39 protein-coding genes, 1 tRNA gene and 1 other RNA gene are annotated in these 42,021 nt (G+C 34.0%); 33 read left to right on the top strand and 8 right to left on the bottom strand.

Annotated features, from left to right (window positions below; genetic code table 11):
- The first annotated feature begins 336 nt into the window (after positions 1-336).
- A complete protein-coding gene (locus Q0X02_RS04185; RefSeq protein ID WP_297812013.1) occupies positions 337-1,725 on the top strand; it encodes a sodium:alanine symporter family protein in 1,389 nt (462 codons plus the stop codon).
- Between the two features lie 246 nt (positions 1,726-1,971).
- Here the strand turns inward: Q0X02_RS04185 and ffs are convergent.
- From ffs to Q0X02_RS04170, 3 genes are all read right to left on the bottom strand, one after another.
- An RNA gene (ffs, locus tag Q0X02_RS04180) (signal recognition particle sRNA large type) lies at positions 1,972-2,235 on the bottom strand.
- A tRNA-Ser gene (locus Q0X02_RS04175) sits at positions 2,235-2,325 on the bottom strand. Before Q0X02_RS04175 ends, ffs begins: the two co-directional genes overlap by 1 nt.
- A gap of 163 nt (positions 2,326-2,488) precedes the next feature.
- On the bottom strand, positions 2,489-2,740 hold the full coding sequence (locus Q0X02_RS04170) for a GlsB/YeaQ/YmgE family stress response membrane protein (RefSeq protein WP_297812010.1): 252 nt from the start codon (positions 2,738-2,740) through the stop codon (positions 2,489-2,491).
- 185 nt (positions 2,741-2,925) lie between these two features.
- On the opposite strand from Q0X02_RS04170, the gene Q0X02_RS04165 reads away from it, so the two are divergent.
- From Q0X02_RS04165 to Q0X02_RS04155, 3 genes are read left to right on the top strand one after another with little or no spacing between them, the layout of a single operon-like run.
- Positions 2,926-3,825: an ethanolamine ammonia-lyase reactivating factor EutA gene (locus Q0X02_RS04165; RefSeq protein ID WP_297812007.1), complete on the top strand. Its 900-nt coding sequence runs from the start codon at positions 2,926-2,928 to the stop codon at positions 3,823-3,825.
- A 1-nt stretch (position 3,826) separates the two neighbouring features.
- A complete protein-coding gene (locus Q0X02_RS04160; protein ID WP_297812004.1) occupies positions 3,827-6,016 on the top strand; it encodes an RNA degradosome polyphosphate kinase in 2,190 nt (729 codons plus the stop codon).
- Positions 6,017-6,063: 47 nt separating this feature from the next.
- Positions 6,064-6,846 (top strand): Mrp/NBP35 family ATP-binding protein, encoded by a 783-nt coding sequence (locus Q0X02_RS04155; protein ID WP_297812002.1) that lies wholly within the window; start codon positions 6,064-6,066, stop codon positions 6,844-6,846.
- A 112-nt stretch (positions 6,847-6,958) separates the two neighbouring features.
- Here Q0X02_RS04155 and ftsH read toward each other — a convergent pair whose 3' ends face one another.
- The gene (gene ftsH, locus Q0X02_RS04150) at positions 6,959-8,929 is read right to left on the bottom strand and encodes an ATP-dependent zinc metalloprotease FtsH (RefSeq protein ID WP_297811999.1); all 1,971 of its coding nucleotides are present in this window, start codon (positions 8,927-8,929) and stop codon (positions 6,959-6,961) included.
- 9 nt (positions 8,930-8,938) lie between these two features.
- Positions 8,939-9,376 carry a MarR family winged helix-turn-helix transcriptional regulator gene (locus Q0X02_RS04145; protein ID WP_297811996.1) on the bottom strand — a complete coding sequence of 146 codons (438 nt, stop codon included), beginning with the start codon at positions 9,374-9,376 and terminating at the stop codon, positions 8,939-8,941.
- Between the two features lie 122 nt (positions 9,377-9,498).
- Here Q0X02_RS04145 and Q0X02_RS04140 point away from each other — a divergent pair, with 122 nt between their 5' ends.
- From Q0X02_RS04140 to Q0X02_RS04100, 9 genes are all read left to right on the top strand, one after another.
- Positions 9,499-10,173 (top strand): hypothetical protein, encoded by a 675-nt coding sequence (locus Q0X02_RS04140; protein WP_297811992.1) that lies wholly within the window; start codon positions 9,499-9,501, stop codon positions 10,171-10,173.
- Complete coding sequence (locus tag Q0X02_RS04135; protein ID WP_297811989.1) at positions 10,173-11,711, top strand: ClC family H(+)/Cl(-) exchange transporter; 1,539 nt, start codon at positions 10,173-10,175, stop codon at positions 11,709-11,711. The genes Q0X02_RS04140 and Q0X02_RS04135 overlap by 1 nt, the downstream gene beginning before the upstream one ends.
- Entirely contained in the window at positions 11,704-12,666 is a 963-nt protein-coding gene (locus tag Q0X02_RS04130; protein WP_297811985.1) for a hypothetical protein, read from the top strand. The genes Q0X02_RS04135 and Q0X02_RS04130 overlap by 8 nt, the downstream gene beginning before the upstream one ends.
- 2 nt (positions 12,667-12,668) lie before the next feature.
- The gene (yedF, locus tag Q0X02_RS04125; RefSeq protein WP_297811982.1) at positions 12,669-13,250 is read left to right on the top strand and encodes a sulfurtransferase-like selenium metabolism protein YedF; all 582 of its coding nucleotides are present in this window, start codon (positions 12,669-12,671) and stop codon (positions 13,248-13,250) included.
- Positions 13,250-13,501 carry a DUF3343 domain-containing protein gene (locus tag Q0X02_RS04120; RefSeq protein WP_297811979.1) on the top strand — a complete coding sequence of 84 codons (252 nt, stop codon included), beginning with the start codon at positions 13,250-13,252 and terminating at the stop codon, positions 13,499-13,501. Before yedF ends, Q0X02_RS04120 begins: the two co-directional genes overlap by 1 nt.
- A 6-nt stretch (positions 13,502-13,507) precedes the next feature.
- On the top strand, positions 13,508-14,359 hold the full coding sequence (locus Q0X02_RS04115) for a mechanosensitive ion channel family protein (RefSeq protein ID WP_297811975.1): 852 nt from the start codon (positions 13,508-13,510) through the stop codon (positions 14,357-14,359).
- On the top strand, positions 14,337-14,570 hold the full coding sequence (locus Q0X02_RS04110) for a DUF951 domain-containing protein (protein WP_297811972.1): 234 nt from the start codon (positions 14,337-14,339) through the stop codon (positions 14,568-14,570). The genes Q0X02_RS04115 and Q0X02_RS04110 overlap by 23 nt, the downstream gene beginning before the upstream one ends.
- 7 nt (positions 14,571-14,577) lie before the next feature.
- On the top strand, positions 14,578-15,567 hold the full coding sequence (locus Q0X02_RS04105; protein ID WP_297811968.1) for a bifunctional glycosyltransferase family 2/GtrA family protein: 990 nt from the start codon (positions 14,578-14,580) through the stop codon (positions 15,565-15,567).
- Positions 15,568-15,687: 120 nt separating this feature from the next.
- A complete protein-coding gene (locus Q0X02_RS04100) occupies positions 15,688-16,161 on the top strand; it encodes a hypothetical protein (protein ID WP_297811966.1) in 474 nt (157 codons plus the stop codon).
- A gap of 77 nt (positions 16,162-16,238) precedes the next feature.
- Here Q0X02_RS04100 and Q0X02_RS04095 read toward each other — a convergent pair whose 3' ends face one another.
- Positions 16,239-16,742 (bottom strand): GNAT family N-acetyltransferase, encoded by a 504-nt coding sequence (locus tag Q0X02_RS04095; protein WP_297811963.1) that lies wholly within the window; start codon positions 16,740-16,742, stop codon positions 16,239-16,241.
- Between the two features lie 144 nt (positions 16,743-16,886).
- Here Q0X02_RS04095 and Q0X02_RS04090 point away from each other — a divergent pair, with 144 nt between their 5' ends.
- The 19 genes from Q0X02_RS04090 (at position 16,887) to sufU (ending at position 38,065) form a co-directional block, all read left to right on the top strand.
- Entirely contained in the window at positions 16,887-18,065 is a 1,179-nt protein-coding gene (locus Q0X02_RS04090; protein WP_297811960.1) for an arginine deiminase, read from the top strand.
- 3 nt (positions 18,066-18,068) lie between these two features.
- Entirely contained in the window at positions 18,069-19,058 is a 990-nt protein-coding gene (argF, locus tag Q0X02_RS04085; protein ID WP_297811957.1) for an ornithine carbamoyltransferase, read from the top strand.
- Between the two features lie 204 nt (positions 19,059-19,262).
- A complete protein-coding gene (locus Q0X02_RS04080; RefSeq protein ID WP_297811954.1) occupies positions 19,263-20,495 on the top strand; it encodes an O-antigen ligase in 1,233 nt (410 codons plus the stop codon).
- 98 nt (positions 20,496-20,593) lie between these two features.
- A complete protein-coding gene (locus Q0X02_RS04075; protein ID WP_297811951.1) occupies positions 20,594-21,427 on the top strand; it encodes an MBL fold metallo-hydrolase in 834 nt (277 codons plus the stop codon).
- The gene (locus Q0X02_RS04070; RefSeq protein ID WP_297811948.1) at positions 21,402-22,229 is read left to right on the top strand and encodes an ATP-binding protein; all 828 of its coding nucleotides are present in this window, start codon (positions 21,402-21,404) and stop codon (positions 22,227-22,229) included. Before Q0X02_RS04075 ends, Q0X02_RS04070 begins: the two co-directional genes overlap by 26 nt.
- Before the next feature lie 33 nt (positions 22,230-22,262).
- Positions 22,263-23,456, top strand: coding sequence for an FprA family A-type flavoprotein (locus Q0X02_RS04065; RefSeq protein ID WP_297811946.1), 1,194 nt, complete (start codon positions 22,263-22,265; stop codon positions 23,454-23,456).
- A 241-nt stretch (positions 23,457-23,697) separates the two neighbouring features.
- On the top strand, positions 23,698-25,356 hold the full coding sequence (locus Q0X02_RS04060) for a formate--tetrahydrofolate ligase (protein WP_297811943.1): 1,659 nt from the start codon (positions 23,698-23,700) through the stop codon (positions 25,354-25,356).
- A gap of 157 nt (positions 25,357-25,513) precedes the next feature.
- Positions 25,514-26,611 (top strand): glycine cleavage system aminomethyltransferase GcvT, encoded by a 1,098-nt coding sequence (gene gcvT / locus Q0X02_RS04055; RefSeq protein WP_366094003.1) that lies wholly within the window; start codon positions 25,514-25,516, stop codon positions 26,609-26,611.
- 12 nt (positions 26,612-26,623) lie between these two features.
- Complete coding sequence (gene gcvH, locus Q0X02_RS04050; protein WP_297811938.1) at positions 26,624-27,004, top strand: glycine cleavage system protein GcvH; 381 nt, start codon at positions 26,624-26,626, stop codon at positions 27,002-27,004.
- Complete coding sequence (gene gcvPA, locus Q0X02_RS04045) at positions 27,004-28,350, top strand: aminomethyl-transferring glycine dehydrogenase subunit GcvPA (protein WP_297811935.1); 1,347 nt, start codon at positions 27,004-27,006, stop codon at positions 28,348-28,350. Before gcvH ends, gcvPA begins: the two co-directional genes overlap by 1 nt.
- Before the next feature lies 1 nt (position 28,351).
- Positions 28,352-29,806 (top strand): aminomethyl-transferring glycine dehydrogenase subunit GcvPB, encoded by a 1,455-nt coding sequence (gcvPB, locus tag Q0X02_RS04040; RefSeq protein WP_297811933.1) that lies wholly within the window; start codon positions 28,352-28,354, stop codon positions 29,804-29,806.
- Complete coding sequence (gene lpdA, locus Q0X02_RS04035; RefSeq protein ID WP_297811930.1) at positions 29,806-31,215, top strand: dihydrolipoyl dehydrogenase; 1,410 nt, start codon at positions 29,806-29,808, stop codon at positions 31,213-31,215. Before gcvPB ends, lpdA begins: the two co-directional genes overlap by 1 nt.
- Before the next feature lie 176 nt (positions 31,216-31,391).
- Positions 31,392-32,603: a S1C family serine protease gene (locus Q0X02_RS04030; RefSeq protein ID WP_297811927.1), complete on the top strand. Its 1,212-nt coding sequence runs from the start codon at positions 31,392-31,394 to the stop codon at positions 32,601-32,603.
- Between the two features lie 169 nt (positions 32,604-32,772).
- A complete protein-coding gene (locus tag Q0X02_RS04025) occupies positions 32,773-33,051 on the top strand; it encodes a hypothetical protein (protein WP_297811924.1) in 279 nt (92 codons plus the stop codon).
- Positions 33,052-33,162: 111 nt separating this feature from the next.
- Positions 33,163-33,912 (top strand): Fe-S cluster assembly ATPase SufC, encoded by a 750-nt coding sequence (gene sufC / locus Q0X02_RS04020; RefSeq protein ID WP_297811921.1) that lies wholly within the window; start codon positions 33,163-33,165, stop codon positions 33,910-33,912.
- Positions 33,912-35,324, top strand: a complete 1,413-nt coding sequence (gene sufB / locus Q0X02_RS04015) for a Fe-S cluster assembly protein SufB (protein WP_297811917.1) — start codon at positions 33,912-33,914, stop codon at positions 35,322-35,324. Before sufC ends, sufB begins: the two co-directional genes overlap by 1 nt.
- 9 nt (positions 35,325-35,333) lie before the next feature.
- Complete coding sequence (locus Q0X02_RS04010) at positions 35,334-36,383, top strand: SufD family Fe-S cluster assembly protein (protein WP_297811914.1); 1,050 nt, start codon at positions 35,334-35,336, stop codon at positions 36,381-36,383.
- Positions 36,373-37,623, top strand: a complete 1,251-nt coding sequence (locus Q0X02_RS04005; RefSeq protein WP_297811911.1) for a SufS family cysteine desulfurase — start codon at positions 36,373-36,375, stop codon at positions 37,621-37,623. The genes Q0X02_RS04010 and Q0X02_RS04005 overlap by 11 nt, the downstream gene beginning before the upstream one ends.
- Positions 37,610-38,065 carry a Fe-S cluster assembly sulfur transfer protein SufU gene (sufU, locus tag Q0X02_RS04000; protein ID WP_297811908.1) on the top strand — a complete coding sequence of 152 codons (456 nt, stop codon included), beginning with the start codon at positions 37,610-37,612 and terminating at the stop codon, positions 38,063-38,065. The genes Q0X02_RS04005 and sufU overlap by 14 nt, the downstream gene beginning before the upstream one ends.
- Before the next feature lie 118 nt (positions 38,066-38,183).
- On the opposite strand, the gene Q0X02_RS03995 is transcribed toward sufU, so the two are convergent.
- Both Q0X02_RS03995 and Q0X02_RS03990 read right to left on the bottom strand, forming a co-directional pair.
- Positions 38,184-39,419: a 2,3-bisphosphoglycerate-independent phosphoglycerate mutase gene (locus Q0X02_RS03995; protein WP_297811905.1), complete on the bottom strand. Its 1,236-nt coding sequence runs from the start codon at positions 39,417-39,419 to the stop codon at positions 38,184-38,186.
- A 19-nt stretch (positions 39,420-39,438) separates the two neighbouring features.
- Complete coding sequence (locus Q0X02_RS03990; protein ID WP_297811902.1) at positions 39,439-40,890, bottom strand: DASS family sodium-coupled anion symporter; 1,452 nt, start codon at positions 40,888-40,890, stop codon at positions 39,439-39,441.
- A 130-nt stretch (positions 40,891-41,020) separates the two neighbouring features.
- Here Q0X02_RS03990 and Q0X02_RS03985 point away from each other — a divergent pair, with 130 nt between their 5' ends.
- Entirely contained in the window at positions 41,021-41,914 is an 894-nt protein-coding gene (locus Q0X02_RS03985) for a LysR family transcriptional regulator (RefSeq protein WP_297811900.1), read from the top strand.
- The last annotated feature ends 107 nt before the right edge of the window (positions 41,915-42,021 follow it).

Genomic DNA, 42,021 nt, shown 5'->3' with positions numbered 1-42,021 from the left:
AAAATAATTCAGAAATTTAATACGTCGAAACAGCAGAAATAAGCGATATAATTGACAAAAAATCTATAAACCTTGTTAAAGTATTAAAAATTTTAGTAAAATAGTTGATTTTTTATAAAAACATAGTATAATGATATTAAGAGATATGAAAAGATTTTCATAGAAGTGGTTTAGTTAGACTTACTTAGTCAGGCATTAGTATTTATTATCATAATAATCCAGGAGTGCATATAATAGAATGCTTGATTAAAACAAATTTTGAGAAGATTTGTTGTATCATATTATAATCACAATAAAGGTTTTCAAATATCTCAAAAAATTTAAGGAGGAAAAGATATGGATCAAAAAGCTTTAAACGATATGATAGTATCCATTAACGGTTTTCTAAGTAACAACATTTTGTTGATTGCACTTTTAGGTTGTGGTATTTTCTACACTATCTACACAAAGGGAGTTCAATTCAGAAAATTAGGTGCAGCATTCAAACAAACATTTGGTGGTATTTTCTCTAAAGAAAAATCATCTGAAGACGGAGTATCTTCTTTCCAAGCATTGGCAGTAGCTATTGCAGCACAAGTAGGTACAGGTAACGTTGCAGGGGTTGCAACAGCTATTATCGCAGGTGGTCCAGGGGCTATCTTCTGGATGTGGCTTGCAGCAATATTAGGTATGTCAACAATATTTGCAGAAGCTGTTTTGGCACAAAAATTTAGAGAAAAAGACGATGAAGGTAACTTCGTCGGAGGTCCAGCTTACTACATTAAAAATGGTATCGGACCAAAACATCCTGGATTAGCAAAATTTATGGCGGGTGCATTTGCAATATTAATCGTAATTGCATTAGGTTTCGTTGGTAACATCGTACAATCCAACTCAATCGCAACAAGCGTTGTAGCAGCTACTGGCGGGAAAATCAACCCAATCATAGTTGGTATAATCGTTGCAGTTTTAGCTGGTGGAGTATTCATCGGTGGTATCAAGAGAATTGCAAACTTTGCACAATTAGTAGTTCCATTTATGGCAATTATCTATATAATAGCAGCTATAATTATGATGGTTAAATTTAATGATCAAATTATTCCAGCATTCAAACTTATATTTGAAGCAGCATTTAATCCACAAGCAGCTCTTGGTGGTGCATTAGGTATCACAATTAAAGTAGCAGCAGCTAAAGGTGTTGGAAGAGGATTATTCTCTAACGAAGCTGGTATGGGTTCTACACCTCACGCTCACGCTACAGCTCATGTAGCTCACCCTGTATTACAAGGTTACACAGCTATGGTTGGTGTATTCATCGATACAATCGTTATTTGTACAGTAACAGCTCTTATGATTTTAGTAACTGGAGCTTGGAAATTACCAGGATTGAACGGTGCATTGGTTACTCAAAAAGCATTTACAATCGCTTTTGGACCTGCAGGAACAGTTCTTCTTGCAGTAGCATTAGGATTCTTCGCATTCACTACAATCGTTGGTTGGTACTATTTCGGAGAAACAAATATCAGATTCTTGTTCGGTCATAAAGGTTTGTGGCCTTACAGAATATTAGTATTATTATGTATCGTTGCTGGTTCATTACAAGAAGTAGACTTAGTATGGAACACAGCTGACCTTACTAACTCACTAATGGTAATCCCTAACATTATAGCTATCATTATGCTTCATAAACACGTTAAGAATATGAGCTTACATTTTGAAACAAATGGTAAAGAAGGTTCATTATAAAATAATACAAGATTTATTTATAAGAGATAAAAAACATCACGAAAGTGGTGTTTTTTATTTTGTAAAATAAGTTTTGTAGGTAACAAATTGAGATGAAAATAAGTCACGTCTGAATACTAATTAAAATTAACGGGTAATAAATAAAATAAAAATAATCTGAAAAATTGAAAATAAGAAAATTTAAAAATAAAATTATTTAAAAGTTATAAACAAAAATGCCAGATGAAAATCTGGCATTTTTTATGTAAGCACACCCGAGTCTGTTAATAAAAGCAGTGGCGATTCTTAATAGTTAGCTCAAAATAGGCACCCTCACATCACACAGAAATGACTGCTTATGGCTGCTACCTTCCGGTCCTGACCAGGTTCACAGGTTTCTGTTGCGTGAGACCCACTTCTCAACACCACTTTTTAAGTTCATACCATCACGATTAATACCTCGCTCGGGGATTCAATCCTGCTGTAGCGATTGCAGGTTACAGGGCATCGCTAATTCCCCATCTAGTGCATGGCGGAGAATAAGGGATTCGAACCCTTGAAACACGTTAGTGTTTACATGATTTCCAATCATGCTCCTTCGGCCAACTCGGACAACTCTCCATATATCATATTTCTAAATTATAATATGATATCGAGCTTTTGTCAAATAGAAAACTTTTGAATTTTGAATTGAAAAATTGTAAATTCCAGACATCTCAAGATTTTTTATCTTAATTAAATAAAAAAGTGTGCATAGATTTGCACACTCAAAATTCATTTTAAATTATTTGCTTTTGATTTTGTTGATTACCGAAAGTAAAATTACTGAACCAATTATTGAAACAATTACGCTGTATAGGTTGAATCCAGTTACTCCGCTTTTTCCGAAGAAACTCATCACCCAACCACCGATTATTGCACCAACGATTCCGCATATTATGTTAGCTCCTGCTCCCATACTTTTGTCGTTGCCAGTTATTTTCGAAGCTATCCATCCTGCCAATGCTCCTACTATAATCCATGAAATAAATCCCATTTATAATACCTCCTTAAAATATCATAATTTACTACTTTGTATTTATACCCAGTAACATTATTTATTAAACATTTTAAAATTTTGTTAGATTTTATTAAAAATATTAAAAAACAAAAAGAAATTATTTTGCGAATTAATTAGACAAGCTGATAAAATATAGTAAAATTAAATTAAGAGGTGTTTCAATGATTTATGCGGTTATAGATATTGGTTCAAATACAATAAGATTATCTGTTTACAAGGTAAATGGTGAGAGTGTTAAAAATCTTTTCAATGAAAAGAGTGCGGCATCGCTTGCGGCTTTTATGAAAAAGGGGATTATGAACGAAAAGGGAATTCAAAAGTTGATAAATACTTTGAGAGATTTTAAAAATTTGATTTCCAATTTTGAAGATATTTCACATACCTATGCTATTGCGACAGCTTCTATTAGAAATTCTTGCAACAGGCGTGAAATAATAGAGAGAGTTCGAACTGAAGTGGGTATGGATATTGAAATTATTAGCGGTGAAGAGGAAGCAAAGTTGTCGTTTTTGGGCGCTGGGATTGATTCAAAATCAGGGATTTTGACGGATATTGGCGGCGGAAGTAGCGAGATTGTAGTTTTTGAACAGGGAAAGGTTGTGAAGTCTTGCAGTTTGAATATCGGTTCTTTGGTTGCTTTCGAAAGATTTTCAAGGGATTTGTTCATAAGCGCTGACGAGAAGAAATTGCTTGAAGATGACATAAAATTGATGCTTGCGTCAAATAATATGAATAGAAAGCATTACGATATTTTGTGTGCTGTTGGTGGCTCTGCGAGGGCGTGTTTGAAACTTTACAATGATTTTTATGATAAGGAGTCTTGCAATGTTATTATAACTATGGATGGCTTGAAGCAGCTGATTAAGAAACTGATAGATATGACTGAGCGCGACAAGATGCACTTGATTTTGAAAGTCAAGGCTGACAGGATTCACACTTTAATTCCGGGGATGATTATTTTGTACAGGATTGCAAAGTATTTTTATGCTGATATTATAAGGGTTAGTATGACGGGGATTAGAGAAGGATTTGTGTATCACAAGATTTTGAAAAGGGGATAGTATGAACGATATTTCGTATACCCAAAATAGGGAATTGTCTTGGTTGAAATTTAATGAAAGAGTGTTGGAGGAGGCTAATGATAAGAGCGTAGAGTTGTTTGAGAGGTTGAAGTTTTTCTCAATTTTTGACACTAATTTCGATGAGTTTTTTATGGTCAGAGTTGGAAGCCTTACCGATTTAAACGATATGAAAAAGAAGATTATCGATAACAAATCTATGATGAGTGCAAAGCAACAGTTGGATTCTATAATGGAACATTCTAGGGATTTGTATTCAAAAAAAGATGAGACTTTTTATGAATTGATTTCGGATTTGAGAAATGAGGAGGTAAGTATTAGTCGTGTTGATGAGTTGGATGAGAAGGAAAAAAGACTGGTGCATTACTATTTCAATTCAACGTTGGCTCCGATTTTGAGTTTTCAAATCGTTGACAGAGTTCATCCTTTTCCACAAATACCGAATCTTTGTATTGTTGTTTTGTTTCAGTTGGTATCTCGTTTAAAAAACAATAAGCAGTTTATGGGTCTAATTCAAGTGCCGGATAGGGTCAAGAGGTATTTTAAATTATCTGATACAAAAATAGTTTTGATAGAAGATATTATAAAAGAGTTTGGTCAGGAGGTTTTCGACAATTATGATTGCAAGTCAAAGTACATACTTTCTGTAACTAGAAATGCTGATATTGAGTATGACGATGAGGATTTGGAATTGGATGATGACTTCAGAGATTATGTGAAGAAAATGATTAAACTAAGAAAAAGATTGAGACCTGTAAGGCTAGAGATTAACGAGTATCCTGATGACGAAACAAGGAATTTTTTGTTGAAGAATCTAAATTTGGATGAAAATAGGCTATTTGTAACAAAAAGTCCGATGAGATGTGGTTTTATTTTTGATTTTGTATATGATATGCCAAAAGAAATAATCAAAAAGTTCACCTATGAAGATTTTTCGCCACAACAATCTTCTATGATTAGAAGTGATAAATCGGTTGTAGAGCAAATATACGACAGGGATTTGTTGTTGTCTTTTCCCTATGAGTCTATCGAGCCTTTCATCAGGCTTTTGAATGAGGCAGCTGAGGATGATTCCGTTGTTTCAATCAAAATCACAATTTACAGGTTGGCTAGTGATTCTGCAATCACCAAAGCTCTTATAAAGGCTTGTGAAAATGGCAAAGAGGTGGTGGTGCTTATGGAATTAAGAGCCAGATTTGACGAGGAAAATAATATTTTGTGGTCATCTCGATTGGAAAATGCTGGCTGCAGAATAATTTACGGGTTTGACCATTACAAATGCCATTCGAAAGTTTGCTTGATTACCAGAATTAAAGATAACAAGATTTCATATTTGACTCAAATCGGTACTGGCAACTACAATGAAAAGACATCCAAATTGTACGCTGATTTTTCACTGATGACAGCTAATCAAGAGATAGGAGCAGATGCGAAGGAATTATTCGACAATTTCTTGATAGGAAACATTGACGGAAAATACAAGCATTTGATGGTAAGCCCTCACTCAATGCAAGTGGGCTTGGACAAGTTAATAGATGAACAAATAGAAAGGGCAATTAATTGCGAAGACGGATATATAAGATTAAAAATGAACTCGATTTCTGATAGAAAATTGATAGATAAGTTGGCCTTCGCATCTCAAAAAGGCGTGAAGATTGACTTGTTGGTGAGGGGGATTTGCTGTTTGGTTCCCGGAATAAAAGCAAAGACAGAAAACATCAATGTGTATCAAATTGTCGGAAGGTTTTTGGAACATCATAGAGTTTATCAGTTTGGGAAAAGCGATGATTGTAAGTTGTTCATTTCATCTGCTGATTTTATGACGAGAAATATCAGAAAAAGAGTTGAGGTCGCAGTTCCAATATACGATGAATTTATTAAACACAGAATTTTGAGGTTTATGGATATAATGTTTGATGACGATATGAAGATGAGAAAATTAAATTCTGATAAGAGCTACTCAAAAGTCGAAAAAAGAAACGGAGAAATAGCCCAAGAAGTTTTGATAAAAATTGCGAAGGAAGATGCAGCCAAATCCACAAATTATAAAATTGAAAATAGGTTGTTGAATAATAATTTAAAAGCGGACGATAGTAGCGGAAATTTCAACAAAGAAAAGGAAAATAATTTGTTCAATAAAATCAAAAATTTCTTCAAAAACTTGACACGATAATTAAAAGTGTGAGAATATTTAAATATAATTTTAAATGGGGTGAAATTATGACAGAAAGAAAAGTTCCTAATTTTTTGATTGAATCAAATACGGGAAGCGACATAAAAAATATAATTGGTATCGTAAGCGGAAAAGGCGGGGTAGGAAAAAGCCTTGTGACTTGTTTGCTGGCAAATGAAATGGCAAAAAAAGGATACAAAGTTGGAATAATGGATGGAGATATTACAGGACCATCTATTCCAAAATATTTCGGATTGACAGAAAAAGCTACAGCTGACTCTGAGGGCCACATAAATCCTGTTTTGACATCAGAAGGCATTAAAATCGTATCAATGAATTTGATGCTACCAAAAGACGATGATGCAGTTATTTGGAGAGGACCAGTAATTGCAGGAGTTGTTAAACAATTTTACCAAGATGTTAACTGGGGCGATTTGGATTATTTGTTCATAGATATGCCACCGGGAACTGGCGATGTTCCATTGACAGTATTCCAATCTATTCCAATCAAAGGAATTGTTGTGGCTATGTCTCCATCGGGACTTGTTGAAATAATCGTCAAAAAAGCGTTGCATATGGCGAAAATGATGGGCAAGAAAGTAATTGGACTGGTCGAAAATATGAGCTATATGGAATGTCCAGATTGCGGAAAACACATCGAGGTTTTCGGAACTAGCACAGTTGAAAAAATCGCCGATGAAGAAAACATAGATACTATTTGTAAACTTCCAATCAATCCGGAAATTTCAAGATTAACCGAAACTGGAAAGATAAGCGAGGTTGACAAAAATTATCTTGAAAATATTACTGAAAAATTAGAAAACTTATAAAACGAAAAAACTAGCTTATGATGAGGAAACCACAAAATTTTTAATTTTGATGGTCTCATAATTAAAAGCTAGTTTTTTATTGCAAAATATTAAATTTAAAATTCGTTTAAATTTATTGGTTCAAACTTTCATCTGATTTTTGAGATTCTTTGTTCAAACACTCGTCGGAGGTTTTCGATTGCGAACTTATGTCGTCGATTTGAGTTTTGTTTTCTACTTCTGATTTGCTTTCAGCTTCTGATTTGTTTTCTACTTCATCAGATTGTTCGTCGTCTTTAAGAGCTAGAATTTCCATAAATTCTTCGCCTGTGATAGTTTCTTTTTCGAGCAAATATTTTGAAATTTCGTGGAGCTTGTCGATGTTTTCAATCAAAATATTTCTGGCTTTTTCGTGAGCGGCTTTTATTATGGATTCTACCTTATTATCTATCTGTCCAGCCTTGTGTTCACTTGCAATAATTCTGCTGGAACCTCCGAGATATTTGGATTCGGTCGTTTCCAAACTCATCATATCAAATTCGTCAGTCATTCCGTACTGAGTTACCATAGCACGAGCGATTTTCGTAGCCTTTTCGATATCGTTGCTAGCACCAGTAGTTCTAGTGTTGAACACCACTTCTTCAGCGCTTCTTCCACCAGTCAATGTTGTTATCATTGTGAACAACTCATCCTTATCCATAAGGAATTTTTCTTCCTGGTCGACTTGCATAGTATAGCCCAGCGCTCCACTTGTTCTTGGAATTATTGTGATTTTTGTCACAGGTTTCGAATGAGTTTGCATTGCCGCAACTAATGCGTGACCAACTTCGTGGTAGGCGATTAGTTCCTTTTCTTTTGGAGTTATAACTGTGCCTTTTCTTTGTTGACCAGCTATTACAACTTCAACCGACTCTATCAAATCTTCTTGTGTTACGATATTTCTTCCCATTCTTACAGCTCTTAGTGCCGCTTCGTTGACGATATTTGCCAATTGAGCTCCACTTGTTCCGGCTGTCATCAGAGCGACTGTTTTGTAATCCATATCCCTTTCAATTTTGATTTTGCGAGCGTGAACTTTCAAAACGTCAATACGTCCTTGTAAATCTGGAAGCTCAACAGGAATTTGTCTGTCAAATCTTCCCGGTCTAGTCAAAGCTGGATCCAAAATTTCTGGTCTATTTGTAGCTGCTAAAATAACAACTCCAGAATTTCCGCTGAAACCATCCATTTCATTCAATAATTGGTTTAATGTTTGTTCTCTTTCGTCATTGCCAGAAAATCCAGCAGTATCACGTCTTTTGCCGATTGCATCAATCTCGTCAATAAATACGATACAAGGAGCTTTTTCCGTGGCTTGTTTGAACAAATCACGAACTTTACTAGCGCCTAATCCGACAAACATTTCGACAAATTCTGAACCACTCATAGAAAAGAAAGGAACTTTTGCTTCACCGGCAACTGCCTGAGCAAGCAAAGTTTTACCGGTTCCAGGAGGACCTACAAGAAGAACTCCCTTCGGCAAAACCGCCCCAATTTCATTGTATCTTTTCGGGTCATGCAAGAAGTCAACGACTTCTAGCAAAGCATCCTTTGCCTCTTCTTGACCTGCTACATCTGAAAATTTCTTACCTGTTTTACTTTCTACGTAGATTTTCGCATTGCTCTTTCCGAATTGCAATGCGTTTCCACCCATTTTCTTAGTTGCTTGGCTCATTGCAAGTTGCAAGAAACCAAATATAACTATGAACGGTAAAATAAATTGCAAAAATATAGAAATTAATGGGGCATATTTGCTAGGAATATCGCTCGAAAATTGAACCTTGCTAGACAACAATCGGTCAACTAATTTTTCATCTCTAATTAGTCCCGCCTTGTAGATTACGTTGTTGTTGTTTTTTGGTTTGAAAGTGATATTTGTTTCAAGGATTTTGACCTCTTTTACTTTTCCGTTTTCAAGCATTTCGATGAATTTGTTATAAGGAACTTCTTCTTCTTTCGTCTTGGAAAATGTAGGGAAAAGCAAGCCGGCCACAACAGCGTAAAGTACTATAGCTAACAGATAATAGATAATTATCTTCTTTTTAGGTTGCTTGTTTTCTTTCATATTTTCACACTATATTAATTCTACGTTTAATTTTTCGTTTAGTAACTTCAAAGATTTAATTATATTGTTGTAGTCTTCTTTTGTTAATTTAACTTGACTTTTGTATTTTTCAGAAATTTCAGAAACTATTTCTTCGATTATTTTCTTTCCTTTTTCTGTCAAACGAACAGTTACGATTCTTTCATCTCTGTCTGACCTTTTTCTCGAAACATATCCTTCTTTTTCTAATGCTTTGCACAAATTAGAAATATTTCCACCAGCCATTCCAACTAGAACTCCGATATCTCCAATTGTCAAATCATCACTTTTTTCCAATTCAAATAAAGTTTTAACCTTCATTATAGTCAATCCATGTTTATCAGATATTGGTGCTAAAAGCGCATCTGTTTTACGATAAGTTTCTCTTAAAAGTTGAGATAATTCTGTGTTTATCAAATTGTAATCCATATTTCCTCCATTTAATTTTTAAAATATTATGTGTTTTGTTATAATTAGATTACACATAAGTGGTATTCCACTATTTATAGTATATATTCTAATTATAAAGAAATTATGGAGATAATGTATTAATGGAGAAATTTAACAAAACAGATTATAAGAAGCTATGGGTGAATTTTAATTCCAGCTCACAGGCGATAGATTTACTGAGAATAATGTACGACATTGAAATTTTTGAAATAGCTCTTGTAACTATTGAATCTGATGTTAATAATTCAATATTGGATTTTATGGATGATTTGAATTGGGATGTCGAAGTGGTTTTTTTGAAAGATTTAATGAGTGACAATGAAGTTGTTCTCTCCAAATTTTTGGGAGATTTCAAAAATATTGACTTGCTCAATTTTTCCAATCTAAAATTTTTGTCTGAATTTTTTGAAGAAAATATTGAATCGTTAAATTCCGTAGACGATATATTTGTATATGACAAATACATAAAATCAAACGATTCAATGCTTGAATTGTTCAAAGGAAAGAGTTTGTTTTTGCTCACAAATGAAACTTTCAACAAAAATGATTATTCGAATATTTTGGACGAAATGTTTGCAGAGGATTCGACAAAATTGCTTGAAGATTTGTTCTTGCTGTACGCCTACTCGAAAAAAGACCATTTAATTTACGCACAGACGAATATAAAAATGGATTGTGAAAATAATCTTGTCGAAGGAGATGGCATTGATGTTTTCATTTCAGTTACCTACAATGTCGACAGATTCAGAGAATTTTTAGAAAGTGTGATTGGTTAATGAAAAAAAGACTTAAAATGGGCTCATCTATGTCGCTTTTTTTATCGAGCTTATCTGTTGGGATTTTCTCAGGAGGATTGGCTGTTTTTTACAGATATCTGTTGAGCAAATTGGAGATTTTGCGAAACACTATTTATTCTGATAGAAACATATATCAGTCGATTATCATAATAGCTGTTTCCTTTGCGCTTGGAATTTGCGTTAGTAAATTGCTAAAATGGGCTCCTCTTTCTGGTGGTAGCGGTATTCCACAAGTTCAAGGAGAGTTGATAGGGGCTTTTAATCAAAATAGCTTTAGAGTAACAGTTTCAAAAATTGTCGGAGGGGCAATCGCATCATTGGTGGGCTTGTCTCTTGGAAGAGAAGGTCCGTCTATTCAATTGGGAGCAAGCAGTGCAAAGTGGATTTCCGAGAAATTTGGAAAGGACAAGACGCAAGAAAAATTATTCCTAACAGCTGGTGCAGCAGCGGGATTGGCGGCGGCTTTTTCTGCACCGATATCAGGACTTGTTTTTACTTTGGAGGAACTTCACAAATCTTTTTCCAAAAAAGTCGTGGCAATAAGTTTCTGTGCGGCAGTGATTGCTGATGTTATAGCGGTGTGGATTTTTAAAATAAAACCCGTATTTTCACTGGGAATGACGCAAACACTTCCGACTAAGTACTACTTTTTGATTTTCCCGATGATAATAATTTGCTGCTTGATTGGAAAATTGTTTAATTACTCGATTTGCTTTTTTCAGGATATTTTTTCAAAGATTAAAATAAAACAAGATTATAAAATTGCGATATTTTTCTCTTTTGTTTCAATAGTTGGATTGTTTTACAAAGACATACTCGGCGGAGGTCATTCATTCATCGAAAAAATGGTGTCCAACAACCACTACACACTTGGAGTTTTAGCGTTATTGCTGTTTTTCAAATTGTTTATGACATCTACATCGTATGCTACTGGAACACAAGGAGGAATTTTCCTTCCGGTTCTGGTTCTTGGAGGAATCACGGGATTATTTTATTTCAACTTATTGCACAGTTTTAATGTTGTGAAGGACATTTATCTATCTAATTTTGTCGTGCTTTCTATGGTTTGCGTACTGACAGCTGTAGTTAGAAGTCCGTTATTGAGCGTGGTACTCGTGTTGGAACTCAATGGAAATATGACGCACTTGTTGGGATTGGCTTTTTGCTCAATTATGGCGTATTTTATATGCAAAGCTTTGAATTATGAACCTATCTACGATATTTTATTGAAGAGGATGCTTAATAAAAAAGTTGTAGGCACGGGTGTCAACGACGAGTTCACGATGTTCGATGTAAAATTAGGCTACGATAACAATGTATCAAATAAAAAAATAAAGGACATTGATTTTCCTAAAAATGCACTTATCGCAGAAATAGACTCCGATGGAGAAAAGTTCGTCCCAAATGGTGACAGCGTACTGAGAACTGGCGATATAGTGACAGTTTTGGTAAAAGACGACCAACTTTACAAAACAAGGATGAAAGTTCTCGATGTTTTTGGTGGGAATAATGAATAAGATTAAAGAAAACATCAATTATATATTTATTGGCTTATTTATAATTTTGTTGTGCGTTGTTTTGTTTTTTCTTTTTTCAAAAAAAGATATCTACAACATAAATACTGGAAACAGCACTGTTTTGAAAAACGGCATAGTAGTTACCAAAAAAGACAATAAAATATTTTTGTACAAGAATGATGAGCTGAATTTAAAAAAAGATTACGATGACAAAAAACCGTATTATTTTGATGGCAAATTTTTGTATTTGATTGATAAAAAAGATTTATTGCAATATAATACAAAAGGAGAAATAAAATCAAAAATATCTTTCAAATCAGATATATCGTATATTTTTGCCAATAAAAAACACATAATAGTGGATTATTCGAATGGATTTTCAATAGTGAGTGATATGAAGATATTGAATAATTTTGAATTGAAGGATGAAGTGTCTAGCTTAATAGCGTCAAATGAGTCCAACTATTCATTCTCAACTATTGGAAAAAGAGAAGGAAGACTTTTTTCGAAAATTTATATGTATGATGAAAAAGGCCTTGTCTACAAAAATATTTTTATTGACGAGCCGATTTTAAAAATGAAGTATGTCAACGATAAATTAGTCGTTGTGTTTGATGGTTATATCAAGATTTTTGACAAATCCAAGATAGTAAAATCCGCATCTTTTGATGGGACAAAAGAAGTGGGCATTTCTGAGAACAATATTTTTGTCGTGACAAAAACAAATCAGTTGCTTGTTTACGATTGCGATTTGAACTTTGTGACACAAACTCCAGTAGATGACTCGCTTAAAATTTACTCAAACAATAAAAACTGCTTATTGTACAATCGAAATGGGTATTTTATGTTTGTAAAGGATAAGTTTACGGAATTTAAAGCATCCGATCTCAAATCAATAACAGGAGAAGATGATTTTTATTTAATATTTAATAACAAAATAGAAAGGATAAGGTAATTATGGAAATTGTAGATGCAAGAGGACAAGTTTGTCCAAGACCAATTATTATGACAAAAAATGTTTTTGATGAATTAGAAGAAGGTACTGTTAAGACACAAGTTGATGATATGTACTGCGTTGAAAATCTTGAAAAATATGCCAATGGTCAAGGATTTGAGTTCAGTTACGAAGAAACTGATTATGGTTATGAAACAACTATCGTAAAAGAAAAAGGAGCAGAAAAAAAGGTTGAAAAATCTAACGGAAATTTGGTTTTGGCTTTTTCAAGTGACAAAATGGGTGACGGCGATGAAAAATTAGGAAAATCATTGATTAAATCATACATTTACTCTGTCGCTGAATCCGATGAAGTTCCTAGCACTTTATTGTTCTTCAATTATGGTATTCACTTGACAACTGAAGGCTCAGAAGTGATTGACGACTTAAAGAGATTGGAAGAAAAAGGCGCTAAGATTATGACTTGCGGGGCTTGCTTAGATTTCTACGACAGAAAAGAAAAACTTTTGGTTGGAGAAGTTACAAATATGTATGTTATTTACGATACATTGTCAAAAGCAGATAGGAATGTAATTATAAGATAATGGAAAAAATATTACTTACTTTTACATCGGTTAATTTTACAATGATGACAGAAAGTAAACTTGTGAGTATGGGATATGAAATAAAAACTATCCCTACTCCAAGGGAAATTTCCGAAAGTTGTGGATTAGCTATAATGTTAGACGCAGATAAAAAAGATGAAATGGTCGCCTTGAAAAAAGAACTTCCAATTGCCAAGATTTGGTCGTATCTTAAAGTTGATGGCGTCATTTTTGTTAATGAGGTAAAATAATAATCTATGCTAGTTTTTAACATTGAAAAATTCAACCAGATATTCTACAATTCGGGAGGACAACTGAATCTGTTGGCAAAAATTATTCTCAGTGTGCTTATTGTTGTAGTAACTCAAATCGTCGTAACTGTCATTACAAATTGCTTCGATAAATTTTTGATTAAAAAAAACAAATCATCTGTAGAAGGAAGACAAATCACTGTTACGAAATTGCTAAATAACACAATAAAATACGTGATTTATTTTTTCTGTGTAGTTCACGTGTTGGATTTATTCGGAGTTAAGACTGACAAGATACTTGCCACGGCTGGAATCGGTGGAGTTGCGATTGGTTTTGGTGCACAATTTATAATTCGAGATGTGATAAGTGGACTGGCGATAATTTTAGAAAACCAATTTAAAGTGCTAGACCACGTTATTATTAATGGAATTGAAGGAACGGTTCAAGAACTCGGTCTTAGAGTTACAAAGATAAAAGGATTTGACGGAGCAATTCATTTGATTAGCAATGGGCAAATCAACACTGTATCGAATTTGTCAAAAGAAAATCAGAGGATACAAGTTTTAATAGATGTTCCATTTCGATATTCTATTGATGATTATCGAGAAATTGTCGATGAAATTGCAGATGAATTGATGCAAAAATACAAAAATATTACCAAAAAGCCCGAACTTATTGGAATTACAAAAATCGGCAAAAATTATATGACTTTGACAATTTGGGGAAGCTGCACGCCGGAATCTCAATATTTATATCAAAGAGAAATTATGCAAAAATTTATAGAAAAAGCAAAATCAAAATCTATGGATTTGAATTGTTACTTTCAAAATGGTGATGAAGATGAAATACAAAATTAATGATATTGTTACATTAAAAAAAGGCCATCCTTGTGGCGAAAATAAATGGAAAATTCTGAGAACTGGAGCTGATATAAAGCTTCAGTGTCTTGGATGTGACAAAATCGTGTGGTTGACTAGATTAGAATTTAACAAGAGAATAAGAAAAATTCAAGACAAAAATGGAAAATTTGTTTCAATAGTTCACTACGAACCAGAAGAAAATGAATAGGAGATTTATGCACTACGTTGTAATACCTGCCTACAAGCCCGATGATAAATTGACTGAACTTGTCGATAAATTGTCTACTCACAATTTTAAAATAATAGTTGTCAAGGACGGGCCTTGCGAATTTGATTTTTCAAAATTAAATAATATAGTTCTCCTCGAACATAAAAAAAATATGGGAAAGGGAGTGGCTTTGAAGACGGCTTTTAAGTATTTGAGGTCGTTGAATGAAAGCGGCACCATCGTCACTTGCGACGCAGACGGACAGCATTTAATAAAAGATATCTTGAATTTGTCAGAAATTGCAGAAAAAAACAAGTCCAAACTGATTCTAGGTGTCAGAGATTTCGAAAAAGATACTCCGTTGAGGTCTTTGTTGGGAAATACGATTACAAGATTTGTGTTTTATTCTAGTTCACAAAAATACATCAAGGACACTCAAACAGGTCTTAGGGCTTTTGATTTTTCTCAGTTGGATAAAATGATAAAAATAGACGGTGACAGATATGAATACGAGATGAATATGCTATATGAATTTGACTCGGATTCTATACTTCAAGTTCCGATAGAAACAGTTTACATCGAAGAAAATAAAGACAGCCATTTCGACGCACTTAAAGATTCTTTCAAAATCTACAAGAGTATTTTGAAATTTTCGGCGTCTGGGTATATAAGTTTTTTGGTTGACTACTTTGCGTTTTTGGTGTTCTTTTATGAAATTGGCTTAGAAAGTATAATAGTTTGTAATATTATTGCGAGGGCGTTATCTAGCACGGTGAATTTTTATCTTAACAATAAATACGTCTTCAAAAACAAAGATGAGGTTATAAAAAAATACATCAAATACATAACTTTGGTGGTGTCGATTTTGGCACTCAACACAGTTGTGTTAAAAATTGTGACATTTTTTGGTGTAAAAGTTTATGTGGCGAAAATCATAACAGAAGCTGTGATGTTCATAGTAAGCTACAATATTCAAAAAAGAATAATATTCAAATAGCACTTTTAATGGAAAAAAATTCAGATTTCTATTAGAAGTGCTTTTTTAGTGCAAATATTAGAAACTTTGTTGATTTTTCAGAGTTTGATTTGTTGTATAATAATCTTGAAAGGAGTTATTATGAAAAAAATAGGCTATTTGTTATTTGCGATTGTGATTTCTTTGTTTATGGCAAGTTGTGCACAAAGTGACAAATCGGAAGTTTCCGATGGGCTCAATTTAAAACTGGTTAAAGAAAATAAAATTATGAAATACGATGACCACGGTGCGATGGGAGACGGAACAAGATTTATGACGTTTGAATTTGGAAACTACGACACTTTGAATCAGATAAAATCAGATAATACTTGGAAGAAATTTCCGTTGGATAAAACAACGAAAACTTTGATGTATGGAGATGAAAAAACTTCGTCTTATGTGACGGATAATAATTCAAAACCACTCTTTCCGGAAATTTCAGAGGGATATTATAAGTTAATTGACAGACAAGAAGATAAGAGTCAGGACATATTAAAACGTCCATCTTCGAATTTTACTCTTGCAGTCTACGATACAAAAACCAATACTTTGTATTTTGCAAAAGTTGATACTTAAAATTTAAAATCTAATAAAAAATAGCAAACCAACTAGGATAGATTCCTAAGCGAGTTTGCTTTTTGTTTGCAATATTTTTATTTCAAAAGTTTCTCAAAAGCGACTCTCTTCTCAGCTTTTCTTATATAAACAATTCCGCATTTTGTAAATCCGTTTTTCTCTATAAATCTAAGCATAGATTCGTTGTCCGTATGAGTGTCAACTCTTATTGAGTCGTAGTTTAGTTCTTTTAATTTATTTTCAAAGAAATCCAACAGATTTTTTGCTACATTTTGTGATTTGTAATCTGGTTTTACTGCTATTCTGTGAATTACTCCGTATTTTCCGTCGATAAGCCATTTTCCGTCAATATTCTTGTAATCCTCATCTTCATCTAATACAAGCACAGCCATTCCTACAACTTTTTCGTCTTTTTCTGCAACGTAGAGTCTGTTTTCTTTCAAATCATTCGAGAAAACTTCCTCGTTTGGATAATCATCGCTCCATTGTGCAATTTCATTTTCTTTCATATATCGTTTTGCACAGTCTACGATATTCATTATTTGTTTTAAATCGTTTTTATTTGCAATTCTAATTTTCATTTTATCACCTTGTTGTTTTGTTATATATTTAATTTTATCATAATTTTATAACACTACAGCATAAAAAAATCCGATGTTTTTGTGTTAAAATTTAGCACAAATGTGTTATAATTTTAAAAGGAAATCTGTTAAGGAGGCAACATATTGAAACCAAATATTTACTCTGAAATTGGCAAATTAAAATCGGTAATTGTTCACAAACCAGGAGAAGAATTAAACAATTTAACTCCTGATTTAATGGATGAATTGTTGTTCGATGAACTACCTTATTTAGAAAATGCAATCAGTGAGCATAACTATTTCTGTGAAACTATGCGCAAAGAAGGAGTTGAAGTTTTGTATCTTGAGGATTTGGCTGCAGAAGCAATCAAAGATAAAGATGTAAAAGCTCAGTTTATTGAAGATTTTTTGTTAGAGTGTGGAAACGATTCAAAAGAAGAAATAAAATTATTGAGAAATTTGCTAAATGAAATCTCAGATGAGAAAAAATTGATACTTAAAACAATGTCGGGTGTTCGGTTGGAAGAAATAGGAATAAAGGATGATGGCAGATTGTTGGCTGTCAATCCAATGCCTAATTTGTATTTCACAAGAGATCCGTTTTCTTTTGTAGGTAACTGTGTCAGTATCAACAAAATGTGGTCGGTGACTAGAAATAGAGAGACAATCTACGCTAAATACATTTTCAAATACAACGATAGATTCAGTGGCATCGAAAAAATTTACGATAGAACAGAAACTACATCCATTGAAGGCGGAGATATTTTGGTTTTAAATAGTGATTGTGTCGCTGTGGGAATTTCTCAGAGGACACAAAAAGAAAGCGTGGACAAATTTGCAATGAACTTGTTATCAAAGTCTGATTTCAAATTTGTTTTGTCGTTTAAAATTCCAGACAAAAGAGAATTTATGCACTTGGACACTGTGTTCACTATGATTGACAAGGCGGTGTTCACTGTTCATCCTTTAATAGAAGGTCCGTTAACTGTCGAAAAATTGTACTTGAAAGATTGCGTTTTACAAAGAGAAGTTCAAAAAGGCTCTCTTGAAGAAATATTGGGCAGCAATTTGAACGTTGACGATGTTAAAATCATCAGATGCGGAGGAACTAACACAATCGATCAAATGCGTGAACAATGGAACGATGGGTCGAATACATTGGCGATTGCACCAAACACAGTCATAGTATACGACAGAAACAACGTTACAAACGGCTTGTTAAGACAGGCTGATGTAAATATAAGAATAATAAAATCAGGCGAGTTATCCAGGGGTCGTGGGGGTCCTAGATGTATGAGTATGCCATTTGAAAGGGAGATGTAATTTATGATAAAAGGAAGAGATTTTTTAACACTAAAAGATTTTACTAAAGAAGAAATCGAACATTTATTAAATGTAAGCGCAGCATTAAAAGAAAAAAAGAGAATGGGTATTGTAGGAGAAACTTTGAAAGGCAAAAACATCGTTTTGTTGTTCGAAAAAACTTCTACGAGAACTAGATGTTCGTTTGAAACAGCTTGTCATGATGAAGGAGGAAATGTTACATTCTTGGGAATGAATGACAGCCAATTTGGAAAGAAAGAATCAGTAAGAGATTCTGCATTGGTTTTGTCAAGATTCTACGACGGAATCGAATTTAGAGGATTTGACCATGCAACTGTTGAAGAATTAGCAAAATATTCTTCAGTTCCAGTTTGGAACGGCTTAACTGATGTTTACCATCCAACACAAATTTTGGCGGACTTCTTGACAGTAAAAGAAAATATCCACAAAAACTTAGACCAAGTTAAATTCGTGTATATCGGCGATGGCAGAAATAATATGGCGAACTCTTTGATGATTGGAGCTGCAAAAATTGGTATGGAATTTGTAAATCTTGCACCAAAAGAATTGCATCCATCAAATGAAATGATGAACACAATTCAAGAAATTGCGAAAGAATCAGGCGCAAAAATAACAGTAACTGATGACTTCACAAATTTAAAAGGAGCAGATGTAATTTACACAGATGTTTGGGTTTCGATGGGAGAAGAAGACCAATTTGAAGAAAGAATCAACTTGCTTAAAGATTACCAAGTTGATATGAAAAAAATCGAAATGACTGAAAATCCTAATGTAATTTTCTTACACTGCTTGCCATCATTCCACAACCTTGAAACAAAAGTTGGCCGTGAAATTTACGAAAAATTTGGCTTGTCAGAAATGGAAGTTACTGATGAAGTATTCTACAGCAAATATTCAAAAGTATTTGACGAAGCTGAAAACAGAATGCACACTATAAAAGCTGTTATTGTCGAAACAATCGGCAACAAATAAAATAATTCAAATTTAAAGAGATGACTTTTGAATGAGTTGTCTCTTTTTTTGCAAAAAAAATATTGCAAATTCCCAGAATTTTTGATAAAATAACTTGTCTTTGACAATAGTTACGATTTGTCAAAAAAATTTGTTTTTTCACATTTTGAAAGAAAAATTTGATATTATATGGGTAGAAATTAAAATAGAATTGAGAGGTGATATATGAGAAGCTTTTGTAATAGAATTTTGAATTACGAAACTGACAAGAAGTTTATTCTTTTGACTGCAATAGCTATGTTTATGCCGTTTTATATTGGTATCGGCGTTTTGATAGTGGATATGTTTTATTTTGTGTATAAGAGTAAATTCAGAGAAATATTTGACAAATCAAATTTGTCGATATTGGGCTCGTTGTTTATTTTGTATTCATTTTTGATGAGTATAATTTTCAATAACACATACGGGATTTTGGCAACAGTTGGGATACTCGTGCTTTTCGTATTCGTTCTGTTCATAAGGAAAAACATCACCGAACAATTTATGGAAGACATTATGATGATTATTATGGTTTTTGCGACTTTTTGCTTCTTGATTACATTGACTCAGTACTCAATAATTTTGAAAGACAATTCGTTCAATTACCAGGAATTTATGAAATATATCAGCTTGCACAGAACGACTGTAGGAATGTTTTTCTTCAACGCAAATTATTATGCGATGGTTTGTTCATTGGTGGGAATAATTTGTGCGTACAAATATTTCACGACAGAATCTTTTGAAAGAGGATTTTCATTTGTAGTCGGCGTGTTGAGCGTTTTGACATTGTTGATAACTGATTCAAGAGGAGCTATGTTATCTTGTTCAGTCTCTGTGTTCGCACTTACGATAATGTTGAAAAAAAGAAAATACACATTCTTAATCTTGGCTTTTGCAATTGCATTTTTAGCTTACGTTGTAGCTTTTGGAAAGATGGATTTAATACCTAGAGTCGACAAATTAGGATTTGATATGGGTCTAAGAAAATCTATTTGGATTAGCTCAATCGAAGCTTTCAAAAAGAATTTAATTATAGGTGTCGGACCATTGGGAATCCACAATATTTACACAACGATAAGAGACCGCGTAATTATTCACTCACACAATTTGTATTTGGATATTCTTGTGAATTACGGATTGATAGGTCTCGCAATGTTGATTCCGATTGTTTATCAATTGTTTTGTGAAATCAAAGCATTGTACTCACGAAAATACACAAAAATGATTGTCGCAATGGTGATTATGGTATTAATTCACAGCATGGTCGATGTGACTATTTTCTGGACGCAAACATCATTTATTTTTATGACTTTTGTAGTGGGAGCGGGAGCTTTAAGTCCAGCAGAATCAACTGAGTTTAGTCTGTTGAAAAAAATAGAAAATGCACGAGAGAAAAAAATACTCGACAATATAAAATAAATTTTACAAATAAAACGATGGCTAGTAAATTAGCTGTCGTTTTTTTGCTTTTAAAAAAATCAGATTTCAATTATAATAGAAGATAAGGAGGATTTTTGATGAGCTTTAAATTTTGTTCGCTATCAAGCGGTTCAAGCGGAAATAGTGAATACATTGAAACGGAACACTCCAAAATTTTAGTCGACGCTGGCTTCAGCGGAAAAGCAATTGAAAAGCTGCTCGACAGTATAAATGTAAACCCGACAGAATTAGATGCAATTTTTGTTACGCATGAGCATTCTGACCACATAAAAGGAATAGGAGTATTGAGCAGACGATTTGATATTCCAATCATTGCCAATGCCGAAACGTGGTATGCGATGGATTCAAAAATCGGCAAAATAAAAGACAAAAACATATATATTTTCGAAAACAATAGGCACATTGAATTTAAAGATTTAGATGTGCTTCCGATAAAAACGAGTCACGACAGTGCAAATAGCTGTGGATTTGTTTTTTCGAAAGACGACAAGAAACTCTCAATTGTTACTGATACGGGGATTATTGAATCAAGTGTCTACGAGGAAATAAAAGATTCCAATCTTTTTTTTGTGGAAGCTAATCACGACATAGATATGCTCAAATACGGAAGCTATCCAATGGCTCTGAAAGAGAGAATCTTGTCAGATTACGGACACTTGTCGAATGATGCTTGTGCAAATTTGTTGGGAGATATTTTGACTGGAAATCACGAAATCGTACAGTTAGCACATCTCAGCATAGAAAACAACACACCTGCGAAGGCTTTCGAAACTGTCAATGATTATTTAAGAAGCCTAGGATTGGACGTTGGAGAAGACATCACCCTTGAGGTTGCAGAAAGATACGTCCCAAGCAATATTATAGATTTAGAAAAAATGGAGATATATGCAAAAAACTATACAAGAAATTGAAAAATCAATTATAAAAAAATACAGAAAGCACATTTGGTCTAAATTCATCAAGGCAATCAAAAATTACGATTTGATTCAAGATGGAGACAAAATAGCAGTTTGTATGAGCGGGGGAAAAGACAGCTTGCTTCTCGCAAAATTATTTCAAGAATTAAAAAAACACGGAATGAATAATTTTGAATTGGAATTTATAGCAATGAATCCCGGTTACAGCGAAGAAAACACCAACCTTGAAAAGGAAAACTTCGAAAAATTAAACATTCCTTATCATATGTACGACACAGATGTTTTTAGTGTCAGCGAAAAAATCTCATCTAACAACCCGTGTTATATGTGTGCTAGAATGAGAAGAGGAGCATTGTATTCAAAAGCAAAAGAATTAGGGTGCAACAAAATGGCATTGGGTCATCACTTCGATGATGTAATAGAAACAATTTTACTTAATGTCTTGTGCTCTGGTAATTACAAGACAATGATGCCAAAACTCCACTCTAATAATTTTGAAGGAATAGAACTCATAAGACCGATGTATTTAATCAGAGAAGAATCGGTTAAAAGTTGGTTAAAATATGCTGGATTGAAAGCTCTGGATTGCGCCTGCTCTGTAACTAAAAAAACAGAAGGTTCAATGAGAAAACAAATCAAACTTTTGATTTCAGAATTATCTGATAGAGGATTTGCAAATGTAGAAAATTCTATATTCAAATCGAGTGAAAATGTCGATGTATCTAGAATCTTGGGCTATGAATTAAACGGCACTAAGGTTAATTTTTTAGAAACATACGGAGAAAATGACTTGTAAATTAAAATTAATTTTAATAAATTAGGAGGAAAAATGGCAACTCAATCAATCAAAATCCAAGATAATTTGTATTATTTAGGGGTAAATGACAGACAAACTGAATTTTTCGAGAATATGTGGCCACTACCTTATGGCGTGGCTTACAATTCATATCTATTGACAGGTGAAAAAACTTGCTTGATGGATACAGTAAAAGTAAGCAAAAGTGACGAATTTGTGGAAAATGTAAAAGAACTCTTACAAGGAAGACACTTGGATTATCTAATAATTCACCACATAGAACCAGACCATTCTGGTTCAATTCCACAAATTTTGGATTTATATCCGGACTTAAAAATCGTAGGTAACAAAAAAACAAGATCTATGTTAAATGATTACTACGAAATAAATCCAGAAACATTTATCGAAGTAAAAGATGGCGATGTATTGGATTTGGGAGACAGAAAACTGACATTCTATCTAACAGCTATGGTTCACTGGCCAGAATCAATGGTAAGTTACGACGAAGAAAATAAGATTTTATTCTCACAAGATATTTTCGGTGGATTTGGAACAAATGACGGAGCAATCTTTGACGACGAACTTGATTACGAAGTAAGAAGAACTGAATTTAGAAGATACTACACAAATATCGTTGGAAAATACTCTCAAATGGCACAAAGAGCTATAACTAGACTGTCTGGCTTGGAAATCAAAACAATTTGTCCGGTTCACGGATGTATCTGGAGAAAGCAACCATCTAAAATAGTACAAGATTATACTAAATGGGCAACTTACGATGTTGAAGAAGGCGTAGTAATAGCCTATGCTTCAATGTATGGAAACACGGAAACAATGGCAGACCAATTAGCGAGATATTTGGCAGCAGAAGGAGTAAAAAACATCGAAGTGTATGATGTAAGCAAAACTCATGCATCATACATCATCTCAAGTTGTTGGGACAAAAAATCACTAATATTGGGTTCTTGCACATACAACAATCAAGTATATCCAGTAATGCAAAACTTGTTGCATTTATTGGAAATGCAAAAATTAAAAAACCATGTTGTATCTGTTTTTGGCTCATTTGGATGGAGCGGCGGAGCTGTAAAAAACTTGAAAGCATTTGTTGAAGAAGGAAAATTCGAGACAACTGAAACTGTAGTAGAAGTAAAAGGTAAAATGAAAGAAAAAGACGACCAAGGATTAAAACAGATGGCAAAAGAAATAGCCGCAAAAATAAAATAATATAAATTTAAACCAATCACATATTTTTTGTGATTGGTTTTTTGTTTTCAAAAAAGAATAAAATTAGAAACCCAATTAGATTTTATTTTTCAGGTATTAAAAAAAATTTGATAAATTGATAATAATTATCAAAAACATTGAAAATTTTTTTGGTTTTTGTTATTATTTACCTGAGGGAGGGTATAAATATATTAGTGGTTATTAATATAACAACTTATTAAAAAAATTGGAGGTAATGTGAATGGCTACAGATGTAGAAATCGCTCAAAAAGCGAAGTTGGAAAAAATCAGTGTTATTGCTGAAAAAATGGGATTATCTGAAGAAGATTATGAACAATACGGTAGATACAAAGCAAAATTAGATTTAAATCTTTTTGAAAAAAACAAAGACAAAAAAGATGGAAAATTGATTTTGATGACAAGTATCAACCCAACACCTACAGGTGAAGGTAAAACAACAGTTAATGTTGGATTAGCAATGGGTCTTAACAAAATTGGCAAAAACGCTATTTCTGTTTTAAGAGAACCATCACTAGGACCTAACTTTGGTATGAAAGGTGGAGCAGCCGGCGGTGGATATGCACAAGTAGTTCCAATGGACGAAATTAATATGCATTTTACTGGTGACTTCCATGCAATCACTACTGCAAACAATTTAATTTGTGCAATGATGGATAACCACATTCATCAAGGAAACGAATTAAAAATAGATACAAAACAAATCTTAATAAAAAGATGTATGGACATGAATGAACGTGAATTGAGAGATATCATCATTGGCGTTGGAGCTAAAGGAAACGGAGTTATGCGTCAAGACGGATTCGAAATCACAGTTGCAAGCGAAATCATGGCTATATTGTGTCTTGCAAAAGATTTGAAAGATTTGAAAGAAAGAGTTGGAAACATTTTAATCGCTTTCAACACAGACGGACAACCAGTTTACGCAAGAGATATAAAGGCAGACGGAGCAGTAGCTTTAATTATGAAAGAAGCTATCAAACCTAACCTTGTTCAAACATTAGAACACACTCCTGCAATCATTCATGGTGGACCATTCGCCAATATCGCTCACGGATGTAACTCACTAATTGCTACAAAATTAGGATTGAAATTAGGCGACTACGTAGTTACAGAAGCGGGATTCGGCGCTGACTTAGGAGCTGAAAAATTCTTCGACATTAAATGTAGAAATGACCTTCACCCAAATATGGTATGTATCGTAGCTACAATTAAAGCTTTGAAACACCACGGGGAAGCTGAAGACTATAAAGTAGAAAACGTTGAAGCTTTGGAAAAAGGATACGCTAACCTTAAACGTCACATCGAAAATATGAGAAAGTTCAAAGTTCCAGTAGTTGTAGCAATCAACAGATTCGCAACAGATACTGATGCTGAAATCAAGAAATTAACTGAATTGGTTGAAGCAGATGGAACTAAAGCGATATTCTGTGATGTTTGGGCAAAAGGTGGAGAAGGTGCAATCGAATTAGCTCAATACGTTGTAGACAAAACAAAAGAAGAAAACGAATTTGAATTCCTTTATGACCTTGAATTGCCAATCAAAGAAAAGATTGAAAAGATTGCAAAAGAAATCTACAGAGCAGACGGCGTAGAATTTAGTGCAAAAGCTAAGAAAAAATTAAAACAAATCAAAGAATTAGGCTTGGACAACTATCCAGTATGTATGGCAAAAACACAATATTCATTCTCTGATAACAAGAAATTAATCGGAGCTCCAACTGGATTTACAATCACAGTAAGTGATTTCAAAATCTCAAGAGGTGCAGGATTTGTCGTAGCGTTGTTAGGCTCAGTAATGACAATGCCAGGATTGCCAAAAGTTCCATCAGCAGAAAAATGCGACGTATTAGATGATGGTTCAATTGTAGGTTTATTCTAGTAATAAACAGAATGTAAATTTAAAAAAAAGAGCCTGGATTGGTTTGTTTATGAATTAAAAAAATTCAGGCTCATTATTTAATCTAAAAATAAATTTTGTTACAAAAATAATAAGATTTATGGTAGAATAATTATGAAAAGGATTATGAGTAAAGGAGATGCTTATGAGTAAGAAAACTCCTCTATATGAGGAACATCAAAAATTAGGTGGAAAAATCGTTGACTTCGCAGGATTTTTACTACCAGTTGATTATGAAGGATTGCAAGCAGAACACGAAACAGTAAGAAATAACGTTGGTCTATTCGATGTTAGTCACATGGGTGAATTTACTGTAAAAGGAAAAGATGCTTTGAAATTCATCAATTATGTTTGTACAAACAATTATACTGATTGTAAAGAAGGACAAATTCAATACTCACTATTATTGAACGAAAATGGTGGAATGGTTGATGACTTGTTAGTTTACAAAAACAATGATGAAGATTTCTTGATGGTTCCAAACGCTGCTAACACAGAAAAAGATTTCAATCATATCTCTAAATACTTGGATAAATTCGATGTTGAATTAAAAAATATTAGCGACACTGTTGGTGAAATCGCTATTCAAGGTCCTAAAGCTGAAGAATTATTACAAAGATTAGTTGATTATGACTTATCTAAGATTGAATACTATCACTTTGTAAAAAATGTTAAATTTAAAGAATACGAAGTTTTAGTTTCAAGAACTGGTTACACTGGTGAAGATGGATTTGAAGTTTACTCAACTCCTGAAGCAACAGTAGCTTTATGGGATGCGTTACTAGAAAAAGGAAAAGACCTAGGAGTTAAACCATGTGGTCTTGGATGTAGAGATACATTGAGATTTGAAGCAGCAATGCCTTTGTATGGAAATGAACTTTCAGATGAGGTATCTCCACTAGAAGTTGGCTTAAAATTCGCTGTTAAAATGGATAAAGACGACTTCGTTGGTAAAGCAAAAACTCAAGAAAAAGTTGATGCTGGACTTAAGAAGAAACTTATTGGTATCGAAATGCAAAGCAAACGTATCGCAAGACAAGGTGCTGAAGTTCAAAAAGATGGAAAAACTATCGGTTATGTAACTACAGGTTATCTTTCTCCAACATTTGGAGTATGTTTAGCAAATGCATTTGTTGATAAATCAGCTGTAGCATTAGGTGATGAAGTTGATGTTATAATCAGAAACAAACCATCAAAAGCAACAGTTGTTAAAAGAAAATTTTTGGATAGAAGATAGGGGGAAAAGAAAATGGCAGAAGTAGCAAAAGATTTATTGTACACAAAAGATCATGAATGGGTTAAAAAAGACGGAGACGTTTATCAAATCGGTCTAGCAGATTATGCACAAGACAGTTTAGGAGACATCGTTTACGTTGAATTACCAGATGTTGATGATGAAATTGATGCAGAAGATTCTGTAGCAAGCGTTGAATCTGTAAAGGCAGCTTCAGAAGTTTACACTCCATTTGCTTGTACAGTAGTAGAAGCTAATGAAGAATTAGACGATGAACCTGGCAATATCAACAAAGCACCATATGAATGCTGGATTGCTAAGGTTAAATTCGAAGACTTTGATGAATCTAAGTTAATGAATGCTGATGAATACGAAAAATTCTTAGGTGAATTATAATGTATCCATACATCTCAATTACTGAAAAAGAAATTGAGGAAATGCTAAAAGTAATTGGCATTTCCTCTCTTGAAGAACTATATTCAGATGTCCCTGAAAATGTTCAATTTAAAGGCGAATTAAACATACCAAAAGCAAAAAGTGAAGAAGAAGTAAGAAAATATTTCAAAGACATTTTTGCTAAGAATGTTTCTACTGATGACAAGGTTTGTTTCTTAGGTGGTGGAGCTTATGATAGATATGTTCCATCTGTTATTCCAGCTATGGTAAGCAGAGGAGAATTTCTTACTTCATATACACCATATCAACCAGAAATAAGCCAAGGTACTCTATCATATATTTTCGAATATCAAACAATGATGGCAAGCTTAACTGGTATGCCAGTATCTAACGCTTCTTTGTATGATGGCGGAACAGCTATTGCAGAAGCAGCGTTGATGACTATCCAAAAGTCTAAAAAATCTAAAATTTTATGTACAAATACAATTAATCCTTCATCAAAAGAAATCTTAATGACATATTGTCACGACAGAAATGTTGAAGTTGAATTTGTACCAATGAAAGATTTACTAACAGATATGGACGAATTGGAAAAAATGATGACTGATGAAGTTGGTACAGTTATCGTTCAATCTCCAAACTATTACGGATATATCGAAGATGTAAAAAAATTCGAAGAATTGACTCACTCAATCAAGAAAAACTACTTGATTATGTCAGCAGATCCAATGAGCTTAGGTTTATTGAAGAAACCTGCTGAATACAATGTTGACGTTGTTGTTGGTGAAGCTCAACAATTCGGAGTTAACTTGCAATATGGTGGACCTTATTTGGGATATATGTGCTTTACTGATGAATTTGTTAGAAAATTCCCTGGTCGTGTAGTTGGTCAAACGACTGATGAAGATGGCAAGAGGTCTTTCGTTTTAACATTGTCTGCAAGAGAACAACATATTAAACGTGATAGAGCAACTTCAAATATCTGTTCAAACCAAGGTGTTAACTTACTTGCTGCAAGTATTTATTTATCACTTCTCGGCAAAACAGGTATAAAAGAAGTAGCAACTCAATCATTACAAAAAGCACACTATTTATTTGATGAGTTGAAGAAGATAGACAAAGTTAAAGTTCTTAGTGAAAAACCATTCTTTGATGAGTTCACTATTGGTTTCGATAAAGATACTGAAGAAGTTAAGAAAGCTTTATTCGATAAAGGATTCTTGGCAGGAATTAGCATTAAAGAAGCTACTGATGGATGTGGCAATGGTTTAATTATTGCTGTAACAGAAAAGAGAACAAAAGAAGAAATGGACAATTTTGTAGCAGCAGTTAAGGAGGTATTATAATATGGCTTACAACAAGTTAATATTTGAATTATCACAACCAGGTAGAACTGGATATAAACTTCCTGAATTAGACGTACAAGTAAAAGATAACTTAATTCCTGAAGAATTTTTATCAAAAGAAGAATTAGATTTACCAGAAGTTAGTGAAGTCGATGTAGTTCGTCACTATACTAACCTTTCAAATCTAAACTTCGGCGTAGATACAGGAATGTATCCATTAGGTTCTTGTACAATGAAGTACAACCCTAAAATAAATGAAGAAATTGTTGCAAATCCAAAATTTGCTCATCTTCACCCAAAACAAGATGATTACCAAGTACAAGGTGCTTTGGAAGCAATGTACACTTTACAAAAATCACTTTGTGAAGTAGCTGGAATGGATTATATGACATTGCAACCAGCAGCAGGTGCTCATGGTGAAATCACAGCTATTACAATTTTTAAGAAATACCACGAAGTAAATGGCCATTCAGAAAAGAACGAAATAATCGTTCCAGACTCTGCTCACGGTACTAACCCAGCAACAGCTGCAATGGCAGGATACAAAGTAGTAGAAGTAAAATCAAATGCCAATGGTGTAGTTGACGTTGAAGATTTGAAGAAGGTTGTAAACGAAAAAACAGCTGGTTTGATGTTAACTAACCCTAACACATTAGGTTTGTTCGAAACAAAAATTAAAGAAATAGCTGAGATAGTTCACGAAGCTGGCGGACTTCTATACTATGATGGAGCAAATGCCAATGCCATTTTAGGACAAGTTAGACCTGGGGATATGGGATTCGATGCAATCCACTTCAATGTTCACAAATCATTCTCTACACCACACGGTGGTGGAGGTCCAGGTGCAGGTCCTGTTGGTGTTAAGAAATTCTTGAGAGAATTTTTGCCTAAACCAATCGTAGAAAAAGATGGCGACAAATATTTCTTAGACTACAACTTAGAACATTCAATTGGTAGAATGAAAGATTTCCAAGGTCATTTTGGAGTATTAATGAGATCGTTGACTTATATTCTATCAATGGGTTGTGATGGATTGAAATGTGCATCTACTACAGCTGTACTAAACGCAAACTATCTACAAGCTCAATTAAAAGACGATTACAACTTACCACATGATTTTATCTGCAAACACGAATTTGTATTAGGCGGATTGAAGGATGATTGTGATGGACAAGTTAAGACTTTGGATGTAGCTAAGAGACTGTTAGATATGGGATTCCATCCACCAACAGTATACTTCCCATTAATCGTTCACGAAGCATTAATGGTAGAGCCTACTGAAACTGAACCAAAACAAACTCTTGATGCTTTTGTTGCTGCTATGAAACAAATTGCACAAGAAGCTAGAGAAAATAAGGATATATTATTGAATGCTCCTACTACAACTGTTGTCAGAAGACCAGATGAAACAGAAGCTGCTAAGAATTTAATATTGACTTACAAAAAAGGAGAATAATGACTAAAGATATCATTATTATCGGCGCTGGACCTGGTGGCTATGAAACAGCCATCAGGGCATGCCAGCTCGGTTTAAATGTAACTTTAATCGAAAAGGCTGAAGTAGGTGGTACATGCTTGAACAGAGGATGTATACCTACTAAAACTTTATGGAAGATAGCTGATTTGTACAAAGAAATTAAAGAATCAGAGACTTTTGGAATTGAAGTTAACGACCACAAATTATTAGCCGATAAAATTAAACAAAGAAAAAAGGAAATTATCGAAAGACTTAGAAATGGTGTTGAATACCTTTTCAAAACTTACGATAATTTAACTTTTATTAGAGGCGAAGCGAGCTTTAAAGACAACAAAACTGTAGTTGTCAAAACGAATGAAGGCGAAACAAAAGAACTTTCAGCCGATAAAATTATTATCGCTACGGGTTCTAAAGATTACAAGCCATCTAATATTGAAGGAATAAACAACGAAAAAGTTATTACTTCTACTGGACTATTGGAATTGGAAGAAATTCCAAAATCTATGATTGTCATTGGAACTGGCGTTATAGGAATGGAGTTTGCATCAATTTATTCTCAATTTGGAACAGAGGTAACAGTAGTAGGCAACAAACTTTTGAAGACTGAAGATGGCGAAATACAAAAAAGGTTAAAGTCTATTTTGAAAAGTGATACGCTTAAATTTGTTACTGGAGTGTATGCTAAAAAAATCGAAGAAGTAGATGGCAAACTTAAAGTCACTAGTCAAAAAGTTGGCAAAGATAAGTTTGAGGAAACTTATGCTGATTATGTTTTGGTTGCGAGTGGAAGAAGCAGCAACATTGACAATCTTGGAATTGAAAACACTGATATAAAAATTGAAAATAATTATGTAGTTGTCGATGAAAATTTCGAGACTAATGTTGAAGGCGTATATGCAATTGGCGATTGTGTTTACAAAAACACGCAACTTGCTCATGTTGCAAGTAACCAGGGCAAGAATCTTGTTCGTAAATTTGCGGGAAAAGATTTCAATATCAATTTGGATATAGTTCCAGCTGTTGTGTTCACGGTTCCAGAAATAGCATCTGTTGGAATTACTGAAGAAAAAGCTAAGGAACAAAACATAGATTATGTTACAAGCAAATTTATGTATCAAGCAAATGGAAAGGCATTGAGCTTGAATGCTACTGAAGGCTTTGTAAAAATTGTCGCAACTAAGGATTTATCAAAGATTTTGGGCTGTCATATAATCGGCCACGACGCATCAACTTTGATACATTTTGCAGCAATTGCAATGAACAATGACGTTGGTGTCGAAGGATTGTCAGCAATGATTTACGCTCACCCAACTATTAGCGAAGTGTTTATGGATTCCGTAGAACAATTGGAAGGTCTATCCATCAACACACCAAATTCAAACAATTAAAAGCGAATCCCCATTTTCAATTTGATTAAAGTTTAGTCAAATTGATGAGGGGATTTTTTAATGTCAACAAAAAGTCAAAACAGATGTTTGATTTTTCGTAATATTTAGCCCTAGTTTACTCACAGTTAAGACACAATTGAATGATAAATTATATTTAACAAGACGGAGGTGAGGATATGGATAGAAATCCGTACACTGATTACAATGAATATATAAGAAAAAGAAGAAAATTAAATGATGGATTAACTGAACGAAAAGTTTCGAATATGATAAAAGAAGAGGTCAAGAAAAATAGACCGAGGTTGGGTTGGTTAAAAGCAATTACGGTGTTTTTGCTGATTTATTCACTTGTTATGACTTATTTTGTGGCAAAAAATATTACTGGAATTACAGAAACTATAAATAAAAATGGAAATGTTCAAAGTAGTACGATATCGATAAAGAACAACAGCATTTCAACAGAAAATGCCGTAGCGAAAAAAGCAATAGATTCTGTTGTAGGTATTACTACGATTGGAGTTTCAGAAAATATGTTTCTTCAAGGAAGAGTTGTAGAGGGTGTTGGAAGTGGCGTTGTCGTTAGTAAGGATGGATATATATTGACAAACGCTCATGTCGTGCAAGATGGTAAGGCAGAAAAAATAGAAGTCCTTCTTACAAATGGCAAGAAATCACCTGCAAAATTATTGTGGTATGACACGACTCTTGACCTAGCTGTATTAAAAACTGATTTTAATGGTCTTAAACCTGTTGAGATGGGCGATAGCGATAAGGTTCAAATAGGCGACAAGGCGATTGCAATCGGAAATCCTCTTGGACTTGATTTACAATCGACATTGACAAGCGGATATATTTCTGGAAAAGATAGAACAATTACTTTGCAAAATGGTCTTCAAATGGATGGTTTGATGCAAACAGATGCTGCTATAAATTCTGGTAACAGTGGTGGCGGATTGTTTGACCAAGAAGGTAAATTGATTGGGATAAATACTGCGAAGGCATCGGCTGAAGGAATTGGTTTTACGATTCCGATTAATGTTGCAAAATCCATCGTAGATAATATTGTCAGCGGAGGTTCATTTGAGGGCGTCAAGCTTGGAATAAGTGGCGTTGATGTGAAGACTTTCCAACAAGCTACTGGTCAAAAATTAACTATTGATAGTGGAATTTATGTAGTTGAAGTTGTAAGAGGTTCTTCAGCGCAAAAAGCGGGTGTCACTAAAGGAGATATCATTACAAAAGTCAACGGCAAAAAAATCAATACGATGAGTTCGTTGAAGAAAACACTTCTTGAAGTTAGACCTAAACAAAAAGGAAAAATCACAGTTTACAGAGATGGTGTTTCAAAAGATTTGGATATAGAATTTAGCACATTAGAGCAAAAATAAGTTATCACGTTTTTTTCCTTCCTTAATTTACGTGAGATTATATATATTAGAAGCGACGGCTTTATGCTGTCGCTTTTAAAATGCACAAAATTTTGAAATATTTTATTAAAACTATTTACACAAGCGATTAATTAGTATAAAATATTCAAGAGTTGAGGAGGAGAATGATTTGAAACAAGTTTATTCAGTAAAAATGATTTTGAAATACAAGACAGATGTGTCGATTTTTGAAGAGAATATCGTTCTTTTTGAAATGGATAGTATTGATGAGTTAAAAGACAAATGCCTTGAATATGTTGATTTGATTCAAGATGATTTGAATGATTATGAATTTGTTGAATTGTATAGGATAGTCAATTGGAATTTATCAAATCAAAAATTTGATGCTTCGATGGATTTCAAAGAAGTTTATTCTGAGTTCATAGATGAGCAGGAAATAGTTTATTAAATCAGTAGGTTAATTAACAAAACTTAACTATTTTCGGTTTTTCGTGTATAATATAGTAGGACATAAAAACACTTACACATTCATATATTACATAACTGTAAGGAGGTTATTATGTCAAAAAATTTATTAACTATTAAAAACTTATCTGCTAAAGTAGGGGACAAACAGATATTAAACAACATAAATTTAAACATAAACTACGGTGAAGTTCACGTTATTATGGGACCAAATGGTTCTGGTAAGTCTACTTTAGCCAATGTAATCTTAAATAATCCAGAGTATGAAACAACTTCAGGCGATATTTTGCTTGATGGTGAAAGTATTATGGATTTGTCTACTGATAAGAGAGCCAAAAAAGGTATTTTTATGTCGTTCCAAAATCCAATGGAAGTTTCGGGCATTAGTGTGGAAAATTTCATCAGAAGTGCAAAAATTGCCAAGACTGATGAAAATATAGGATTCTTAGAATTCAGAGAAGAACTGGAAGATGAAATGGATATACTTGAATTTGATCATGGATATTCTTCCAGATATTTGAATGTCGGTTTTTCCGGTGGTGAAAAAAAGAAGAACGAAATTTTGCAAATGCTTATGCTGAAACCAAAATTGGCTATTCTCGATGAAACAGACTCAGGCCTTGATGTTGATGCGGTAAGAATTGTATCGAAGGGCGTAAAAGAGTTTTTGAATGAAAATAATTCTGTTATTGTCATTACTCACCACAAGGAAATCTTAAAAGAAGTTAAGCCGGATTTCGTTCATGTAATAATGGACGGCACTATTGTAAAAGAAGGTTCCAGCGAACTTCTAGACCAAATTGAAGAAAAAGGATTCAATTGGATTAGAGAAGAGGTGAAATAATGGCACCTAAAAAGAAGACTTATGTTGATGATATGGATAGAGGTATCTATGACATCAAGAACAAATTCACTTATAGAAAGAAAACAGAAGAAGGTTTGACTACTGATATTGTAAAGCAAATTTCTACTGAAAAAAATGAACCTAAGTGGATGTTAGAAAAAAGATTGGAAGCTCTTGATATTTTCTACAAATCAGAAGACCCTGAGTGGGGACCTGATTTGAGCGTTGTGGATATGGACAAGGTTACAACATATATTAGACCTGATGCTGACAAGAGTCATAATTGGAATGATGTTCCAGAAGACATTAGGGAAACTTTCGACAAGCTCGGTATTCAAGAAGCTGAAAAAGAAATGGTGTTAAGTGGTGTTGGTGCACAATACGACAGTGAGGTTGTGTATCACAACATTCAACAATCATTGATTGACCAAGGTGTTATCTACACTGATTTTGATACAGCACTTAAAAAATACGAAGATATAGTAAAAAAATATTTTGCCAAAGCGATTACGCCACGTCTTCACAAGTACGCGGCACTTCACTATGCCGTGTGGTCGGGTGGCTCTTTTGTTTACGTTCCAAAAGGAGTAGATGTAAAGATTCCTCTTCAAAGTTATTTCAGATTGAATGCTCCAGGAGCTGGTCAATTTGAGCATACAATGATTATTGTAGAAGACGACAGCTATTGTCATTTCATTGAAGGTTGTTCTGCACCAAAATACAATGCACTCAATGTACACGCAGGTGCTGTTGAGATTTTTGTTGGGGAAAATTCTACTTTGAGATTTTCTACAATTGAAAACTGGTCGCGTAATATGTACAATTTGAACTCCAAGAGAGCGATAATTGAAAAAAATGGCAAGGTAGAATGGGTTTCGGGTTCATTTGGCTCTGCGGTGTCGATGTTGTATCCTTCAAGTGTTTTAAAGGGTGAAGGTGCAAGTAGTGAATACACTGGTATTTCATTTGCAGGTCATGACCAAAACTTGGACACAGGTGCTGTTATGATTCATGCGGCTCCTCACACTACAAGCTATGTAAACAGCAAATCAATCTCTAAATCTGGAGGTATTAGTGTCTACAGAGGATTAGTAGATATAAAAGAAAACGCATTTGATTCAAAATCATCAGTAAGTTGTGAATCATTGATGCTAGATAATGAAAGCAGGTCAGATACAATTCCAGTTGTTAAAATAGCAAATAAAAATGTCGATTTGGGACACGAGGCATCTATTGGTAGGATAGATGACCAAGTTATTTTCTATTTGATGACAAGAGGTATTCCGGAAGAAGAAGCAAAGTCTATGGTAGTTCGTGGATTTGCTGAACCTATTGCAAAGGAATTGCCTATGGAATATGCGGTAGAGATGAATAATTTAATCAATCTTGAACTTGAAGGTAGCATAGGATAGGAGTTGTATATGGAACAAATTAAAGGAAATGTACTGGGATTTAAAACTTTCAAGTATTTGAAGGTCAACGAAACTGAAGTTAATATCCCTGATATAGATATAAAAGAATACAGAATGGAGTCTGACCCATTTGAACCAATAGAAAACAAAGATTTCGGAGTTTGCCAACAAGCTTTGGATTTGAATGAAAAATCAGGCAATCTATTCAAATTGTATAAGACTGAAGAAAATGAAGTAAAAGATTATGGAATTGTAGAGCTTGTAACTGATAGAGAGTATGATATATTGTTGGATACTCACAAGATTGTTGCTGAAAAAAATTCAAGTATAAAGGTCGTTATTGATTACAGAGATAACGACAAGAACAAAAAATTCAGAAGTTCAGTAATTGAAATCAATGCCAAGGAAAACAGCAATGTTCAAGTGTTTGTCGTTCAAACAGAAAAATACACGACAGCATTGGAATCTGTTATTTTGAATTTGGAGGACAATAGTCACGTGACGCTTAGCCAATACGAAATGGGAAGTCTTGATAATTTCGTCAATACAAAGGCTAATTTGAACGGCAAAAATTCCAACTTGGATATCAACAGCATCTACTTCACTCATGGTGAAAATTCGTTGAATATGTTGTATGAAATCAACCATTTCGGCGAACAATCTAAATCATCATGCGTTGTTAATGGCGCATTGAAGGGAAAATCATACAAGAATTTCAAATCGACGCTCGATTTCAAAAAAGGCTCTACGGGTTCGGCGGGAACCGAAGAAGAGTATGCTGTATTATTATCTGATGATGCAAAGAGCTTGTCAGTTCCAGTTTTGTTGTCAGGAGAAGATGACGTAATTGGAAATCACGCTGCTAGTGCCGGTAAGATAGACTCTGATATGTTGTTTTATATAATGAATCGTGCTATTTCACGAGAAGCCGCTGAAAGTATGATTGTAGAATCGAAATTCAGCGAATCATTAAATAAATTAGACAATCAGAACTTGGAGAACAAGTTGCTCAAATTTATAAGAAATAAAATGGCAAAGAGGGATTTGAATGCTAGATAGATTACAAGTTGAAGATATAAGAAAAGATTTCTTGTATCTAAACAAAGAATACAAAAACCCAATAGTGTATTTGGATAACGCAGCTACAAGCCAAAAACCGATTCAAGTAATTGACAGTGTTAGCGAATTTTACAAATACGAAAATGCAAATCCTCACAGGGGAGCTCACACTCTCAGCGTATTGGCAACAGATGTTTATGAATCTGGAAGAGCAAAAGTTTCTAAGTTCATAAATGCAAAAAAAACATCAGAAATAGTGTTTACTAGAAATACCACGGAATCTTTGAACTTGATAGCATATTCATACGCATACGAAAATTTAAAAGAAGATGATGAAATTGTAATTTCGATAATGGAACATCACAGCAATCTCGTAACTTGGCAAGAAGTATGCAAAAAAACAAAAGCGAAATTAAAATATTTGTATGTCGACAAACAAAATATGCAGTTGAACTTTGAAGATTTCAAGAAAACAATCACAGATAAGACGAAAATATTTTCGATAACACAAGCATCTAACGTCGTGGGAACTATGCCTGATGTTGAAAAAATGATTAAATACGTAAAATCAGTGAACAAAGACTGCATCTGCATAGTTGACTCTGCACAGTATATTCCACACAACAAAGTTGATGTTCAAAAATTAGGCTGCGACTTTCTCGCATTCTCTGGTCATAAAATGTTGAGCATAATGGGAGTTGGAATACTTTATGGAAGAGAAGAATTGTTAAATTCTATCAAGCCATTCTTGTATGGCGGAGATATGATTGAATATGTTTTCGAAGACAAAACATCTTATTTGCCATCACCCGGCAGATTTGAAGCAGGTACACAGGATGTCGGAGCGGTAAAATCATTGATTACAGCAATTGATTACATTGAAAAAATTGGAATTGACAATATAAGAGATTACGAAAAATCATTGATGGATTATGCTTACGATAAAATAAAAGAAAAATCCGACATTATTGACGTATACACAACGAGTAACCCTCACAGATCGCCCGTGCTCGATTTTAACTTCAAAGAAGCTCATCCACATGACGTTGCAAGCATTATGGATAGTTTCGGAATTGCAATCAGAAGCGGCCACCACTGTGCACAACCACTCCACAGATATTTGAAAACAAACTTCTCATGTAGAGCAAGTTTTGCATTTTATAATACATTTGAAGAAGTGGACTTTTTCATAGAACATCTTGAAGATGTAAGGAGATTGATGAGAATTGGAATTAGGTAGTTTATATACAGAATTAATATTAGAAAAAAGCAGGGATAAATCCAACAGACGTGAATTGGAACATCCGACACATTGCGAATTGGGGCATAACCCAAGCTGTGGAGATGAAATAACATTGCAACTAAATGTCGTTGGCGACACTATAGAAGACATCGCATACACTGGATTGGGCTGTGCAATATCACAAGCATCCACATCCATAATGTGTGATGTAGTCAAAGGAAAATCGACGACAGAAGCGATTGAGCTTTGCAATAAATTCATTTCCATGATAAAAGGAGAAATTACTGACCGAAAAGAATTGAAAGTTCTAAAAGATGCGGTGTGTTTTAAAAGCATATCTACACTTCCTGCGAGGGTAAAATGTGCAGTGCTTTCGTGGTACACACTAAAAGATATGTTGGAAAATGAAAAATCACAAGGCTCATTTATCCCAGACTAATATAAAACAAAATAGCTAGTAAATTTTAAACTGATGAAATGCGTGTTTCATCAGTTTTTTTATTGCACACAAAAGCCCCTCCATCCGTTTAACAGATTTTGGGGCTTATTTCAATGTTTTAGTTACCTTGTTTTTTTACTTTTTCTAAATAATCATAAAGTGTGTTTGATAAGTCTTTTCCTTTTATTCTTCCGAGCCCTCCGTAACTGCAGGAAATTTCATCGAATTTAGTTACTCTATCTTGTCTAATTCCAGGGCCTGCTATTAAAATTGGAACTGGATCGCCACTGTGTTCCATTCTCTCACAAGGTGTTGAGTGGTCGGCTGCGACCGAGATTATTGTGTTTTCCAAATTTGCTTCTAATAAAAGTCCGATAAATTTATCAAATACTTCAACTGCCTTAGATTTTTTCTCTGGATTTCCATCGTGTCCAAAGAGGTCTGTGGCTTTTAAATTTACTAGAACAAAATCGTGCTCTTTTAAGGCTTCTATCGTCATTTTTGCTTTTGCATAAACATCTGTGTCGATATTGCCTGTCATTGTGTCACTAGTTAGTGGAGTAAAACCAGCAAGGCGTGCAACTCCCAAAACCGTTCCTTCTGCAGCAACGCAGGCACCTTTTAGATTTAGTTTGTCAGAAATTTTTTCAATGTTTGGCATAATACCAGCTCCTCTTGTGAGTATGAAGTTAGCCGGCAAAAGTCCTTGATTAACCCTTTCTAAATTAACTGGGTGTTTTGATAAAATTTCATTTGCTTTTAGCAAAAATTTGTTTAAAATTTCAGCTGTGAATACCGATTCAGGCTTGTTGTCTTTTGATTTGCATTTTTTGTAGTCAACGTCAATTCCTGCGACTTTTGGATCGGTGTCTGTTATGTTTGAAGAAAGTCCAGGGCCTCTTAAAATTAAAACCGCTCTGTGTTCAGTCGCTTCTTTGAAGATGATTTTTATTCCGTCAATTTCTATTCCATTTAAAGATTCTGCTAATAAATTTGTGCTTTTTCTAATTCTTCCAGCTCTTCTGTCTACGACGCATAACTTATTATTTACAGTAGCGAAGTTGGATCTAAAAGCAACATCGCCAGCTTGAAGTTCAATTTCTCTTCCAAATGCTTCAATTGGTCCACGACCTGGATAGTCTTCTGGGCCATATCCAAACAAAATCATATGTCCGAGATCTGTGCCTATAGGAATACCAGCTCCGAGAACATCCATTATTCCTGTTGTGCCAGATGAAGCGAGTTTGTCCAAGTTCGGAGTAGAAGCGTATTCTAAAGGAGTTTTACCTCCTAATATTTCACATGGTCTGTCGCCGACTCCATCTGCGACAGCCAATACAACTTTTTTATTCATATATTCTCCTTAACAATGCTTAAAATATTAATTGATAATAAGTAAAATACATAATTGAAATAACTACTGAGCCGATGAAACAAGTTATCATACCTAGAGTCATCTCGTCTTTGACGTCGAAGTGACCTAGACTCAAATACAAGGCGTTGACCTTGGAGTGAGGTGGCAAGGTCAATGTGTAGGCTATTCCGAAAGAACAAGCCATTGCCAATGGTACAGGGTCAATGTTTAAAGACTTGGCCAAAGTTATGATTGTTGGAATCAAAATCGTAGCCCTGACTGTTTTTGTTGTAAAGATTAAGTGGCTGAAAATAGTTATAAATATAAGTATTACAGCGACAAGATTTGGATTCAAAGTGTTAAGGCCGATTTTTTCGACAAAGTTTTTGATGATAAAACTTGCCCCGCCTGATTCGTTAAAAGCATTTCCAATTGCATATGCACCGGAAGAAAATATCATTAGATTCCACTTTATGTTTGCTTGCTTCCAATCAATAACCCCAACTTTAGGGAGTAGGCAAAGAAGCATACTCAAAACTGCGGTTTGTTCAGTTGAAATGCTAAAACCAAACAACTTTTCTTGGTAATTACCAGTTGCCCAAGAAAGTAGGGTAAAAGCAAATATCAAAGCAGTTTTCTTTTCCGCCAAAGTCATAGGACCAAGCTCTTTTAATTGGTTTCTTAGAATTTCCTTAGTTGATTCGCCACCGATATTCAAATCAGCAATGTGATAAAGTTTATAGCCAATTAAAAATGATATTAAGCCTGTGATTATGGCTTGTGGCAATGCACCTAAAATCCAATCCATATATCCGAGATGCGCTCCGGTCATTTTATTGATAAATCCAACAGCTAGAAGCTGACTAGATGTTGCTGTTATAACCATAGAAGTTGCAAGATGGTTGTTCATAACTCCCTGCAAGGTCATAAGTTTTCCAAACTTACTCTCTCCAGGAACTTGCTTGTAGACTTCCAATAAAATCATAATTATTGGAGTGAGAAGCGCAGCCCTCGCACTGGTTGCTGGAATGAAAAAAGCGAGTATAAAATTAACTAACATCAAGGCAATGAGTGTGCCCTTTGGTGTTTTTCCAAACTTAGTTAGCATCGACAATGCCAAACGCTTGCCGAGATTTGTTTCATTAATCGCAGATGTCAATACAAACGCAGCTACCATTAGCCAAATAATATCATAACCTAAAGCTCCGAACGTTACTTTTTGTTTTTCAACTGCACCTATTAAAGGCAAAATTAAAATTCCAATTATCGAAGTTTGATAGATTGGAATTGGCTGAGCAACCCACATTATTAGAGCAAAGACAAAAACAGCAAGCGATTTTTGTGCTTCGGGGCTCATTCCCTTAGGAGTGGGCATCAACATTAGCGTAAAAAATAGAATTACAGCAATAACTCCACCTATTTTAGCACCAGTTGAGGCTCTTTTTTTACTTTCTGATGATTTCGTTTTCATAATTGTTATCAACCTTTCTAAATTTGTTACAATAATTATATTATACGAAAACCGATAACACAATTCTATTTTATTCTAATATTAATAACTATATGTTATAATAAAATCAGAAATCAAAAGAGGTGAACAAATGGATATCAGCAAATTAGAATCTTTTTTAGTTTTGGCAGAATGTAAAAGTTTTACGAAGACGGCAGAACTTAGGTACTTGTCTCAGCCGGCAATAAGCAAGCATATAGATAGTTTAGAACAAGAGTTGGGAGTGTTTTTGTTTGACAGAAATGGAAAAACTGTCAGCCTCACAATCCAAGGAAAGCATTTTATCAAATATGCAGAAGCAATTGTAAGAGTATATCAAAAATCCCAAGAACTTATCAGACAAATTGAAGACCTCAATCAGGGGACAATTTATTTTGGCTCTACAAACTTCATAGGAATTTATTTAATGCCCAAGTTTATAAAAATTTTTCAAGACAAGTACCCAAAAATTAATATAAATATGATTATAGGCTCATCAAAAGATTTATTCAAAAAATTAGAAAAAAAAGAAATCGAATTTGTTTTCTTATCCCATTATGTAAAGACGGATTCCAGCAAATATATTTCCAAACCTTTTTTTACAGATGAATTGGTGTTGATAGCAAGCACAAAAAATGAGCTATCAGAAAAAGTTATCTGTAACCTAGACGATTTGAAAGGACAAGTCCTAATCACTAAATCGCAAAGTTCTTCTCTATACAAATTTTTGGGTTCGTGTGTTGACGAGATAAAATTTAAAAAAGAAATTATAATAGACAACCAAGAAGCGATTAAAAAAGCAGTTGTTGAAGATGTTGGAGTTGCAATTATGTCGAAGAAATCAGTAAAGTTGGAAGAAGAGTCAGGTCTAATAAAATCGATAAAAATAAAAGACTGCGAATTGGAACGACAAATCAACCTTGTATATGACAAAAACCTCCACTTGACTCCCGCTGGACAGGCTTTTTTTGACATACTAGAAGACAATAAACAAACATTATTATAGTAATTCGTAAAATCTTAACAAGTTAGTATCAATTTTAAAAGAGATAACTCATTGACCTGAACCCCAAAATCCGGAATACGGATGGAGGGGTTTTTGTATGCCAAAAT

This window comes from uncultured Finegoldia sp. (genome assembly GCF_947252345.1).
Taxonomy (GTDB): Bacteria; Bacillota; Clostridia; order Tissierellales; family Peptoniphilaceae; genus Finegoldia.
Note: the sequence above shows the minus strand (reverse complement) of the source record. Positions and strands in the feature narration are given on the sequence as shown.

Bases quoted from the DNA above. Each gene is read 5' to 3' on its own strand.
- Q0X02_RS04185 (WP_297812013.1), top strand. From the start codon at position 337: ATGGATCAAAAAGCTTTAAACGATATGATAGTATCCATTAACGGTTTT.
- Q0X02_RS04170 (WP_297812010.1), bottom strand. From the start codon at position 2,740: ATGGGATTTATTTCATGGATTATAGTAGGAGCATTGGCAGGATGGATA.
- Q0X02_RS04165 (WP_297812007.1), top strand. From the start codon at position 2,926: ATGATTTATGCGGTTATAGATATTGGTTCAAATACAATAAGATTATCT.
- Q0X02_RS04160 (WP_297812004.1), top strand. From the start codon at position 3,827: ATGAACGATATTTCGTATACCCAAAATAGGGAATTGTCTTGGTTGAAA.
- Q0X02_RS04155 (WP_297812002.1), top strand. From the start codon at position 6,064: ATGACAGAAAGAAAAGTTCCTAATTTTTTGATTGAATCAAATACGGGA.
- ftsH (WP_297811999.1), bottom strand. From the start codon at position 8,929: ATGAAAGAAAACAAGCAACCTAAAAAGAAGATAATTATCTATTATCTG.
- Q0X02_RS04145 (WP_297811996.1), bottom strand. From the start codon at position 9,376: ATGGATTACAATTTGATAAACACAGAATTATCTCAACTTTTAAGAGAA.
- Q0X02_RS04140 (WP_297811992.1), top strand. From the start codon at position 9,499: ATGGAGAAATTTAACAAAACAGATTATAAGAAGCTATGGGTGAATTTT.
- Q0X02_RS04135 (WP_297811989.1), top strand. From the start codon at position 10,173: ATGAAAAAAAGACTTAAAATGGGCTCATCTATGTCGCTTTTTTTATCG.
- Q0X02_RS04130 (WP_297811985.1), top strand. From the start codon at position 11,704: ATGAATAAGATTAAAGAAAACATCAATTATATATTTATTGGCTTATTT.
- yedF (WP_297811982.1), top strand. From the start codon at position 12,669: ATGGAAATTGTAGATGCAAGAGGACAAGTTTGTCCAAGACCAATTATT.
- Q0X02_RS04120 (WP_297811979.1), top strand. From the start codon at position 13,250: ATGGAAAAAATATTACTTACTTTTACATCGGTTAATTTTACAATGATG.
- Q0X02_RS04115 (WP_297811975.1), top strand. From the start codon at position 13,508: ATGCTAGTTTTTAACATTGAAAAATTCAACCAGATATTCTACAATTCG.
- Q0X02_RS04110 (WP_297811972.1), top strand. From the start codon at position 14,337: ATGAAGATGAAATACAAAATTAATGATATTGTTACATTAAAAAAAGGC.
- Q0X02_RS04105 (WP_297811968.1), top strand. From the start codon at position 14,578: ATGCACTACGTTGTAATACCTGCCTACAAGCCCGATGATAAATTGACT.
- Q0X02_RS04100 (WP_297811966.1), top strand. From the start codon at position 15,688: ATGAAAAAAATAGGCTATTTGTTATTTGCGATTGTGATTTCTTTGTTT.
- Q0X02_RS04095 (WP_297811963.1), bottom strand. From the start codon at position 16,742: ATGAAAATTAGAATTGCAAATAAAAACGATTTAAAACAAATAATGAAT.
- argF (WP_297811957.1), top strand. From the start codon at position 18,069: ATGATAAAAGGAAGAGATTTTTTAACACTAAAAGATTTTACTAAAGAA.
- Q0X02_RS04080 (WP_297811954.1), top strand. From the start codon at position 19,263: ATGAGAAGCTTTTGTAATAGAATTTTGAATTACGAAACTGACAAGAAG.
- Q0X02_RS04075 (WP_297811951.1), top strand. From the start codon at position 20,594: ATGAGCTTTAAATTTTGTTCGCTATCAAGCGGTTCAAGCGGAAATAGT.
- Q0X02_RS04070 (WP_297811948.1), top strand. From the start codon at position 21,402: ATGCAAAAAACTATACAAGAAATTGAAAAATCAATTATAAAAAAATAC.
- Q0X02_RS04065 (WP_297811946.1), top strand. From the start codon at position 22,263: ATGGCAACTCAATCAATCAAAATCCAAGATAATTTGTATTATTTAGGG.
- Q0X02_RS04060 (WP_297811943.1), top strand. From the start codon at position 23,698: ATGGCTACAGATGTAGAAATCGCTCAAAAAGCGAAGTTGGAAAAAATC.
- gcvT (WP_366094003.1), top strand. From the start codon at position 25,514: ATGCTTATGAGTAAGAAAACTCCTCTATATGAGGAACATCAAAAATTA.
- gcvH (WP_297811938.1), top strand. From the start codon at position 26,624: ATGGCAGAAGTAGCAAAAGATTTATTGTACACAAAAGATCATGAATGG.
- gcvPA (WP_297811935.1), top strand. From the start codon at position 27,004: ATGTATCCATACATCTCAATTACTGAAAAAGAAATTGAGGAAATGCTA.
- gcvPB (WP_297811933.1), top strand. From the start codon at position 28,352: ATGGCTTACAACAAGTTAATATTTGAATTATCACAACCAGGTAGAACT.
- lpdA (WP_297811930.1), top strand. From the start codon at position 29,806: ATGACTAAAGATATCATTATTATCGGCGCTGGACCTGGTGGCTATGAA.
- Q0X02_RS04030 (WP_297811927.1), top strand. From the start codon at position 31,392: ATGGATAGAAATCCGTACACTGATTACAATGAATATATAAGAAAAAGA.
- sufC (WP_297811921.1), top strand. From the start codon at position 33,163: ATGTCAAAAAATTTATTAACTATTAAAAACTTATCTGCTAAAGTAGGG.
- sufB (WP_297811917.1), top strand. From the start codon at position 33,912: ATGGCACCTAAAAAGAAGACTTATGTTGATGATATGGATAGAGGTATC.
- Q0X02_RS04010 (WP_297811914.1), top strand. From the start codon at position 35,334: ATGGAACAAATTAAAGGAAATGTACTGGGATTTAAAACTTTCAAGTAT.
- Q0X02_RS04005 (WP_297811911.1), top strand. From the start codon at position 36,373: ATGCTAGATAGATTACAAGTTGAAGATATAAGAAAAGATTTCTTGTAT.
- Q0X02_RS03995 (WP_297811905.1), bottom strand. From the start codon at position 39,419: ATGAATAAAAAAGTTGTATTGGCTGTCGCAGATGGAGTCGGCGACAGA.
- Q0X02_RS03990 (WP_297811902.1), bottom strand. From the start codon at position 40,890: ATGAAAACGAAATCATCAGAAAGTAAAAAAAGAGCCTCAACTGGTGCT.
- Q0X02_RS03985 (WP_297811900.1), top strand. From the start codon at position 41,021: ATGGATATCAGCAAATTAGAATCTTTTTTAGTTTTGGCAGAATGTAAA.